This window comes from Arthrobacter sp. SLBN-83 (assembly GCF_006715285.1).
Taxonomy (GTDB): domain Bacteria; phylum Actinomycetota; class Actinomycetes; order Actinomycetales; family Micrococcaceae; genus Arthrobacter.
This window is the reverse complement of record NZ_VFMX01000001.1, coordinates 1,419,435-1,474,264: the sequence shown is the minus strand read 5'-3', so window position 1 is coordinate 1,474,264 and position 54,830 is coordinate 1,419,435. Positions and strand designations below refer to the sequence as shown.

Below are 54,830 nucleotides of genomic sequence, written 5' to 3'. Positions count from 1 at the left end.
GCCTCCGGGCCCATGCCGAGCATCCCGTTCTCCGTGTGGAGGGTGATGTTCTGTTCCTCGGTGAGGTAGTTGGACACGAGGGTGGGCTGCCCGATCCCCAGGTTCACGAAGGACCCCGGCGCGATGTCCCTGGCCACGAGCCGGGCCAGATCATCCCGGCCCATGGGCGTCGCCGAGGTCTGGAGGGACGTTTCGGTCAGGCTCATCTCAAGCCACCTTCCGGTTTGTGCCTGCAGCGGGAGCGCTGCCGGCAACTTTGACGACGCTGTTGACGTAGATTCCCGGGGTGACCACGTTCTCCGGGTCCAGTCCGCCGGTAGGCACGATCTCGGCGACCTGCACAATGGTGTGCTTCGCTGCCGCGGCCATGATCGGACCGAAGTTCCGGGCCGTCTTGCGGTACACCAGGTTGCCCTTGCCGTCGGCCTTGAGCGCCTTGATCAGGGCGACGTCGGCGTGGATGGGGGTCTCGAACACCTGCCATTTGCCGTCCAGGAAGCGGGTTTCCTTGCCTTCGGCGAGCATGGTGCCGTACCCGGTGGGGGTGAAGAACCCGCCGATCCCGGCCCCGGCAGCGCGGATCCGCTCGGCGAGGTTGCCCTGCGGGACCAGCTCAAGTTCGATCTCGCCGGCCTTGTACTTGGCATCGAAGTGCCAGGAATCGGACTGCCGCGGGAAGGAGCAGATCATCTTCTTCACCCGGCCCTCCTTGATCAGCAGCGCCAGGCCCTGGTCCCCCTGGCCGGCGTTGTTGTTCACCACGGTCAGGTCCGTGGCACCGCATTCAAGCAGGGCATCGATCAGTTCGAACGGCTGGCCGGCGTTGCCGAACCCGCCGATCATCACCGTGGAACCGTCCTTGATGCCGGCCACGGCGTCCTGGACCGAATCAACAAAATTCAGCATGGCTTACGCCTTTCCGTTCGAAGCAGTCACGTTCTCAAGGACCACGGCCAGGCCCTGGCCCACGCCGATGCAGATCGCGGCCACGCCCCAGCGTTCGCCCGAGGCCTGCAGGGACCGGGCCAGTGTGCCCAGGATCCGGGTACCGGACGCACCCAGCGGGTGGCCCATGGCGATGGCCCCGCCGTGCCGGTTCACAATTGCGGGGTCGATGCCCCAGGCGTTGATGCAGGCCAAAGACTGCGCGGCGAAGGCTTCGTTAAGTTCGACGGCGCCCACCTGGTCCCAGCCGATGCCCGCCTTCGCCAGGGCCTTGTTCGCCGCCTCCACCGGGGCGTAGCCGAAGTACTGGGGATCGTTGGCATGCGCCCCGCGCCCGGCAATGCGGGCCAGCGGCTCCAGCCCCAGCAGCCCGGCGGCCGCCTCGGATCCGATCCAGGCCGCGGAGGCGCCGTCGGACAACGGCGACGCGTTGCCCGCGGTGACCGTCCCGCCAACTTCCGCGCCCTCGGGTTCTTTCCGGAACACCGTCTTCAACGCGGCCAGCTTCTCGGCCGTGGAGCCGGGCCGGATGCCCTCGTCACGCACCAGGTCCGTACCCGGCACGGGGGCTACCAGGTTGTCGTAGAACCCCTCGTCCCAGGCCGCGGCGGCACGGTTGTGCGAGTCCGCGGCAAACTCGTCCTGCGCCTGCCGGGTCACCTTGTACTTCTCACGCAACCGCTCGGTGGCCTCGCCCAGCGAGATGGTCCACTCCTTGGGCATGGCCTTGTTTACCAGGCGCCAGCCCAGCGTCGTGGAGGCCAGCGTCATGTCCCCGGCCGGGTACGGCTTCTCTGTCTTGGGCAGCACCCAAGGGGCGCGGGACATCGACTCCACACCGCCCACCAGCATCAGGTCCGCATCCCCGGCGTTGATTTGCCGGGACGCGATGATCGCCGCGTCCAGGGAGGAGCCGCAGAGCCTGTTCACAGTGGTGCCGGGGATAGACACCGGAAGGCCCGCGAGGAGGGTGCCCATCCGGGCCACGTTGCGGTTCTCCTCGCCGGCGCCGTTGGCGTTGCCGAGGACCACCTCATCGATCCGCTCCGGATCAAGCGACGGGGCACGCTTCACGGACTCCCTGATCACGTGCGCGGCAAGGTCATCCGGACGCACGGCAGCGAGGCCGGAGCCGAACTTGCCGAACGGGGTGCGCACGGCGTCGTACACAAAAGCCTGGTTCATGATTCCTCTGGTTCTCCGGGGTTCCGGTGGGTGCTGTCGAGTTCGCGGAAGACCTGCTGGGCGGTCTTGAAGGCGGTGTTGGCGGATGGGACGCCGCAGTAGATGGCGGTCTGGAGCAGGATTTCCTTGATTTCGTCCCTGCTGAGGCCGTTGTGGAGGGCGGCGCGGATGTGCATGGCCAGTTCCTCCCAGTGCCCGTGCGCCACCATGGCGGTGATGGTCACGGCGGAACGCATTTGGCGGGGAAGCCCGGGACGGGTCCAGATGCCGCCCCACGCGATGCGGGTGATCATGTCCTGGAAGTCCTCGGTGAACTCATCCTTGTTGGCGTTGGCCCGGTCCACGTGGGCGTCGCCCAGGACTTCGCGCCGGACCGCCATGCCGCCGTCGTAAATCTCCTGGCTGGTGGCGCCGGGCTGGACAACTCCGTTACGTTCGGCGCCGCTCATCTGGCAGCCTCGCGGGATTCGGCCCAGGTGAGGAGGCTGCGCATCAGGTCCGCGACGTGCGCGGGGGCCTCTGCCGGGGCAAGGTGGGAAATGCCCTCAATGGTCACGGCAGTGGCGGTGCCGCCGCCTGCGGTGATTCCGGCAGCCACTTCCTCAGCCATCGCGGCCGTGGAAACGGCGTCGAGCGAACCGGCAATGACCTGGGTGGGGACGGTAATGCTGCCCAGCTCCTGGCGCACGTCGAAGGCGGCCAGGGCTTCGCAGCAGAAGGCGTAGCTGAAGCGGTCGGCGTCGCGCAGGGCGTGCAGGAGCCGGCTGCTGAAGTCGGGTTCCCGGTCCATGAACCCGGGCGCGAACCAGCGCTGCGCGGAGCCCTGGATCATCACCGGCGTGCCCTGGGTGCGGACGGTCTCTGCGCGTTCCAGCCAGCCCTCCGGGGTGCCGATCTTGGCCCCGCTGTTCTGCACGGACAGGCTCTTGAGCCGTTGGCCGTGCTTAGTGCCCAGCTGCAGCCCGACAGCGCCACCCAGGGAAACCCCGGCGTAGTGGAAGTTTTCACCGGGGGCGATGGAGTCGACCAGGTCCACCACGGCGTCCGCGAGGGCTGCGACGTCGAAGCTTTCGGTGGCGGCAGGCGAGACGCCGTGGCCCGGCAGGTCCCAGGCCACCACGTCGTAATCATCGCCGAGCAGGGAAGCCACCCTGTTCCACAGGAACGTGGACGTGCCCAGGGACGGGCCCGCCACCAGCAGGGGGTGGTCGCCAAGGGGTCGCTGGGGGGACAGCAGTGCTGCCTTCAGTGCCGGTTTAGCCACGGGAAGCTCCATTCGCGTCGGGGGAAACAAAGTCGGGGAAGGCTGCCAGGATGCGGCGGGCGATCTCCGCCGTTTGGCCCAGGTAGCTGGCGGAATCCAGGAGTTCTTCCAGCCGTGCGTCAGTAGCGACGGCGGCGGGGACGGCTTCACGGAGCAGCTTGCGGTAGGTTCCGGCCTGCTCTGCGGGAGGCGCCTGGAGGGTCCGGTCCACCACGTCCTGCAGCTGCTGCTTGCCGCTGCGGCCGTCCTTCTCCTCGAGCAGCGGCGCCACCGCTGCGCTGACGCCCTCGGCCAGCAGCAGCGGGCCGGACAGGTCCAGGTTGCGGCGCATGGCGTCAGGGAACACCCGCAGTCCTTCGGCAAGTTCGCGGAGGTGTCCGGCGGCGCCGAGGGCCAGGGCGAGGAGCTGCCGGAGGGCCGGCCACTCCGTGTGCCAAGCTCCGTCCGGGCGTTCATCGTTGAAGTTGGCGGCGGCCACGTGCAGCTGCGCGGCCAGCTGTGGCGCCTGCAGCGCGGCGCTGCGGACCAGGACGGACAGCACCGGGTTCTGTTTCTGCGGCATGGCGGAGGAGACTCCGCGGCCGGCAGCACGCGGTTCGGCAAGCTCGGCCACCTCGGGCCGGCTGAGGAACAGTACGTCCGCGGCGATTTTGCCGAAGGCGTCCAGCACGGAGGCCAGCGCATTTCCGAGGGAGGTGATGGCAAGGCGGTTGGTGTGCCAGGGCGCCGCCGCAGAGGCCAGGCCCAGCTGGGCGGCCAGGCTGTCAGCCAGGCTGAACGGCGTCGCAGGCGAGCCTCCGGTCAGCACGGTTCCGGCGGCGAGGGTTCCGGCCGCACCGCCGAACTGGACCGGGAATTCCAGGGCCTCCAGCTGCCGGCCGGCGGCTGCCACGCCCTGGAACCACTGCGCCGCCCGCAGCCCGAAGGTGAAGGGTAGGGAATGCTGGGTCAGGCTCCTGCCCACGCACAGCGTGTCCGCATGCTCCCCTGCCAAGGCGGCGAGCGCCGTCGTGGTGCCCTTCAGGTCCGCCAGCACGGCGTGAACGGTGTTCCGGGCCAGCAGCATGAGGGCCGTGTCCAGCACGTCCTGGCTGGTCAGGGAGGTGTGAACGGCCTTCGCCGCCCCAACTCCGGCGGTGTCCAGCGCCGCCACGTTTTTCCGGAGATCGGCCAGCAGCGGAATCACCGGGTTGCCGCCGCCTTGGGCGCGCTGCGCGATACCGGCCAGGTCGTAGCGCCCCGCCTCAGCTGCGGAAGCTACGACGGCGGCCGAACCGGCGGGTGCCAGGCCGGCACGTTGCAGCACGGCGGCCCAGCCCGACTCGACGGCGAGGAGGGCCGCCAGCACTGCCCGGTCCCCCGTCAGTGCCGCCACCAATGGCGAGGCTGAGACGGGACTGAGCAGGCCGGCGTCGGCCTCATCCGCGAAGGCGCGCAAATCTCCCAGGGCGGCGGTGTGGGTCACTGGAAGTCCAGGAAGACCGTCTCGTCCTCACCCTGGAGACGGATGTCCCAGGTGAGGCCACCATCGGGGTCGCGGCGGGCGATGAGCGTGTTGCGGCGCTCCGGATCCAGTGAGCTCAGCAGCGGGTCATTGGCCAGGGCCTCGGTGTCCTCCGGCAGGTAGATGCGGGTGAACAGCCGGTTGGTGAGGCCGCGGGCGAAGAGTGCCACGGAGATGAACGGCGCGGCGCCCGGCTTGGTGGGGCCGGGGTTGACGGTGGTGAAGGTGTAGACGCCGGAGTTGCCCACGGCGCCGCGGCCCCAGCCGGTGAAGGTGTAGCCGTCGCGGACCAGGGAGCCGGTGCGCTGGTCGATCTTTCCGTCGGCGTCCGGCTGCCAGATTTCCAGGATGGCGTCCGGGATGGTGTGGCCGGCGCCGTCATAGACCGTGCCTTGAAGGCGGATGGAGCCCGGGAACCCGGGAGGCAGCAACTCGTTGTCCTTTTCGAACGGGAGCGCGTAACCGTAGAACGGGCCCACGGTCTGCCCGGGGGTGGGTACCAGTTTGGTGCTCATCGTTCCTACTCCTCATCTCCGGCGTCGCCGTATGCTTCGTTCTCGGTCCAGGTGCGCTTGGGACCGGTCAGGACGATGTCCCAGTTGTAGCCCAGGGCCCACTCCGGTTCAGTAAGGCTGTGGTCGTAGGTGGCCACCAGGCGGTCGCGGGCGTCCTGGTCCACGATGGTCTGGTAGATCGGGTCCAGCGGGAAAAGCTGGTCACCCGGGAAGTACATCTGGGTGATGATCCGCTGGGTGAACTCGTTGCCGAACAGCGAGAAGTGGATGTGCGCCGGCCGCCACGCGTTCAGGTGGTTCTTCCAGGGGTAGGCGCCGGGCTTGATGGTGATGAACCGGTAGGAGCCGTCCGGGCCGGTGATGCAACGGCCGATGCCAGTGAAGTTGGGGTCGATCGGGGCCGGGTGCTGGTCCCGCTTGTGGATGTAGCGGCCGGAGGAGTTGGCCTGCCAGATCTCCACGAGCTGGCCCGCCACCGGGCGGCCGTCACCGTCCAGGACCTTGCCGGACACGATGATCCGCTCACCCAGCGGTTCGCCGTTGTGCTGGATGGTCAGGTCCGACTCCAGCGCGTGCACGTCCTGGTGCCCGAACGCCGGCGAGAACAGTTCGATGGTCTCGGGATCGGCGTGCTGCAGGCTCTTGGTGGGGTGGCGCAGGATGCTGCTGCGGTAGGGCGGGTAATCAAGCCGCGGCTGGATTTCCTGGGCGGCGCCGTCCTTGAGGGCGCGCTGGTAGGCCTCGCCGATGGCGGTGATCTCTGCACTGAGGTCCGCCTGGGACTCGACGGCCTTGTCCAGCTGGTGGGCAGCCTTCGGTTCGGCCGGGGGCACGAGTTCCTCCGACTCCAGCTCCTCGGTGATGTTTTCCGACACGGCTGGCTCCTTTCTGATCTGTTCGGGTTGCTTGGCTTGTGGTTCAGGGGGTGCGGGTCTGCGTGCTGCGGTGCAGCGAGTCGTACTGCACTGCGTGGCGCACGGGGGCGTTGGGCGCGCCGTAGCCGTCGTAGTTGCCGCGGCGTTCCACCATTTCGAAGAACACGCTGCCCACGGTGGCGGTGTAGAAGTGCAGGAATTCGCCGTCCGCGTCCCGGTCGAAGAGCAGGTTGAGCTCCTGCAGGGTGGCCAGGAACCCGGGGTCCAGGTCGAACCGGGCGTCCAGGTCCTCGTAGTAGTTGGCAGGGATCTGCAGGAATTCGAGGCCGCGGTCCCGGGCGGCACGGGCCGTTGCCACAAGATCGTCCACGGCGAAGGCGATGTGCTCCTGGTAGGTCTTGCGGGCCTCGTTCCGTGCCTGCTGGATCGGGGCGAGGTTCAGGACCAGCCGCACCGCGCCGTCGGAGGTCTGCATGACCTGCGAGCGCACCAGGCCGCTGGGGCTGGGCACCTCGGCGAAGGGCTGGGGCTCCAGGGCCAGGGCGCTGGTGTAAAACAGGACGGCCTCGTCGAAGTGCTGCCAGGGTTGGGCAAGGTTGACGTGGTCAATCACTGCACTGGCTCCGGCGGAGGGGTGTTCCAGCCCCTCGCCGAACTCCTGCGTCCACGCTGCGGTCCCGTCCGGGCTGCCCTGGCACAGGAAGATCTCCGTGGAGTCCGGTGCCGAGATGCCCTGGAACACTTCCTCGTCCGCCTGCACCTTCCGGGCCACCACGGGGGCCTTGAGCTGCTGGGCCCGGGCGGAGGCAATCACGGGGGAGTCGACGTCGAACCCCAGGGCGGCGATGGCGGGCTCGGCATGCTGCGCTGCCTGTTCGTTGATGATCACCCGTGCCTGGCCCATGGTCCAGAGCTGGACGTCCTTGGTGCGGTGCCGGCCCTCGAACTGGAAGCCGAGCTGGCCCAGGAGCTTCTCCAGCTGCACGGTGTCGTCCGCCTTCACCTCGGCAAAGTTGAAGCCGGCGGGCTCGTTCACCTTGGGCAGCGTGGCCAGCTCCATGGGATAACGACGGCGGGGGGCGCCTGCGTTGCCGGGCGCGGCTTCAGCGGAGGTAGCGGCGAGCCACTTGGCACTCTGCTCTTCCAGCCAGATAAGCGACCGCATGGCATCCACGGCCGTGCGCTCCACGTCGGACTGACGGAAGACGTCGTTGAACACCTCCAGCGAGACCGGGCCGCTGTAGCCGGCGCGGACCACGTGGCCCATGAACTTGGCCAGTTCGAACTGCCCCTCACCGGGGAAGACGCGGTAGTGGCGGCTCCAGGAGAGGACGTCCATGGAGAGCTTGGGGGCATCCGCCACCTGGACGAAGAAGATTTTGTCCGCGTGGATGTCTTCGATCGACGCGGTGTCCCAGTCCCGGCTCAGGATGTGGAACGAGTCCAGACAGGTGCCCAGGTTGGGGTGGTCCACCATTTCCACCAGGCGGTAGGCGTGCTCGTAGTCGTTGACGTACTTGCCCCATGCCAGGGCTTCGTAGGCAACCTTGACGCCGTGGTCCCCGGCCAGGTTGGCCAGCTGCGCCAGCTGTTCGGCGCGGACGCCGTCGTCATCGATGGTGGCGGTGGCAACATTGGAGCACACCAGGATGGTGTCCATGCCAAGGCGGGCCATGAGCTTGAACTTTGCCTCCGCGCGGCGCAGGTTTGCCTTCAGCATGTCCGGGGTGACGCCGTCGAAGTCCCTGAACGGCTGGTACAGGTCCAGGCCAAGGCCCAGGTCCGCGGCCGTCTTTCGCACGTCCTCTGGGCTGAGCGGGGAGGTAACCAGGTCCTGTTCGAAGATTTCGATGCCGTCGAAGCCGGCGATGGCGCAGGCCTGCATCTTTTCCTTCAGGGTGCCCGAGAGGCAGACAGTGGCGATTCCGGTGCGCATCAGGCGGCCACCTCCTCCGCGGCCACGAGCTCCAGGAAATGTGCGCGCATGCGGTCCGGGTCTGCTTCCAGCCCGGTGAAGATCCGGAAGGCATCCACGGCCTGACCCACTGCCATGCGGCCGCCGTCCAGCACCTCACAGCCCTTGGCGCGGGCGCCCCGGACCAGTTCGGTGTCGATGGGGCGGTAGACGATGTCCGCCACCCAGTGCCGGGACTCCAGCAGGTCCAGGTCCAGCGGGACGCCCGGATGGGCGGCCATGCCCACCGGGGTGCAGTGCACCAGGCCGTCGGCCAGGCGCATCAGCTGCGGCAGCTCCGCCGTCGTGCCTGCCGTAACGGTGCTGTGGGGGAAGAAGTCCTGCAGTTCGGCGGCCCGTGCGGCTGCCCGGGCAACGTCCATGTCCACCAGGGCCAGCGTGCGCACGCCCGCGGTAAGCAGGGCGTAGGCGACGGCGGATCCGGCGCCCCCTGCCCCGAGCTGCACCACGCGGTCCAGGCGTGCTCCGGGGAGGCCGGCAGCAAGCGCGGCGGCGAAGCCGGAGAAATCGGTGTTGTGGCCAATGAACTTGCCGTCCCGGATGACCACCGTGTTGACGGCGCCGAGCCGGCGCGCGTCAGGGCTCACTTCGTCCAGGTGCTCCAGGACCAGCTGCTTGCACGGGTGGGTGATGTTCAGGCCGTTGAAGCCCAGGGTGCGGGCGCAGTTCAGGATGGCCCCCACGGCTTCCCCCGCAAGCCCCAGTTCCAGGAGGTCGATGGGGCGGTACAGGTAGCGCAGGCCCTGCACGTCACCTTCCCGTTCGTGCATGGGCGGCGTGAGCGATGGCATTACGCCATCACCAACCAGTCCCACCAGGTAGGACTCAGTTCGATTGCTCATGCGTGCAGCTCCTTTGGTACAGCACCTGGCAGCGGCGGAACTTTGCCGCGCTGCGGGTTATACGGATTACGGTACATCAAATGTTCACTTATCGCACTCATGTTCTAGATACGAACAGAAGTAGCGTTGGGGTGTCCTGGATCGGGCTTCTGCTACCGCTGGGGCAGCCTCGCCGCGAGCTCGGCGGCGGCTTCCTGCAGGAGGGGAACGTGGGCGATCAGCTCGTCCAGGCCCAGGCGAAAGACGGGCACGGCTGTTGCCAGTGACGCGAAGGCATGCCCCTGGTCGTTGAGCAGCGGTACGGCCACTGCGCGCATTCCGGCCTCGTTTTCCTCATCCATGACGGCGTAGCCCTGCCGGCGCACCTTCTCGATTTCGGCCCGGAAGGCATCCCTGTCGGTGATCGACTTCCCGGTGAGTTCTTCCAGCGGCAGCTCGCCCAGGAGTTCTTCCCGCTCACCGTCCTCGGCGAACGCCACCAAGGCCTTGCCCACCGCGGTGGTGGAGAGCGAGCCCAGGTGGCCGGGGTCGCTGGTCACGCGAAAAGTCTGAGGCCCATCCACCTTGCTGACGGTCAGGTGGTGCAGACCGTCGCGGACACTGAGGATGGTGGCCTCGCCGGTCCGCTCAGTGACCCGGCGGAGGATGGGCATGGCCGTCCCTGCGAAGCCGTGGTGGTTGGAGACGCGCTGGCCCAACTGGAAGATCCGCAGGCCCAGGTGGTAGCGGCGGCCGTCCGGCTCGTAGTCAACGAAGCCGTCGCGGGTCAGGGAACCGAGCAGGCGGTAGGTGGTGCTGAAGGGAAGTTCCGCCCGGCGGGATATGTCCGCGGCGGTGGCCCCCCGCGGCTCGTCCCCCAGCAGGACCAGCAGGCCAAGGGCCTTGCCCACCATGTCCGTGCGGTCGGCAGGGCGCGCGCCGACCTTTCCCTCCGGGGGCATGGCATTGACGGGTTCCGCGGCCGGGGCGGCGACAGCGGATTCTTCATTGGCCGCTGTGCTTTGGTTCACACTCATGACTCCATGTTGCCACAATGTGAGAGCTGCTTCTAGATGGTGATTATTTTTCTTGACAGGTGACAGTCCTCACAGTCATAGTTTCTGTATCGCACAAGTAGCTCCCACCATGTGGCTATTTATGCCGGGTCTTTTCCGGACTCCAGCCGCATCGCGCCCCGCCCGCACCAAGGCAGCGGCGGCTGCGACCCCCAGATCCATCCGCGACAATGTCGTCACACCAAAGGAACACCATGAGCAAGACACTTCCGTCCGCAGGGGCGGGTGCCCTCACGCATGCCGGGACGCCCAAAAAGGCCGCCCTCGCCAGCTTCCTCGGCAGCGCCGTCGAGTACTACGACTTCTTTATCTTTGGCTCCGCCGCCGCGCTGATTTTCCCCACGGTCTTCTTCCCCAGCGCCGATGCCAACGCCGCCATCATGTCCTTCGCCACCTTCGGCTTCGCCTACGTGGCGCGCCCCGTCGGCGCCATCATCCTGGGCCACTTCGGTGACCGGGTGGGCCGGCAGAAGGTCCTGATGTTCACTTTGGTGCTCATGGGTGCGTCCACCTTCGTCATTGGGTGCCTCCCGGACTTCCGCACCGTTGGCTGGTGGGCTCCGGCCCTGCTGGTGCTGGCCCGGCTGTGCCAGGGCCTTTCCGCCGCCGGCGAGCAGGCCGGCGCTTCCTCCATGACCCTGGAGCACGCCCCGGACAACCGCCGTTCCTTCTTCACCTCATGGACCCTCACCGGAACGCAGGGCGGTCAGATCCTCGCAGCCCTGGTGTTCATTCCCGTCCTGGCCCTGCCGGATGAGATCAAGTTCGGCATCGGCTGGCGCATCCCGTTCTGGCTCAGCGCCGCCGTGGTTGTGGTGGCGTTCCTGATCCGCCGCACCCTCCACGAGCCGCCCGCGTTCGAAGAGGCCCGCAAGACCGCGCAGATCGCCAAGCTCCCGGTTGCCGACCTACTCAAGGGCCACTGGCGCGACGTCCTCCGCGTGATCTGCTGCGCCTTCATCGCCGCCGTCTCCACGGTGTTCGGCACGCTGGCCATCAGCTACGCCAAGACGGTGGCCGGCGTTGACGGCACCACCACCCTCTGGCTGGTGGTGGCCGCCAACATCGTGGCCCTGGGCACCCAGCCGCTCTTCGGCATGCTGGCGGACAGGATCGGCCGCAAGCCCGTGTTCATCTACGGCGCCCTGGCCAGCGCGATCCTGACCCCCGTGTTCCTCCTCAGCCTGGAGTCCGGCAGCGTCCCGCTGATGTTCCTGGCCGCCATCGGCTACTTCTCCGGCGGTTACGCAGCCGCCAACGCCGTCTGGCCGTCCTTCTACGCGGAAATGTTCAGCACCAAGGTCCGCTTCTCCGGCCTGGCCATCGGCACCCAGCTGGGCTTCCTGATGGCAGGGTTCGCGCCGGCCATCGTGGCTGCCATGGGCGGCATCAAGCCCGGCGGCTGGGTGCAGATCACCATCTTCACCGCCGTCATCTGTGCCGTCGCCGCAGTGTCGGCGCTGACCGCCAAGGAGTCCTTCCGGACCCCCACCAAGCAGCTCGGCCTGAAGTAGGAGCGCGCTCCAGCCCACGTTCCAGCCCAGAGAGCCCGCCATTCCCCCAAATGGCGGGCTCTCCCCTGTTAAAACCGGGCCAATTTGTCAGCAGCCGCTACCCCCGGCCGGTCTCCAGCACCGAGGCGAGGTCGAAGTTCACCGGCTCCTCAAGTTGCTCATAGGTGCAGGATTCGGGGTCCCGGTCCGGCCGCCAGCGGTTGAACTGGGCCGTGTGGCGGAAGCGGTCGCCCTCCATGTGGTCGTAGCGGACCTCCACCACCAGTTCGGGCCGGAGCGGAACAAAGGACAGATCCTTTCCTGCGCTCCACCTGCTGCCTTCGGCGTTCCGCGGAGTCCGCTCACCCTCTTCCTGCCTGCCCCAGGCCCACGGATGGCCCTCGAAGTCGGTGACCAGCGGCTGGAGCTGCTCGAACAATTCCTGCCGCTTCTTCATCGGGAAGGCGCCGATCACGCCCACGCTGGCCAGGCCGCCGTCGTCCTTGTACAGGCCCAGCAGCAGGGAGCCGATGGCGTCCGGGCCGCTTTTGTGCAGCCGGTAGCCGGCCACCACGCAGTCCGCGGTGCGCTGGTGCTTGACCTTGAACATCACCCGCTTGTCCGGCTCATACCTGCCGTCCAGCCGCTTGGCCACGATGCCGTCAAGCCCGGCGCCCTCGAACTGCTCGAACCACTGCGCGGCGGTGTCTTTGTCCGTGGTGGCGGCCGTCAGGTGGACGGGCGCCTTGCTGGCTGCGAGCGCTTTCTCCAGCGCCGCCCGCCGCTCACTGAAAGGCCTGCCCGTGTAGTCGTCATCGTCGAGGGCCAGGAGGTCGAAGGCCACGAAACTCGCGGGTGTCTGCTGCGCCAGCAGCTTCACCCGGCTGGCGGCGGGATGGATCCTTTGCTGGAGGGCATCGAAATCAAGCCGGTCACCGGAGGCCCCCACCAGGATTATTTCGCCGTCCACCACGCAGCGCTGCGGCAGGTTTTCCTTGAGCGCGGCAACGAGTTCCGGGAAGTAGCGGGTCATGGGCTTTTCGTTGCGGCTGCCGATCTCCAGGTCGTCGCCATCACGGAAGATGATGGACCGGAAGCCGTCCCACTTGGGCTCATAGCTAAGGTCACCACTGCCTGGAATGCCGTCGATGCCGCTGACGGCCTTGGCGAGCATGGGCGGGACAGGCGGCATCACGGGAAGTTCCATGTGCCCATTCTTGCCCGGCCGGCGCCCCGGGCGGTAGGGCGGCGCGCCCGGCTTCAGGCGGCCAGCAGCCAAACAATCAGCACCAGCACCGGTGCTGCGGCCGCAGTGGAGAGCAGGATTGTTTCCCGCGCCACCGTCACGCCGCGCCCGTACTTGCTGGCGAACAGGAAGACGTTCTGGGCAGAGGGGAGCGCCGCCATAAGCACCACGCCCAGGAGCATGCGGTGGTCCAGGTTGAACAGGAAGCGCCCGACGACGAACGCCACCGCCGGCATCACAGCGGATTTGAGTGCCGTGGCAGTGAGGATTTCGGCGGTATGCCCGCCGCTCCGCAGCATTTTGGTTCCGCGAAGCGACATGCCGAACGCCAGCAGCACCACCGGCACGGCCGCCCCGCCCAGGAGCGTCAGTGGGGCCATCACCGGGTCCGGCAGCTTCACATGGAAGGCAGCCAGGACCACGCCCAGGAGCGAGGCGATGATCATGGGGTTCCGGAAGGGTTGCGTCAGCATGAGCCGGGGAGAGAACCGGCCGGCTTCCGAAAGGTCCAGCAGGGTCAGGACCAGCGGGGCGAACAGGAGCAGCTGGACCAGCAGGACTGGAGCCACGGGGGTGGCGTCCCCCAGCGCATAGAGCGTGATGGGGATGCCGATGTTGTTGGCGTTGACGTAGGACCCGGCCATGGCACCGACGGCGGTTTCGGCCGCAGGCCTTCGGAACCAGATGCGGCTGGCGGCAACGTAGAGCAGGGCGGTGACCGCTGCGGTGATCATGGCAAGCGGAACGTAGGCGGAGAAGACCACCGAGAGGTCCGATTTCAGCACCACCGTGAAGAGCAGCACCGGGTTAGTGATGAAGAAGGCGGTCCGCGTCAATGCCGAAATGGTGGGCTCGTCTCCCAGCCCGCAGCGCGCGGCGACGTATCCGACGGCAATGACGACGCCGATCACCGCCAGTCCGATGAGCACACCGCCCACTTGGGGTACTTCCTTCCGGTTACACCGTGCACTACCGCTGGAAGGCAGTACTACAAGTTTCATACTTATCGGATAAGGAGCGCTGCGCCAAAAGTGTCCACAGAATGGCCCACCGGCTGCCTGCCCGGCCTCTCGACACGGCGCCCGCCGGACGGTACAGCTTAATGATGGTTACCGTCGGCTTCCACGCTTCGCACGAACAGATCAGCCCCGGGCAACTGCTCAAGGACGTCCAGCACGCAGGGCGCGCAGGCTTCGACGCCGCCATGTGTTCGGACCATATCGAACCGTGGTCCGAACGGCAGGGGCATGCCGGTTTCGCGTGGTCCTGGCTGGGCGCGGCGCTTGCCACCACCAGCCTCCGGTTCGGGGTGGTGACGGCGCCGGGCCAGCGGTACCACCCGGCCATCATCGCCCATGCCTCCGCCACGCTGGCGAGCATGTTTCCCGGCCGGTTCTGGTTGGCCCCCGGCAGCGGCGAGAACATGAACGAACACATCACAGGGGACGCGTGGCCTGCCAAGGACATCAGGCAGCGCCGCCTGGAGGAATGCGTGGACGTGATCCGCCGCCTGCACCGCGGCGGGGAGGTCACCCACCGGGGCCTGGTCACCGTGGAGCAGGCGCGGATCTGGGATGTCCCGAATACGCCGCCGCCGCTCATCGCCCCCGCCGTCAGCGTGGAGACGGCACGCCGCGCGGCCACCTGGGCGGACGGCCTGGTCACTATCAACCAGCCGGCACCAAAGCTGCGGGACATGCTGGCCGCGTACCGGGACAACGGCGGCAAGGGCAAGACCGTGCTGCAGGTCCACCTGTCCTGGGCGGGCACGGAGAAGGACGCCGTAGCCATTGCCATGGACCAGTGGCGGACCAACACCTTCGCCCCGCCCATCCCTTGGGACCTGCCCACCGCCGGGCACTTCGACACGGTGGGGGCGCATGTGCCGGAGGAGCAGGTACGCAGCGCGGTCAACGTCTCGGCCAACCTTCAGCAGCACGTGGAGTGGCTGGCCGGATACGCGGACCTTGGCTTCGACGAGCTGTACCTGCACTTCGTGGGGCAGGAGCAGGCAGCCTTCATCGACGCCTTTGCCGCGGAGGTGCTCCCCCAACTGCGCACCCCCTCAGGAAACCCTGGCGGAAGAACCCCAGCTGAACCGGAGCTGGCCGCGGCAGCTGCCAATCCGGCGTCGGACGCTTCGGCATGAGGATCGCCGAAACCTCGGACCTCTGGTGGAAGAACGCCGTCATCTACTGCCTGGACGTGGAGACGTTCCATGACGACGACGGCGACGGCACCGGGGACTTTGCCGGCCTCACCCAGCGGGTGGACTACCTGGCCGCCCTGGGTGTGACCTGCATCTGGCTGATGCCGTTCTACCCGTCCCCCGACCGTGACGACGGCTATGACGTGACGGACTTCTTCAATGTGGACCCCCGGCTCGGCACCCTGGGCGATTTGGTGGAGTTCATCCGCGCGGCAAAGGACCGGGGGATGCGGGTGATCGCGGACTTCGTGGTGAACCACACCTCCAACCAGCATCCGTGGTTCGTGGAGGCCAGGAAATCGGCCGACAACCCGTACCGCGACTTCTACGTGTGGCGGAAGGACACTCCCCCGGACACCTCCGCCGAGGTGGTGTTCCCCGGGGAGGAGAACTCGCTGTGGACCCGGGATGATGCCACGGGCGAGTGGTACCTGCACATGTTCGCCAAATACCAGCCGGACCTGAACGTCATGAATCCCAGGGTCCGGGACCAGATCGCCAAGGCGATGGGCCTGTGGCTCGAGCTGGGCCTGGATGGGTTCCGGCTGGATGCCGTGCCGTTCTTCCTGGAGACCAGGGGCGAGCCCCAGGACCAGGCAGCCAGGATCAACCCGCACGGCTACCTCAGGGCGCTGCGAAGCTTCGTGAACCGGCGCAACGGCGGCGCGGTGCTGCTGGGCGAGGTGAACCTGTCCTACCAGGAACAGCTGGCGTACTTCGGCGGGTCCGAGGGCAACGAGCTGAACATGCAGTTCGACTTCCTGTCCATGCAGCACCTCTACCTGTCCCTGGCGCGGCAGGATGCAAGGCCCCTGGCGGAGACGCTGAAGGGCCGGCCGCCGATCAACCCGGACAACCAATGGGCCATGTTCGTGCGAAACCATGACGAGCTCACGCTGGACAGGCTCACCGACGGCGAGCGCCAGGAGGTCTTCGCGGCGTTCGGGCCCGAAAAGAACATGCAGATCTACGGGCGGGGACTTCGGCGCAGGCTGCCGCCGATGCTCGGCGGGGACCAGGAGCGCCTGCGGATGGTGTACTCCCTGATGTTTTCCCTCCCCGGCACTCCGGTGCTGTTCTATGGCGAGGAGCTCGGCATGGGCGAGGACCTCCGCCAGGAGGGCCGCGCTGCCGTGCGTACGCCCATGCAGTGGAACAACGAGGAGAACGGCGGTTTTTCCAGCGCCAAACCCGCGGACCTGGTGGCGCCCCTGGTGCGCGGGGAGTACGGGCCGGGCCGGGTCAACGCCGCCGCGGCCAAGCGGGACCCGGAGTCGCTGTTCAACTTCATGGCCACGCTGATCGCCAGGTACCGCGAGGCAGCGGAGCTGGGCTGGGGAAAGTTCGCGGTCATCGACCAGGGCGAGCCCGCGGTGTTCGCCCATACGTGCAGTTCCGAGGGCGGGACGCTGGTGCTGCTGCACAACTTCAGCGAAGAGCCGGTGAAGGTCAGCGGAAAGGTGGGGCCGGATGATGGTCCGGCGCCGGACTTCCGGGGCGCCATGCTGCTGGACCTGTTCGACGGCGGCAACGTCGCCCTGGAGCCCGACGGCGGCTTCACGGTGGAGCTGGGGCGCTACGGCTGCCGCTGGTTCCGCCTGCACCGCAAAGGTGACCGGCTGGCACCGTAACCCGGCCGCCCGCCGTCGTGCTTTGTGAAAAAATCAACCATGCACGCCATGCAGCACTCCAGCAAACTCCAGAACGTCCGGTACGAACTCCGCGGACCCATCCTCCAGGCAGCCAAGAACATGGAGGCCGAGGGGCACCGGATCCTGAAGATGAACCTCGGCGACACGGCCCCGTTCGGCCTGGAAGCGCCGGAGTCCGTGGTGGTGGACATGATCCACCACTTGCGCGGCGCCCAGGGCTACAGCGACTCGAAGGGCATCTTCACCGCGCGGACAGCCATCTCGCAGTACTACCAGACCCGCGGCCTGATGAACATCGGCGTCGAAGACATCGTGATCGGCAACGGCGTCAGCGAACTGATCTCCATGTGCCTGCAGGCGTTCATGGAGAACGGCGACCAGATCCTGGTCCCCGCGCCGGACTACCCCCTGTGGACCGCCGCCGTAACCCTGACCGGCGGCAAGCCCGTACACTACCTCTGCGACGAGGCGGAGAACTGGTGGCCGGACATGGCCGACGTGGAAGCAAAGATCACCAGCCGCACCAAGGGCATCGTGATCATCAACCCGAACAATCCCACCGGTGCGGTCTACCCCCGTCACATCCTGGAACAGTTCGCGTCCCTGGCACGGAAGCACAACCTGGTCCTGTTCTCCGACGAGATCTACGAGAAGGTGCTGTACGAAGACGCCAAGCACATCCACACCGCCGCCGTGGCCGAGGACGTGTGCTGCCTGACTTTCAGCGGCCTGTCCAAGGCCTACCGGATGCCCGGCTACCGGGCCGGATGGGTTGCCATCACCGGACCCCTGGCCGCCACCGCCGCCTATCGTGAGGGCCTGGAACTGCTGGCCTCGCTGCGCCTGTGCGCCAACGTTCCCGCCCAACACGCCATCCAGACCTGCCTGGGCGGATACCAAAGCATCGAGGCACTGGTGAAGCCGGGCGGCCGGCTACGGGAGCAGCGGGACCTGGCCCACAAGCTCCTGACCGCCATTCCCGGCGTCACGTGCGTTCCGGCGTCGGGGGCCATGTACCTGTTCCCCCGGCTCGACCCTGAGCTTTACCCCATCGACAGCGACGAACAGTTTGTCCTGGACCTGCTGAAGGACCAGAAGATCCTGGTATCGCACGGCTCGGCCTTCAACTGGCCCACACCGGACCACTTCCGGTTTGTCATCCTCCCGTCCATGCGGGAGATCGAGGAAGCCGTCCGCAGGATCTCCACCTTCCTGGCCGCCTACCGCAACCGGGAGGCAGCCTACGAACTGGAAACAGTGACGGAGTGAAGAACTAACCGCTCCCTAACAGCGGGGAAACCGGGACGCAACATTGTGCGGCCACACTGGTGAGTGCAGGCAAGAGCCGGCACCAGCTCCAGCCAGGAGGCCCCCTTGTTGAAGAAAGCGACCCCGCACGTAACCAGAATCCGCGCCCTGGACCAGCTCCACCGCGGTGACGAAATCGAAGCCCGCCTGTCAATCGGGCCGTCCTACGATGACGTGGTGATCCGCCGCGGCAGCGTCCAGGAAACCGCCCCCGGCATCGGCGTCGTCTGGATCCTGGACCGGCTCACCGGCCTCCGCAAGGCGATCAATACCGACGAGTGCAGCGTGTGGCGGGTGGCCTAGGACTTCCGGGCGGTGGACGGCGGACGTAGTCAGGAAGGACTGTCCGCAACCCACCCCTGATGCGCCAGCGACTGCAACCATGAGATGGCGGCATCAGTCACCGGATGCGGGGTTCCCAGCGACTCAAGGTATACCCGCGCCTCTGACATCTCCGCTTCCCTGCGCACGGCGTGCACACGCGTCCCTTCAAGCATCCGGGCCACGAGCGCCGGGCCGGACGGACCCAGCTCCCCCGCAATCTGCCCGATCATCCAGTCTTTCGAGCCTGCCGCTTCGGCGGCTGTGACCGCTTCCAGGATGGTTGCCGCCAGCCCCTTCATGAACACGCTGCGGAGCAGCTTCAGGCCCGCTGCCGCCCCAGCTTCACTTCCTGCGGCGGTGGCCGGGATGCCCCACCCACCGAAGAGGGATGCCAGCACATCCGCCCCCGTGCCGCTTATCAGCAGGGGCGAATCGATCCGGCTGCGGGGTACAGGCGCCATGATGGCCACGTCGGCGAACAGGATATTCCTGCGGCCCGCCTGTTCGGCGAGCCGTCGCTTTTGGTCCGGTCCCGAGGTGTTCAGGTCCGCGAAGACAGCGCCCGGTTCCATGGCAGGCAGCGCCTCCTGGAGAACGGATTCTGCAGCACGTCCTCCCACCAGGCTGATCACCAGGCCTGCGCCGGCCACCGCTTCGCGGATGGACCCGGCCCGCACAACGCCCGGGGGGACAGCCTCGACGGCGGGGTCTGTGGCGGTCACCCGCAGTCCCCGGCCGGCAAGATCCTGCGCATAGATGCTTCCGGCTTCCCCGAGACCCAGGACGGCGATCCAGGTGCCGCCCTGCTCCGTTTCCCTACCGTGCACCGGCGGCCGCGGTTCGCCAGCCCCCGTGGTATTCGGTCCGGGCAGTAACCGCGTAAGGGGCGGGACTGACCACAGCACGGACGCTGAGCTGTTCGTGCGGCTCCACCGTTGTCTTGCGGGTTCCGCCGTCTGGCTCCCCCCAGATAACACGGACTTCCGTTCCAAGCTCAACGTTTGGATCGACCGTTGCCAACGAAAGGCCGCGGCGCTCATTGGCCGTGACCCCGGTGAAGAGCGAGAGGCCAACGCCTGTGCCGTCGGCGTCCACCACCGCATCGTAGTTGGACGACCCATAGTTGGCGTTGGGGATGTCGAAGAACTGGTAGCCCGGGGTGTCACGGTCCAGGAACGATGCCCAGATCCGGGCGAGGTCCTGGTCGTTCCAGGCAAGGGTCACCTTCTTCCGCTGCCGGGCCGGGTCAATCTGCTGGAGGGCGTCGCGGCCAATGAAGTCATGGTCGAACTTCACGAATGAGCCGTAGCCGAGCTCCCAGGGCGTGAGGTAATAGTCTTCGATGTTGTTGGAGACGAATGAGCCGGCGAGCGCATTCACCGCTTCATAGCTTGTTGCCGGCAGCCACTCACGGTAGGCCCGCTCGGCGTCACTGCTGTAGATCGCCGGCAGCGGCGACGGGATCCAACCGGATTCCAGCGTGTTCGAGGAGTAGGCCCGGGAGCCGCAGGGTTCGATCCCGAACTCGGCCCCCGCCTCGAGGACGGCATCCCGGATTTTGCCGTGCTGTTCGTAGGGTCCCCAGATTTCCAGCCCGGGCGCCCCGGCCATGCCATGCCGCAGGGTACGCACCTGCTCCCCGGCGATGTTCAGGTGGCCCATGTGGAAGAACCTGACCTGCTCAAGGGTTCCGCCATTGAGCTTTTCGATGATCTGCCATGCATTGGGACCCTGGATCTGGAAGCGGAAGTACTTCCGGGTGACCGCCTGGCCGTAAGGGCGCGACGGCGACCGGTCATCGTACGTGCATTCGACGTCGTACCCGCCGGTTTCGGCGTGGAACTGGAGCCAGTTTGCCGCCGGTGCCCGGCCCACATAGACGAACTCCTGCTCCGCCAGGTGGAACAGGATGCCGTCACCGATCACGCCGCCATTGGACGCCGTCGGGACAAACTGCTTGGCGGTGTTGACCGGGAAGTTGGCGAAGCTGTTGATGCCCGTGTCAGAGAGGAGCTTCAGGGCATCGGGCCCGGTCATGAAGAAATTGACCATGTGGTGGGACTGATCGTAGAGCACCGCCGCTTCCCGCCAGGCGCGTTGCTCACGGCGCCAGTTGGTGAACTCTGCCGGCACCACCGGATAGATATAGGTGCCGAGTTGGGAATTGCGCAGGAGATCAACGGTGTTGCCTGCCGCATCAAGCACTTCCTGGAGGGATTTCGGGGCCATGGCTTTCTCCTTCGGTTCAGTGGGCACTGCCGAAACGCATCCCTGGAAAAGCTGACGCGCGATTGCTAACAAAATTGTATGGGATGTCTTGACCAAAGTTCCAGAGCGTGATTCTCTGGCAGTGTCCGCAGGAAAGGACTGACCGTGGGCCGCAAGGCAGCGTGGCCGCCGAGGATCGCGGGACTGGAAATGCCCGGATCAGTGGGGATCAGCTGCTCCTCATGCGGGAAGGGACATCCAAGGGGGCGTTCTTCCTGGCCGGCGCGCCCCCTCCCGCGCCGCTTGACAGGAACTAGAGAGAGGACAGTCCCATGACCGGGTATACCTCGTTCGACGTCGCCCATCTGGGGAACGTGGAACTGCTGACCCCCGTCTTCGAGGAAAGCCTCTGGTTCTTCCGTGACCTGCTCGCCATGCGGGTGGTGGCGGAGTCCAGCAGCGACGGCCGGAAATGCGCTTACCTCCGGACTTGGGACGAATACCAGCTCTACACCCTGAAGCTCACGGCCTCTGCCGACGCCGGCGTCGGACGCACCACCTTCCGGACCACCAGCCAGGAGGCGCTGGAGCGCAGGGTCGCCGCCATTGAAGCCGCGGGGCTGGGTATCGGCTGGGAAGACGGGGAAGTGGGGACCGGACCCACCTACTCCTTCCGCGACCCGGACGGGCACGACATGGGGATCTACTACGAGACCCAACGGTACGTGGCAACGGACGACAAGCCCGCGCTTAAAAACCAGGCTTCGGCCTTCCCTGGCCGCGGCGTAAACGCGCGGCGCCTGGACCACATCAATTTCCTCGCCAAGGACGTGGTGGCAAACGGGGAATTCGTGGCCGACGTCCTGCGGGGGCGGGAGAGCGAGCGCATCCGGCTCGACGACGGCGGATACGCCGCCTGGTGGTTCCACTTCAACAACAAGTCCTACGACATCGTGTACTCCGACGACTGGCTGAAGCACGGCAACAGGCTGCACCACGTGGCGTTCGCCCCCGATACCCGCGAGGACATTTTGAAGGCCGCGGACATCTTCCTTGAAAACGGCATCCACATCGAATCCGGACCGCACAAGCACGCCATCAACCAGACATTTTTCCTCTATGTCTGGGAACCAGGCGGCAACCGCATTGAACTGGCCAACGCCGGGGCACGCCTGCTGCTGGACCCGGATTCGCCGGTGGTGGAGTGGAGCCAGGAGGAACGCAGGAAGGGGCAGGCCTGGGGCATGAAAACCATCGAGACGTTCCACACGCACGGAACGCCGAACGTCCGCCAGTGACAAAATTAAGGGATCCACGCAGTACCGCACAGAGAGGTGCAAAATCATGACCAACACAGTGGATACTTCCGCTCCGGTGACCACCGGCCTCTTCATTGGAGGCAGTGAGCGCCAGGCCGCCGCCACCATGGAAATTGCCGATCCGGGCAAGCCCGGAGTCATCGTGGGCCACGCCGCCGCTGCCAGCCCTGCCGACGTTGAGGACGCCATCGCGGCGGCAAAAGCCGCCTATCCAGGGTGGGCCGCGCTGGGCGCGCAGGAGCGCGCGGACCGGATGCGGCAGGCGCTGGAGGGCATCGCGGACTTCCGTGATGAGGATGCCGCCATCCTCTCGCAGGAAAACGGCAAGATCCGCATGGAAGCCTGGGTGGACTCCCTGGTGTTCGAGATCAGGTGGAACCTGGCCCTGGAACTGGCTTCCGACGTCGACACCGCCAAGGTTCTCCCGCCCGCGCCCGGCATCCCCGTTTCCACTTCGGTCACCTTCCAGCCCCTGGGCGTGGTGACGGTCATCGTGCCGTTCAACTGGCCTATTGCCATCCTCGCGGCCTCGCTGCCGCACGCGCTGCTGGCAGGTAACACCGCAATTGTTAAGCCGCCACCCACGGCACCCCTGGCAACGACCCGGGTAGTCCAGAGGATTGCTGCGAAGCTGCCGCCAGGGGTCTTGAACGTGGTCACCGGCAAGGATGCGGACATGGCTGCGCTCATCACCAGCCCGGATATCGCAAAGGTGTGCTTCACGGGAAGCGTGGGCGGCGGCAAGCGCATTATGGAGATGGCCTCAAAGTCACTCACCCGCGTGACGCTGGAACTCGGTGGAAATGATGCCGCCGTCATTCTCGCGGATGCCGTGCTTGACGACACGCACCTGGACCGGCTCTACGCGGCCATTTTCGACACCACCGGCCAGATCTGCATGAATGCGAAACGGGTTTATGTCCATCGTTCGCGCTTGGACGAGGTGGTGGCCGGGCTGGCGCAGCGGCTTGAAAAGGCGGTCATCGGCTACGGTCTCGACGAAGGGACCACCCTGGGGCCGCTGCACTCGCCCGTACAGAAGGCATTCGTGGCCGAACTCATCGAGGAAGCCAAGGAATCAGGCGCGGACGTGAGGGAATTCGGGACCCTTCCCACGGACCCGGACCTGCAGGGCGGGAACTTCCTGCGCCCCGCACTGGTCATTGATCCCGACCCCTCACTGCGCGTGGTCACCCAGGAACAGTTCGGGCCCGTCATACCCCTGATTCCCTTCGACACCGAAGAAGAGGCAGTGCAGGCGGCCAACGGAACCTGGGCCGGACTGTGCGGCTCGGTGTGGACCGCGGATCCCGCCGCCGCTGACAGAGTGGGCGGACAACTGGTGTGCGGGTACGTGTGGGTCAATGACCACGGCGCCACGCGGCTGGACCTAAGGGCCCCGTTTGGCGGCATGAAGCAGTCCGGCATGGGCCGGGAACAGGGCATTGAGGGGGTCCGGGCCTTCCAGGACACCCGCGCCATTGCCCACCTTGAACCTGAAGCGGCAGAAGGCTAGGGGCGGCAGCAAGGAAGGCCAAGGTTTCCTCAGATAACTATCGACATTACCTATGGACATAGGTAATGTCGGAGGCGGGTGCAACGCTGCACCCGCCGAAAGGATGACCTGATGGCGACTCGAACCATGCCCGTACCCAACCGGGTAGCATCACTGGAACTCATCAAGGATTTCTCGCTGGAAATGACCGGCAAGGACATTCCCGCCCTCATCGAGGCAAAAGACCACATTCCACCCCGCACCCGCATCAACGTCACCTTCCTCGGCAACGAGGACCTGGAGATGCGGGTGGCGGCGGCCAAGGCCGCGCGGGACTTGGGCTTCGTCCCGGTGCCGCACATCTCGGCGCGCCGGCTGGCATCGAAGGGCGATCTCGAAAAGTTCCTCCAGCGCCTGGCGGAGGTGGGCGCTGCCGAACACCTTTTCCTGATCGGCGGCGACCCGGCAGAACCGGAGGGCCCGTACGGCGACTCGCTTGCGCTGGTCAACACCGGGCTCCTGCAGCAGTTCGGGGTCCGCGAAGTGGGAATCGGCGGGTATCCGGAAGGCCACCCCGATATCCCCAAGGAAACTCTTTGGCAGGCGTTGGAAGACAAGACCGCAGCCATCGCCGGGGAGAACCTGGACGCTTTCATCATTACGCAGTTCGCCTTCGACACCGGTCCAGTGGCCGGGTGGATCGAGGAAGTACGGGCCAGGGGCATCAACGCACCCATCCGGGTCGGAACGCCCGGACCGGCAGGGGTCAAGCGGCTCCTCGGCTTTGCACGCCGGTTCGGAGTTGGAGCCAACGCGATGATCGTCAAGAAATACGGCTTCTCACTGACCAACCTCATGGGAGACGCGGGACCTGACCGGTTCGTCAACGATCTGGCTGCGGTGCTTGCGCAGCGTGCGCCCGGGCAGGACCAACACCTGCCCCCGCAGCTCGGCCTGCACTTCTACACGTTCGGCGGCCTGCTGGCGACGGCCAACTGGGTCCGGCACTTCACGGCCGAAGAGCGCTAGGGGACGGCAACCGATGGTCCTGCACACAGAGTCCCGCAAGGACCAGTCCTGCCTGATTGTCCACGGGCCGGACCAGCCCGGGATCGTGGCTGCGGTGGCCGCCCTGGTGACCCGGAACCAGGGAAACATCGTCTCCCTGGACCAGTACTCCAGCGATCCCTCATCGGGTGACTTCTTCCAGCGCGTAGTCTTCAACCGGCCGGACCTGGCCGCAGCGATGCCCGACATTGAGGCGGACCTTGCCAGGACCCTCACGCCACTGGGGCTGTCCTGGACGCTGACCGACCGCTCCATCCCCAAGCGCATGGCCATCCTGGTATCCACTTCCGACCACTGCCTTTTGGAACTGCTCTGGCGGCACCGGAGGGGTGAGCTTCCGGTAACCATTCCCATGGTGATCTCCAACCACACGAACACCGCCGAGGACGTACGCTCCTTCGGCGTCCCGTTCTTCCATGTCCCCTCCGCCGGTCCGGACAAGTCCGGGGCCGAGGCCCAGATCCTCAGGCTGCTGGAAGGGAACGTGGACTTCGTGGTGCTGGCCCGGTACATGCAGATCCTGTCGCCCGGGTTCCTGGAGGCAGTGAAAGTGCCGTTGATCAACATCCACCATTCCTTCCTTCCCGCGTTCGTGGGCGCCGCGCCCTACCGCAAGGCCAAGGAGCGGGGCGTCAAGCTGATTGGCGCCACCTCGCACTACGTGACCAAGGACCTGGATGAGGGACCCATCATCGAACAGGATGTGGCCCGTGTGACCCACGGGCATACAGCCCTGGACCTGCAGGCGCGGGGCGCTTACGTGGAACGCGCCGTGCTCTCACGGGCCGTGCAGTGGCATGCCGAGGACCGCATCATCCGGCACGGCAACCAGACCATCGTCTTCTGATACCCACCAACAATCCGATACAGAACAAGAGGTTCAACGTGGCACCGAAAAATCTGCAGGAAGTCCTCGACGCATCAAAAGGGGCCGTGGACCTCCTCCGCAACTCCCAGATTGGCTCCTACATCTACCCGGTAGTTCCGGCGGACTTCCAGAACTGGATCAAGGAACAGACCGCCTGGCGGCAGACGGCCGTCCTCTACGACCAGTCCCACCACATGGACAACCTGTTCATGAAGGGTCCGGATGCGATCAAGCTGATCACCGCCACCGCCATCAACTCCACCGCCACATTCCCGGTGAACAGGGCCAAGCAGTACGTGCCCACCACCGAGTCCGGCCACGTGATCGGCGACGGCATCCTCTTCCACGAGGCGGAGGACGAATACGTGTACGTCGGCCGCTCCCCTGCCGCAAACTGGCTGCTCTACCACGGCGAGACAGGCGGCTACCGGGACCTGGACATCACCGTGGACCGGCGTTCCCCGTCACGGCCGTACGGACATCCCGTGACCCGGCAGTACTACCGGTTCCAAATCCAGGGACCCAATGCCTGGCAGGTCATCGAAAAGCTCAACGGCGGCGCCCTGGAGCAGCTCAAGTTCTTCAACATGTCCACCATGGCCATCGCCGGGACCACCGTCCGCACCCTGCGGCACGGCATGGCGGGCGCGCCGGGCCTTGAAGTCTGGGGCCCGTACGCCGACCACGACCGTATCCGGGATGCGATCGTCGAGGCCGGGGCCGAGTTCGGCCTGGTGCCCGTAGGTTCCCGGGCGTACCCTTCCAACACCTTGGAGTCCGGCTGGATCCCGTCGCCGCTGCCCGCGATCTATACGGGCGAAGCAGAGCGCGGCTACCGCGAATGGCTGCCCGCAGACGGATACGAGGCCACCGGAACCCTTGCGGGCTCCTTCGTGTCCGACAACATCGAGGACTACTACCTGACCCCGTGGGAGCTGGGCTACGGATCGTTCGTGAAGTTTGACCACGACTTCATCGGCCGGGACGCACTCGAGCGGATCGATCCGGCCACGCAGCGCAGGAAGGTCACCCTGGCCTGGGACGCGGAGGACGTGACCTCGATCTTCGCGTCGCTGTTCAACGTGGAGGGGCCCAGCTATAAGTTCTTCGACCTGCCCCTGGCCAACTACGGCTCGGCCAACTACGACTCGGTGGTGGACGCCGACGGAACGGTGGTGGGGTACTCCATGTTCACCGGCTACAGCGCCAACGAACGGCGCGCGCTCTCACTCGCCACCATCGATCCCAACGTTCCCGAAGGCACGGAACTGAAGGTCGTGTGGGGTGAGCCGCACGGCGGAACTGCCAAGGCCGCCGTCGAACCCCATGTGCAGACTGAAGTGCGGGCCGTGGTGAGCCCCGTCCCCTACTCCACCGTGGCGCGTGCCACCTACCACGGCGGGTGGCGGACGAACTACCAGTCGGCCTAGGCTGGGGACCCTGAAGTGCGGGGGCGCAGCCGCCCCCGCACTTTCCTTGAGCCCTTGGAGGAGTACCGCATGAGCCTTCGGTACGCGCTGCTGGCGCTGCTGCGCGTGGGCCCGCTGTCCGGCTATGAGCTGCAAAAACAGTTCTCCATGTCCGTGGGGCACGTCTGGCATGCCCCCGACTCCCAGATCTACCCTGAGCTGCGCAAAATGGAGGCAGAGCACCTCATCGAGGGTGAGGAGCAGCCACGGGGCCAGCGCGCCACCCGCCGGGTCTACCACGTGACGGACGCCGGGCAGCAGGCCTTCCTCGACTGGATGCAGACCCCGCTGGAGTACGCGCGGGTCCGCGACCCCGCGCACCTCCGCGCCGCCTACCTTGAGGCGGCGTCGCCGGAGACGGCCCGCGCATTTTTCCGCCGGCATCAGGAACAGTGGGAGGCCGAGCTCGCCCAGTGGGAGGGTGAACTCCAGCGCATCGCCCAAGTGGACAACCCGATGCTGGTGCGCCGCCTGGCCGTGACCGACCCGGCGGACCGCGAGCGGACCATCGCCTTCAAGCGGTTCACCTACGAAGGCCTGGTGGACCGGGCCCGCGCGGAGATCGCGTGGGCCCGGCGGGGACTCGAGCTTGTCGACAGCCTGGAATCCCCCGGACGCGCCGAACCGGTGCCCAGCGCGTCCCCGGCCTGATCACCCAAAGTTCTGGGCAGTTGCATAGCCCTTGCCGTTGTACTTCTGCACCACCACGGACGAGACCGCCGGCTGGCCATCGACGGTGGTGTTCACCGACGTCCCCTCCAGCATCAGCGGTGCTTTCAGGTCCTTGATGTCCCGCAGCGCCGTCATGAAGCTGTCCCGCGTGGGCTCCTTCATGTTCTTGAACGCCTGCTCAAGCGTGGCCCCCACCATGTAGCTCCACATGCAGTGCGGGAACGCCGGCATGTCCGGGTAGTTCCCGTACTTCTTCAGTTCATCAAGGAATTTCACGACGTCGGGGTCCTTGGCGAATTCCGGGCTCTGCGGCGCTTTAGCAAATGACACGGAGTAGATGCCGGGGTAGGCGGAGCCGCCGCCGGGTTCCAGGATGGCCGTTGGGCTGGAGGTGTTGGAAGGCAGGAACCAGCTGGGCTTCCAGCCGATCTGCTGCGCCTTCTGCAGGGCCGCGATGGTGAGCGGCGTGATGGACATGGCGTTGAAGAAAACGTCCGCCCCGGAGGAAGCGAGCTGGGTGAGCTGCGCATCCACGGACGTGTCAGTGGCCTCGTACGTCTGCTCGCCCACCACCGAGATGTTGGACGCGCCTTTGATCGCGTCCTTGAAGCCGGCGACGTAGCCCTTGCCGTAGTCGTCGTTCTGGGACAGGATCGCCACTTTGTGCTGCGCACCCGACTTCGCCAGGAGCTTTCCGAACGCCGCGCCCTCATTCTGGTAAATGGGCACGAAGCCCAGCTGCCAGGGGCTTTGCTTCCGGTCGCTGAACAGCGGGTCGCCGGTCATCACCAGCACCTGCGGGACCTTCTGGCTGATGGCGGCGTCGCGGAACGCGCGGTTGGTGGGCGTTCCCAGCCCGGCGGTGGCCGCAAACACGTTGTCGGACACCATCTGCTGGAAGTTGGCCAAGGACTTTTGGGGATCGTAGGCGTCGTCGTAGGACTTGATGTTCACGGTGCGCGTCTTTCCGTCGCCGAACTTCACGCCACCGGCGGCGTTCACGGCACCGAAGTAGGCCGAGACGCCGGCAACCGTACACTTGCCCGGCCCGGCGGTTGCACCGCTAAGCGGAGTGGTGATCCCAAGCGTGATCGCCGAGTCAGTGATCCCCGGCGAGGACGCGGAGCCTCCGCCCTGCCCGCCGCTGTCACCCCTGCAACCGGACAGGGAGAGCGCGACGGCGGCCGCCACGGCAACGACGCCGAGTACCGCGCGTGGCTTCTTTCTCATCTTCATGGTCCATCTTGCCTCTCTGTTTGTTCGTGTCCCTCCGGCGCAGCGTCCGGTACCGGACGATGGGCGGGAGCGGTCTGCGGGGAAGTCCCGGGTGCAGTCTGGGCGGTGGAACGGCGCGGGGCGGCACGGCGGGTGAGTCTGCGCACCGCCCGGGGCAGGCTGACCAGGCCGCCGGGCAGCAGGAAGAGCACCGCGAGGAGGATGGCACCCTGGCTGACGGTGGTGAGGTTGGGATCGATGGCGTTGGTCAGTTGCGGAACGAAGACGTAATAGGCGCCGCCCAGGAGCGAACCGGCGATGCTTCCGGCCCCGCCGATCACCATGGCGGCCAGGAGGCTGATGGAGTGCCCGAAACTGAGGGTTTCCGGAGAGGTGTACTGCACTGCTGCCAGGTACAGGAAGCCGCTTGCACCGCCGAAAATGGAAGCGATGGTGAAGGCCAGGACCTTGGTTCGGTAGGGCGAAATGCCCATCGAGGCGGCAACAGCCTCATTTTCCCGGACCGCTGCGAAAGCCCGCCCGTACTTGCCGCGGACCAGGCTCCGGGCCAGCAGGAATGCTCCCGCCGTCACTACCAGCACGATGTAGAACTGCCACTGGTCGTTGGCCAGTCCGGACCAGTCTGGGGCATCGGTGAACCGCGCGGAGATGCCCTGGGAGCCGCCTGTAAACTCGGAAAGGCGTTTGGCCAGGGGCACGCCGACGATGGGCAGGGCGATGGTGACCATCGCTATGGCCAGGCCGCCGAGGCGTGCGGCGGCGAGCGCCACCAGCAGCCCCACCACGCCGGCGATGGCGCAGGCCGCAACGAACACCAGCAGGATGTTCCAGCCATGGTTGACGCCGTACGCGGTGACGTAGGCGCCAAGGCCTACGAAGAAGATCTGCCCTAGGTTGACCTGGCCGGTGTATCCCATGACGATGTTCAGCCCCAGCACCGCCACTGCATAGACCCCGATGCGGACCAGTGTCTGGTTGGCGAACGCCGGCAGGATCAGTGGCGCAACGACCAGCAGAACCGCCACAAGGGCTGCGAGGGCAAGGCGGACCCGCCGTCGGCGTGCGGTGGCAGAAGCAGTATCCATCAGACCCTCACCACGACCTTCCTGCCGAACAGGCCCTGCGGCCGGATGATGAGGATGACGAAGATGAGGACAAAGGGCACCGCAATCTTAAGGTCGTGCCCGATCAGGGGAATGTAGACGGCCACCAGGTTCTCCAGGACACCGATCGCCGAGGCGGCCACCACACAGCCGATGGGGCTGTTCAGGCCGCCCAGGATGACGGCGGCGAGCGCGTAGACCAGGGCAGTGTCCAGCATGCCCGGGGTCAGCGTCAGCTGCGGTGCCACCAGGACTCCGGCGATGGCGCCCAGCGTCGCCGCAAGCCCCCAGCCCACCATGAGCAGCCGGCCCACCGGCAGGCCGGAGAAAGCGGCCGACGACGGGTTGTCGGCGACGGCGCGGAGGGCCAGTCCCAGCTTGGTGCGGAGGAAGAGCAGCTGCAGGAGCACCATGATGACCACGATGGTCACTGCCGTGGCAAGCGACCTGACGCTGACCACCGCCCCCAGGATCTCCACGCTGGTCAGCGGGAAGAGCGATGGAAAGGAGAGATTGTTGTAGCCCCACAGCACCGCGCAGATGCCGGTGACAAGCGTGAGCAGTCCGATCGTGACCACCACTGCGGTGTCCGGGTCGCCGCGTTCGAACCGGCGGACCAGGAACCGCTCCACCAGCGCGCCGAAGGCGAAAGAAAGCACCACGGCGAAGAGGATGGCGAGGATGAGGGGCAGGCCGAGTTGGACGAAAACGTAGGCAATGTAGGCGGAGAGCACGGCCATGCCACCCTGGGCGAAGTTGATCAAGCCCGTGGCTTGGTTGACCAGCACGATTGCCAGGGCCAGGGCCGCGTAGATGGAACCGGTGGCGAGGCCGTCGACCACGAGTTGGATAAAGGTTCCCATGCCGGTTCAACCCCCCAGGTAGGCGCGGCGGATTTCGTCCATGCCCTTGAGCTGGGCCGACGTGCCGGTAAGGACGCTGCGGCCTGTTTCCAGGACGGTCGCGGTGTCCACCAGGGAGAACGCGAGGTTTGCGTTCTGCTCCACCACCAGCATGGCTATGCCGGACTCGAGCCGCAGCCGGCGGATGGCCTGGTACACCGTCTTGGCAGTGCCCGGTGCCAGCCCCAGCGAGGCTTCGTCCAGCAGCAGCAGCTTGGGCTTGGCCATGAAGGCCCTGCCCACGGCCAGCATCTGCTGCTCACCGCCGGACAGGGCCGCTGCCCGGGAGCCCACCCGGTCCTGCAGTTGCGGAAACAGATCGAGGCAGTAGTCGATATCCGTTTCGATGGCTTTCCGGTCCCTGCGGAGATAGGCCCCCACCAGCAGGTTTTCCCGGACGCTCAGCTGCCCCAGGGTGCCGCGGCCTTCCGGTACATGGGCTATGCCCAGGGCCGCCACCTGGTCCGACCGGAGGCCCCGGATGTCCCGGCCGTCGAACCTGATGGTCCCTCCGGTCCTGACCGTGCCGCTGATGGCCCGCAGGGTTGTGGTCTTGCCGGCACCGTTAGCGCCGAGGATCCCTACCGAGCCGCCTTCCGGAACGCTGAGCGAGACCCCGTCCAGCACCTGCACCGGCCCGTAGGACGCGGTGACGTCCTTGAGTTCAAGCAGCGTCACCGGCGGCGTCCTTCCCGATGTAAGCCTCAATCACCCGGGGGTCTGACTGCGCCTCGGCGGCGGTGCCGGACATCAGTTTGCGCCCGTGGTCCAGCACCACCACCTGGTCTGTGAGCGCGGAGATGAGTCCCATGTGGTGTTCCACGATGATGATGGTGATGTCCTGCTCCGAGCGGAGGCGTTTGACCGTTGCAATGAGCTGTTCCACTTCGCCGGGCGACAGTCCGGCCGCAGGCTCGTCGAGCAGGAGCAGTGCGGGCCGGGAAAGAAGCGCCCGCCACAGCTCGATGCCTTTGTGCAGGCCGTGCGAGAGTTCGTCGGCCGGCAGCTCCGCCGCCCAGCCCAGCCCTCCCCGGCCAAGGAGCTCCAGTGCTTCGGCGCGGACTGCCCGCTCGGCCCGGACCGTGCGCGGCAGCCGGAGCGCCCAGGATACCGGGCCCCCGGGCAGCCGGGTGTGGGCGCCAAGGAGCACGTTCTGCAGGACCGTGGCGTTCAGCTGGAGCGCCGGATGCTGGAAGGTGCGTGCGAGGCCAAGGCGTGCCATCCGGGACGGGGCACTGCCGGACACCTCGGTCCCGTCGATGGATATCGAGCCGGAGCTTGGCTTGTAGTGGCCGCTGATGCAGTTGAACAGGGACGTCTTCCCGGCGCCGTTGGGACCCACCAGGCCCAGGATCACGCCGGGCTCAACGTCGAAGCTGACATCCTGCAGCACTTTGACCCCGCCGAAGTGCAGGTTGACGTCCTTGAGGCTAAGGCTCGCAGCCACCCCGTACCTTCCTGTCGCTTCATTGCTAGGAATGGATGCAGCCGATCAGTACTGCACGAAACCGACGCTACGGATCGCCCACGAAATTGTCAACGATTTTGGCTCGAACTTGGGTTCCTGAGGAAGCGCCCCAGCCAAAGAGCCCGTCCGTGGATGGACGGTCTTTCAGCCGCCGGCGACGGACTGGATCACCAGCACCTCCTGGCCGGGCATCACCTCGGTGTCCAGCCCCTGCAGCCGCCGCACCTCATCGCCGTCGACATATACATTGACGAACCTTCGCAGTGCGCCGGTCTCGTCACGCAGCCGGCGGCCCAGCACGGCATAGTCAGAGGCCACCGCATCGAGCAGGTCTCCCACCGTCACCGGCCCGTCGGCGGGCGTTGCCAGTACGGGCCGCCCGCCGGCCAGTGGCTGCAGAACACTGGGCAGCAGCAACGTAATCTCAGGCATCGGCCACCACTGCCGCCCTGACACACAGGACATCGGGCAGGTGGGACGCCACCTCACTGAACGTCTCCCCTTCGTCCGCACTCGCGTAGACAGTCCCGCCCCGCGTGCCGAAGTACACCCCGGCCGGCTCGGCGGTGTCCACCGACGCCGCGTCCCGGAGCACGCTGTTGTATTCGTGCTCCGGGAGCCCGGTGTTGAGGCGCTTCCAGGTGTTCCCGGCGTCGTCCGTGCGGTGGACGGCGAGCCTGCCATCCGGTGGGATGCGTTCGCCGTCGGCCTTCAGCGGGACCACCCAGGCGGTGCCGTCGCGGCGCGGATGGGTCAGCATGACGAAGCCGAAGTCCGCGGGCAGCCCCTCGGCGATAGATGTCCACGTGTCCGCATTGTCATCGGTGCGGTATACGCCGTGGTGGTTCTGCGCGTAGAGCCGGCCTTCGACGGCGGCATCCGCAGCGATCTTGTGCACGCACTGGCCGAATTCCGGGTTGGGGTCCGGCATGAAATATGCCGAGATCCCCTTGTTTCGCGCTTCCCAAGAGGCGCCGCCGTCAGCCGAGCGGTAAACGCCGCCGGTGCTCATGGCGACGTGGACGTTCCCACCGGAGGGGTCCACCACGATGGAGTGCGCTGCCGCCCCGCCGTAGCCGGCTCCCCATTCGCTGCGGTGCGGGTGGTCCCACAGGCCTCGATTCAACTCGAAGTGCTCCCCGCCGTCCGTGGACTTCCAGAGCGAGATGGGTTCAGCGCCCGCCCACACCACGCCCGGGCGGGACTCGGCGTCAGGGTAAATTTGCCACACGCGCTCAAGTGCTGCGCCGGTATCTTCGGGGAACTTGATGGCGCCCTGCTCGGGCTCGGTCCAGGTGGCGCCGAGGTCATCAGAATGGGCAACCGTGGGGCCCCAGTGCGGGCTGCGCACGCCCACCAGAATCCTCGTGCGGCTTTCCCGGGTATCGATCCCGATGCTGGGGATCTCCGACATCAGGAAATGCGGGCCGGCGAGGGACCACTCCTGCCTGTCCCGGCTTGTGGCAAGCCACAGCCCTTTTTTCGTGCCGATTGCCAGGACAAATGATTCTGCCGCCGTTGCCATGCGGACCATGCAACCACCGGAACGGTTGGCGCGCAACGGTTTTCAACCCTGCAACTCCCCCTTCCGGGAAGGCAGGGGTCAGTCCACGAACTCCGACTGCGTCTCGATGAAGTCCCAATCAGCGGCGGTCAGCACGGCTGCCGGGTTACCCGGGTGGGGACCTCCCGCCTCGGCGATGCCCTGAAGCACGTGAAGCGGCAATTCCCCGGCACGGAGGTTTTGCCGCAGCCACTCCTTGCTGGCGAGGTCCAGGTCCAGCCACCACATGAAAATTTCCACGATTCCCCCTTCCGGGTCACTTAAAACGTTAGGCACCGGCGGGCGGCGTGGACAAGGTACTGATGCCAAAGCAGGTGGGGCCCGGCAGCGTTTCGGGTACCCGCAGGTAACTTGGCCACCAAGGGGCTGGAAAAGACGAGTACCCCCTACTGGCGACCGCCTCCTGCAGGCCCTCCTAGCCTGAAACCTCAAAGCAAGCTGACCGTGCTGCTGGGGCATACGGCGCAACCGCTGGCCCGTCCCCGGCATGGCCCGTTTCTCAAACAGATGGGGAAAAAGATGAAACGCACCTTTGCCACACTGGGGGTGGTGGGGCTCGGCCTCCTCAGCCTCACAGCGCCTGCCATAGCCGCCCCCGACCAGGTGGTGGCCTGCCACTGGGACGGAGAGACCCTCACGCAGATGTCATTCAACGTCAACGGGACCGGCGGCCACGACCAGCACCCTGATGACATCATCCCTCCGACCTCGAAGCTGCCGGAGGGAAAGAACTGGAACAACGAGGGAAAGCTTCGTTACGTCAACGAGTGCGGTGCGACACTGCCGCCCGGCGAAGTGATTGAAACGCCCGTTGTGGTGGATCCTCCTGCCACGACTCCGGCGACACCGCCTGCCGAGCAGCCGCCCGTCGTCGTCAATCCTCCCGTGACGCCGCCACCCACCGTCGAGCCTCCCGCGACTCCGCCGCCCACCGAGAAGCCAACCGTCGTGGACCAGCCCGTGGTGCAGCCACCCGCCGTCGTCGATCCACCCGCAGTGGAACCGCCCGCGGCACAACCTCCAGCCGTGCAAGCGCCTGAGGTGAAGTCACCAGTCGTGGTGGCCCAGGCTCCTGCACAGCCCGCGCCCGCCAAGCAGGTTGCCGCCGCACCCAAGGCCGCGGCAGCGCCCGTCAGCGTGGGCACCAACCAGGGCTACAACGCCCAGACCGCGGTGGGAGCTCCCGACGGCGGACAGGGCTGGCTGGCAGGGGTTGGAGCCCTTGCTGCGGCAGGCGTAGCCGTGGCAGCCCGCCGCCGGTCGCGTCCGTTGAACAACGCCGGGTGACCGCAATCAGCCACAAACCCGTGGCCCCCTGACAAGGAAGGCGTCCTGCCAGTGCCCGGCGGGGCGCCTTCCTTCCAATCCAGCCAATCCCGCTAATAACCGAGGAGCGCCATGCGACAGGACCGGAGCCGGCACGCGGCACCCAGGCCCCACACTTGGCGGCGCGCCTGGCGGACATCGAACCGGGGCGACCTGGCCATCCTCTTCTGCGGCGTCCTCACCTTCCTGTCGTTCACCGTTGGTGCGCCGCTTTTCCACGCGGCACCGCCGTTGTCCGTGGGGACTGGTCCTGCGGCTGCTGTGATCATTGCCGGTGGCGCTGCATCCCCCGCCCACACTTCGACGGGAGCTGCTTCGACGGGCGGGGCTCCGGCGGGCGGGGCTCCCATCGCCGGGACGGGCGTTCCGGCTGCAGTTGCCGCACCGCACCCAACCGCAGCCGCCCAAATCCCCGGCATGGAGCCGACAGAAATGGCGGCAGGACCGGTCCTTCCGGCAGCTGCCCGGCCCCTCCGCATCAGGTATCCCTCCGCAGCGTTCGACGTGGCCGTCCACCCCCTGGACCTGGACGGGGAAGCCCAGTCCAGCCGGACCATTGAACCCCCTGCCACCAAGGATGGCTACTGGCTGACGCCGTTCGGCATTCCAGGCAGTGGTTCGAACAACACCACGTACGTCATCGGCCACAGCTGGGAAGGCGCGGACGCCCCCTTCAACCACCTCAGCTCAGCCGCCGCCGTTGGGGACCGCTTCGATGTCGACACCGCCGCCGGAACCATCAGCTACCGGGTGGAAAGCATCACGACGTTCGTGAAGTCCGGCCTCAAGGACAGCCCCGTGTGGGACATGGTGCCCAACCGGCTGGTCCTCATCAGCTGCTACACCGAGGACCCTTGGGGCAAAAACGTTGTGGTCACTGCGTACCCTGCCGCCTCCTAGCCCCTCCGCGCCGGGCACTCCAGGATCGTCGCAAGCTTCCGGGCCGAACGTACCTGTTCCCACCCCTTAGCCGCGCGGACAATGGGCCGCATGACAGGGGAACACTTCAACGGCGCCCCGCTGCTGGTGGGGATCATGCCTAAACAGCACCCGGAAGTCCTTCAAACCGCGGCCACCCTGGCCGTGCGGCTTGCCACACCTTTGGTCTGTGCCTACGTGGATGAAGCCAGCTACCTGGTGGAATGGGATCCCGCCCGCTCCGCCCACCGGCTTTCGCGCGACCCACACGCCAACGACGACATGCTGGCCCTGACAACGGAGCTGAAGTCGCAGGTCCAGGCCGTCGGAGACAAACTGGCATCCGACGGCGCCTCCCTGGACTGGTCCTTCCGCACCCTCACCGGGGATCCCGCCCGCGCCCTGGGACAGGTGGCGGCCGAGCTCGATGCCCCCATCATCATCGTGGGTACCTCGGAACGTGGTTTTTCGCACCGGCTCTCGGAGGCTCTCAACGGCTCTGTTGGTGCCTGGCTCAGCCACCACCAAAGCCGGCCGGTGCTGGTGGTCCCCTACCGTATGCCGGCCCACGAGGACCGCCCCTAGCCTTTCAACCGCCGGAGAATCCGCACCGTTGAAGGGCCGGTTAAAGTAAAGCGAAAGTAGTTATTCGGGATGCTGGCGCAGTGCCGGTACCAGCCCGTAAGCTAATTCAAGCAAGGACGATCCACCCAGGTGGAGGACGGAATTGCCCAAGAGCTGCTCCGGAGTGCGTATCCCCCAATAACGCACTCCGGAGCTTTTTTGTGCCCCGGGAGCTCCCCCCGTGTGGGAGGCGAATTGCGCCCTTCGATACCCCCTAGGGGTACTTGCATTTATACCCTGTAGGGGTATACGTTGACTGCATGAGCTCTATCGAAGAAGCCGTTGCGGCCGCGGCAGCTGAGCAGGTTCCCGCCGAGGCCGACGTTGCCCCGCAGCACGGGTACACGGACAACAAGGACGCGTACCTGCGCCGCCTCAAGCGGATCGAGGGCCAGGTAAGGGGCATTGCCCGGATGGTCGACGAGGACAAGTACTGCATCGACATCCTCACCCAGGTTGCCGCCGTCACCAAGGCCCTGCACGCAGTCAGCCTTGGACTGGTCGAGGAACACATTGGCCACTGCGTGGTGGGTGCAGCTTCCGAACCGGACCCGGACGCCCGCGCTGAAGCCATCGATGCCAAGGTCAAGGAAGCCGCCGACGCAATCGGCCGGCTGCTTCGCTGACACCACCAAACAATCCACCTCCGGCCACCGCCGGAACCTACACAAGGAGCAAGCCATGAGCACCACCTCCCCCACCACCACAACCATCAGCGTCTCCGGCATGACCTGCGGACACTGCGTATCGGCTGTCAGCGAGGAACTTGAAGCCCTTGAAGGCGTAGAGGAAGTAAAGGTGGACCTGAACGCCGGCGGCATCTCCACCGTGACCATCAGCGCAAACAAGGAACTCTCACCCACCGACATCGGGGAAGCCGTGGCCGAGGCCGGCTACCTGGTGGTCGCCAACGAAGCCTAAACACCCGCCCAACACCTGAAAGCTGACATGAGCCACCAAGAACTGCTGCGCCCGCCGGGAACCCGGATCGTCGAACTGGACATCCAGGGAATGACCTGCGCTTCCTGCGTCAACCGGGTGGAAAAGAAGCTCGGCAAGCTTGAGGGCGTTGCGGCAACAGTGAACCTGCCCCTGGAGTCGGCCTACGTCACGGTCCCGGAGGGCATTACCGACGAACAGCTGGTGGATACGGTCAACGCCGCAGGCTACAAGGCCACACTCCGGCCGCAGCACATCGCAGCTCCTGGGGCGGCCCCCGCAGACCAGGCTGCCGCGATCCCGGCTTCCCGGCTCCGCCCCCGCCTCATCGCCGCGGCAGTCCTGACCATTCCGGTGTTCCTGATCAGCATGGTCCCCGCGCTCCAGTTCCCCAACTGGGGCTGGGCGGCCGCGGTGTTGGCACTGCCGGTGGTCACGTGGGCGGCTTGGCCGTTCCACCGGGCGGCGGCGATCAATGCCCGGCACTTGGCCTCCACCATGGACACGCTGGTGTCGCTGGGGGTGGCTGCGGCCTACCTGTTCTCGGCCTGGCAGCTGCTGGTGGACCCGCTGATGACGGAGCACCCGGGGATGGAGGGCATGTCCGGAGGCTTGTACTTCGAGGTAGCCTCCGTGGTCACCACCTTCCTGCTCCTGGGCCGTTACCTGGAGGCGAATGCCAAGCAGAAGGCCGGCGATGCCCTCCAGGCCCTGTTGAACCTGGGCGCCAAGGACGCCACGGTCCTGCGCAACGGCAGCGAACAGAAGATCGCTGCGGACCGGCTGCAGGTGGGCGACATCCTGGTGGTCCGCCCGGGCGAGAAGATCGCCACCGACGGCGTGGTGGTTGACGGTGCATCCGCCGTTGACGCTTCGCTGGTGACGGGTGAATCCGTCCCGGTCGAGGTGGGGCCGGACAGCCGCGTCACGGGTGCCACCATCAATACGTCCGGCCGCCTGCTGGTGAGGGCAACCCGTGTTGGTTCCGGGACGACCCTTGCCCAGATGGCCCGGCTGGTGTCGCAGGCCCAGACCGGCAAGGCGCCGATCGCGCGGCTCGCGGACCGCATCAGCGCCGTTTTCGTGCCCGTGGTCCTGGGCATCGCCGTCCTGACCTTCGTGCTCTGGCTCCTCGTGGCCGGCCCCGATGCTGATGGCGGGCATCTGCGCCAGGCGTTCACCGCCGCCGTCGCCGTCATGGTGATTGCCTGCCCGTGCGCCCTGGGACTGGCCACCCCGGTAGGCCTGCTCACGGGAACCGGCCGGGGCGCGCAGCTGGGCATCCTGATCAAGGGCCCGCAGGTTTTGGAGGACACCCGCACTGTTGACACCATCCTGCTGGACAAGACGGGGACGGTGACCACCGGCATCCTGGCTGTCGACGCCATCTCCGCGTTCCCCGGCTTCGCGGAACAGGATGTCCTCCGGCTCGCCGGGGCGGTGGAGGCCGCGTCCGAGCACCCCGTGGCCCGCGCCATCGCCGCTGCAGCAGCATCCGCGGAAGGTTCCGGGGATGCAGGGAACGACGGCGGCACCTTGCCGCCCGTGCAGGGCTTTAGTTCCGCCCCGGGCGGCGGAGTGTCGGGAACCGTTGAGGACAGGCAGGTGATGGCCGGGCGCAGCGGCTGGCTGGAGCAGAACGGTGTTGTCCTGGATGCCGGCCACCGGGCGCAGTTGGCGGCCGCGGAAGACGGGGGCGCCACGGCCATCTGCGTGGCGGTGGACGGCAGGCCGGCCGGCATCATCAGCCTGCGGGACACCGTCAAGGAGGGCTCCTCCGCCGCCGTCGCCCGGCTGAAGGCGCTGGGTCTGCGGCCCATCCTGCTGACTGGGGACAACGCCGCGGTCGCCCTCCGGGTGGCTGCCGCCGTCGGCATTGCTCCTGGCGATGTCTACGCCGGCGTCCTGCCCGAAGGGAAAGTCGAGGCAGTGCGGAAGCTCCAGGCCGCGGGTGCCACGGTGGCCATGGCCGGCGACGGCGTCAATGACGCCGCGGCACTGGCTCAGGCCGATCTTGGGATTGCCATGGGATCCGGAACGGACGTGGCCATCGAAGCCGCGGACCTGACCGTGATGGGCAATGACCTCGCCCAGGTGGCGCAGGCCATCGAACTGTCACGGAAGACCCTGGGCACCATCAAGACCAACCTCTTCTGGGCGTTCTTCTACAACGCGGTGGGGATCCCCGTAGCCGCGCTGGGGCTGCTCAATCCGATGATTGCCGGCGCCGCCATGGCCGCCAGCTCAGTCCTGGTGGTGGCCAACTCGCTGCGCCTGCGCAGCTTCGGTAAATAACCGGCCCCGGTTCAGGACAGGTCAGGCCGCGCCGTACCGTACTGCGGCGCGGGCTTTGGCCTTGGCGGCCTCGGCCTCCCGGTCCTTGGGCGGGGCCTGCGTCACCAGCGAATCCAGCAGGTGCTGCGTGATGTGCGCGATCTGGTGCACGGCCTCATCGAAGGCTTCCTGGTTGGCCTTTGACGGTTTGGTGCTCCCGCTGATCTTGCGGACATACTGCAGCGCCGCTGCGTGCACTTCCTCGGACGTGGCGTGCGGCTCGAAGTTGTGGAGGGTTCGGATATTCCGGCACATACCGCCATGCTAGGCTCTTGCAACGCCTGGGATCGACCCCTTTTTCATGGTCTCCACCCGGCGTCCATGGGGAGCCCGGCATGGGCAGGGCTGCCCATCGACACTGTTTGGGGGCCGGGATAGGTTTTAGGCAATGGATCTTCCGGATGAGCCGGGGGGCCGCTGGGGATGCCGATCTGGTTCGGATCCACGACCTAACAAGGAGAAACTGATGGCTATTTGGGGTGCAGACGTTGAGCAGCTTCGCCAGCTCGGCAGCAAGCTTCAGGCAGGGGCGTCCGAGATCGAGACGCAGAAGTCCACTCTGACCAAGGTTCTGAGCAGCACCAACTGGGAGGGCCCGGACGCAACCAAGTTCCGTAACGAGTGGTCCGGTACCCACACCGCCATGCTCACCAAGGTTGCCGAGGCACTGAAGGAAGCCGGCTCGCAGGCCAAGCGCAACGCCGAAGAGCAGAGCCAGGCCTCTCACTAGGCTTAGCGCCACTCGCTGGCGGGGGCAGGGACACCACGCGGTGTCCCTGCCTTTTTTGTTTGGCGTTTGTTGGTGTCCAGCTTGTGGTGTCCGACGGCGGGCGCCTGCCTGGGCAGGCTGTCAGCGCCTGGGAAACCGGCCCCTGGTCCGGCTCAGGAGCGGCACTGCCCGTCCGGCCGGGGCACTTAGGGGACGGGTTCGACGTCGTTCGCGTGTTCCAGCGGTGCGGCGGGCACCTGGGCGCCCTTGGCGGCGTCGGAAGCCACGGCACGCAGCTCGTCGAGGCGGACCAGGATGACCCCGCCCACGATCAGTACACCGCCCAGGAGCTGGACAGGTCCGGGAAGTTCACCGAGCAGCAGCCACGCCCACAGCACGGCAAAAAGGACCTCGGTGAGAGACACGAAGGATGCCACCTTGGAGCCGAGTGCCCTGGCTGCCATGATGCCCGAGGTGTAGGCCAGCACGGTGGCCAGCACCACCAGCCCCGCAAGCGACACCCACCAGGGCGTGGTCCATGGTCCCAGTTGGGTGTCCGCGGTGCTGAAGGCCATGGGCAGCAGGCCGGTGGCAGCCGCAAGCCACATGACCGCGGCACCCACCATGAGTCCCCCGGACGCCAGCACGATAGGCGGCAGGGTGTCGTTTTCCCTGGCCGTGATGAAGAAGTAGATGGCCAGGCATACCGCGGCAGCCATGCCCCAGAGGACGCCGACCAGGTCCACCTTCACGGTGCCGGTAAGGTCCAGGACCAGCACCAGTCCGGCCAGTGACAGCAGTGTCCCGCCGGCGGTCAGTACCCGCGGGCGGCGGCGGCTGGCGGCCCAGAGCCAGAGGACGATGATGACCGGGGCCAGGTACTCCAGCAGGAGCGCGACGCCGACGGACAGGCGTGCCACCGCATTGAAGTAGAACAACTGGCAGGCAGCCACGCCGATGAGCCCGAACAGCATGATGGTGAGCCAGTTGTCCAGCAACTGATGCCAACGGCCCTTCAGTGCAGAGACCGCGGGCAGGGCGAGTATCAGGGCGGCACCGGTAAGGCGGGCCGTGACGGCCGCCCCAGGAGACCAGCCGGTTTCCAGCAATGACTTGGCGAATGATCCGGACAGGCCGAAGACCGCAGAGGAGAACAACGCGATGCCGAGCCCGGACGCCATGAAGCCGGTCCGCGTGGCGGGCAGTTCCGGGGCGGGGTTGTGGTTGTTGGCGGCAGGCACCGTCGCCTCCTGTCAGGAGTAAAGTGGGGTAATGCTCATGACACTACGCTTCGGCGCTGTAAGGAGTCAACATGGTTTTCGCCCCTGACACGGAAGTGGCGCTGCGTACGGTGGTGAACCTCATCAACACCGCCGTAAATGGCAGGGAAGGGCTGGCCTCAGTTACTGACCTGGACAGCTTTCTGGACGCGGAGGGATTTTCCGGGTCCAGGAGCCGGGATGCAGCGGAACTGGAAAGCGTGCTGAAGCTGCGCCGCGAACTGTCAGCGGTTTGGACAGCGGATGAGGACGCGGCCGTGGCTACGGTCAACCGACTGCTGCGCGACGCGAACGCCCTGCCGCAGTTGATGAAGCACGACGGGTGGGACTGGCATCTGCATGCCACGGCGCCGGAGGCGCCCCTGGCGGACCGGATGAGCACCGAGGCGGCAATGGCCCTGGCAGACGTCATCCGCAGCAAGGAAATGGACCGGCTGCGCATCTGCGAGTCGGAGGACTGCGACGCTGCCGTGCTGGACCTGAGCCGCAACCGGTCCAAGCGGTACTGCGATACGGGTAACTGCGCCAACCGCGCCCATGTTGCCGCCTACCGCGCCAGGCAGGCGGCGGCGGGCTAGCGGGAAGGGGCCGTTCCGAGTGCTGGGATTCCTGCTAGCGCTGGGGGGTGCCGTCCGTGCCGTCACCGGGAGCCGGCGGGGTTTGGCTGCCGGTAGCACCAAAACCGTGGCCGGAGCCTCCGTGGGGCGGCGCCTTAGGCGCCGAACTCAGGTTGACGCCGGAACCCTTGCCCAGGTGTTCCGCGTTCTCCTTGTAGCTCATGGACAGCATCGCAGCGATCACCAGGGTGACGATGAAGGCGATGCCGGCTGCGGTGAAGGCGAGGTCGAAGCGGGGTGCGCGGGCGCTTCCCCCGGAGGCGAAGATCAACACCGCAACGAAGGCGACGACGGCCCAGAATGCCGAAAACATCAGGGGACCCTTCACCGAGGTCCGCAGCTTGCGCGGTTTTCCTTGATGCTGGTCAGCCACAGTGGTTCCTCCCTGCAGGCGGCGCTCGGCCGGCCTGGTTTACGTTCGCGGTGTCGCACCCATTTTCTACATAAAGTAGAAGGGCACTCCTCCTAGTTTACGGCTTTCCTGCCCCCGTGCGGGCATCGTGCCGCAGGGTCAGGCCGGAAAGAACCCACAGGACACCGGAAATGATCGCTCCGCCACCGGCTACACCCAATAGCGCGTGGGCGCCGAGGTTGATGAAAAACGGCAGGAGCACCGCTGTTCCGATGCCGATGATCCCCGAGGCAATCCAGTCCCTGGCGAGCACGTGGCGGCCCTTGTACTGCAGGCCGCACGCCAGCTCGAGGACACCGGCCATGCCCAGCCCCAGGGCTGCGATCACCCCGAACAACAGGTCGCTGTGCAGGAGGAGCACGGCAAAGCCGGCGCCGGCCAGGACTGCGCCGGCAGCGGAGAGCAGCTTGCCGGGGGCAGAATTCTGGGCAAAGCCCGATGCGGGGACGGCGCGGAGCGCCACCACACCGGCGGCCAGGAGGTAGAGTCCGCCGGCCCAGCCCATGACCTCAACGGACGGAGATGTCCAGAAGACCGTCACCGCGCCAAACACCAGCGCAGCAGCCGAACGGAGCAGGACCGGCTTCCAGAGGTCGTTACGGGGAGCGGTTCCGGGAGCAGCGCCCGCGGGGGTGGATGGTTGCGTCACCGGTCCAGTTTAGTGGGGCTGGCTGGGAGGTCTAACCGGGCCCGCCTCAGGCGGAGCCGAGCACCATCCAGCGGTCGGAGCGCGAACGCAGTCCCAGGGTGACTGCGCGCGCGGCCATGTACCCCAGCGCGAAGGCCGCCCAGAGCCAGCCGAGCCCGGAGGCGCCGTCGGCCCCGGACAGGGCAACCCATGCCAGCAGAGGCACGTAGACCATGAGGTTTACCAGTCCCGCGAGGGCAAGGTACCGCGCGTCCCCCGCACCGATCAGCACACCATCCAGGACAAAGACGTAACCGGCGATGGGCTGCCCCGCGGCCAGGACCCAGAGTGCCACCATAAGCACCTGCTGCACCTGGTGGTCGGGGGTAAACAGTGCCCCGGCCCAGGGTGCCGCCGCGGCCAGCAGCAGGCCGGTTAGCACGCCGAAGCCCGCACCCCAGCGGATCATGGTCCCCGTCAGCAGCCGGACCCTGGCTGCATTCGATGCACCGAGCTCCTTGCCAATAAGTGCCTGGGCTGCGATGGCCAGGGCATCGAGCGCGAACGCCAGGAAGGAGAAAACGGTCATGGCGAGCTGGTGGGCGGCGAGGTTCACCTCGCCCTGGGCCGTGGCGACGAGCACTGTGGCCAGGATCGCGGCGCGCAGGCTGAGAGTCCGCAGCATGAGCCAGGACCCCACGCGGCTCAAGCTGCGGATGCCGCGCCAGCTGGGCAGCAGGCTTACCCCGTGGCGCACCGCATTCCGGCGCACCATCACCACATAGACGGCTGCCATGGCCCACTGGGCCAGGCTGGTGCCCGCCGCGGAGCCCACCACGGACAAGCCCAGGCCGTAGACCAGCCAGAAATTCAGGACGATGTTGACGCCGAATCCGGCGGTGGCCACCACCAGCGGGGTTCGCGTGTCCTGCAGGCCGCGCAGCACACCGGTACCGGCAAAGATCAACAGCATGGCCACCAGCCCCGGCATGGACCAGCGGAAGTAGTCGACGGCGAACGTCCGGACGCTGCCCTCGGCACCCAGGAGGTCGATCAGCGGCTCCGCAGCGGCAAAGCCGGCCACCGCGAGGAGCACGCCAAGGATCAAAGCCAGCCATACGCCGTCGCGACCCGCCGCCAGGGCCTTGCCCAGCTGCCCGTCACCAATGGCCCGGGCAACAGCAGGAGTGGTGGAGTAGGCCAGGAAAACCATGAGTCCGACGGCGGTCTGCAGCACGGCCGACGCCAGTCCCACCCCCGCGAGCTGGGCGACGCCGAGATGCCCCACGATGGCGGAGTCTGCCAGCAGGAAGAGGGGTTCGGCCACCAGCGCCCCGAAGGCGGGGACGGCGAGGCGGAGTATCTCCCGGGCCGGGCCGCGGGTGGCGGCCGGAATCACGGGGGCAGGTTGTTGGGGCACGGTGACAGCTTAGTGGCGCCCTCCGACAGCGGGCATGAGATGACCCACACCCGCCCGCTAATAGTTGACAGTTCAAGTATTTTTTGGAGAGAGTGGATCCATGAACCAGCCACGACTGACCACCACAGCCCTCACAGCCCTCCGCCTGATCCTCGGCTTCCTCTTTGCAGCCCACGGCTGGCAGAAGTTCAATGAATGGACCATCGCGGGCACCCAGGCTTCCTTCGCCAAAATGGGGGTGCCTGCAGCCGATGTCATGGCCCCGGCCATCGCCGTCCTGGAACTGGCCGGTGGCATTGCTTTGATCCTGGGCATCCTCACCCGTGTGGTGGCTGCACTCCTTGTCCTGGACATGCTCGGCGCCCTCTTCCTGGTCCATGCCCATGCCGGCATCTTTGCCGCGAACGGAGGGTATGAACTGGTCCTGCTCCTGGCCGCAGCGTCGTTCGCGCTGGCCCTCACCGGCGCCGGGCGTTTCTCCGTGGACCGCGCGCTCTTCGCCCGCCGCAACTCCAAACTGGCTGCCCTGGCCTAGGCCCGGCATGGATTGATGCAGCACTGCCGGCGGCGGCCGCGCACCCAGGTGCGCGGCCGCCGTCGTGGCTAATGCGGGCGGGCGGATTGTTGCGGCCCAACCGGCCGGTAACCGGGGCCGTCAGTAAGATCGCACCATGACTGAGACCGGCCGCCCCAACTCCGTGACCCTCCGCTTCCTCGCCGCCCCCACGGACGTAGGCCACAGTGGATCAGTGGATGCAGGCACGGTACTCGAGTGGGTGGACAAGGCCGCATATGCCGCAGCGGTGGGTTGGGCCAAGTCCTACTGCGTGACCGCCTATGTGGGCAACATCCACTTCGCCGATCCCGTCAACAGTGGCGACATGGTGGAGGTGGAGGCCACCATCGTCTACACCGGACGGTCATCCATGCACATCCACACAGTTGTCTCCTCCGGCGACCCGAAAGGCGGCCCTGCCACGATGCGCAGCACGTGCATGGTCATCTTCGTGGCCGTGGGGGCGGACGGCAAGCCCGTGCCGGTACCGCAGTTCGAGCCTGTCACGCCGGAAGAAATTGAGCAGCGGGACCACGCGCTGGCCAGGATCAAGGTCCGCGAGCAGATCGTGGAAGCTATGAACCGGCAGGAATATACCGACGCCGGCACGGCCGAACGGGTGACGCTGCGGTTCATGGCCGCGCCCACCGACGTGAACTGGGGCGGCAAGGTCCACGGCGGCATTGTGATGAAGTGGATCGACGAGGCCGCCTACGTGTGCGCCTCACGCTACTGCGGCCGGGATACCGTGGCAGTGTTCTCCGGCGGCGTGCGCTTCTACCGGCCGCTGCTGATCGGCCATGTGGTGGAGGTGGAAGCCCGGCTGGTATACACCGGGACCAAGGGCATGCACATCGCCGTCCACGTCCGTTCCGGCGACCCGAAGGGCCGGGAACTGAACCTCACCACCTACTGCCTCACTGTGATGGTGGCGCGCGACGACGAAGGCACCTCAGTGCCCGTCCCCGCCTGGGTGCCGGTCAGTGACGAAGACAAACGCCTCCACGCCCACGCCCGCGAACTCCTGGAGATCCGGGGAACGGCGCCGGGGAACCGGCTGCCCAACCATCTGCTGGCGCAGGGCGCTTAGAAGCCGCCACCGCCACCGCCGTCGCCGGCCATATTGGCGAACCGTGAATAATGGCCCTGGAACGCCACCACGATGTCCTTGGTGGGACCGTTACGGTGCTTGGCCACCAGGATGTCTGCCTCGCCCGCGCGCGGGGACTCCTTGTCATAGACGTCCTCGCGGTGGAGCAGGATGACCATGTCGGCGTCCTGCTCGATGGAGCCGGACTCACGGAGGTCAGAGACCATGGGCCGCTTGTCCTGGCGCTGTTCCGATCCACGGTTCAGCTGGGACAGGGCGATCACGGGGACCTGGAGTTCCTTGGCCAGGAGCTTCAGTGCACGGGAGAACTCGGAGACCTCCTGCTGGCGGGACTCCACTTTCTTGCCGGAGCTCATGAGCTGGAGGTAGTCCAGGACCACGAGCTTGAGGTCATGCTGCTGCTTGAGCCGGCGGCATTTTGCCCGGATCTCCATCAGGGACATGTTGGGGCTGTCGTCAATGAACAGCGGGGCCTCATTCATGCGCCCCATGGTGGTGGCGATTTTGGACCACTGCTCGTCCTTGATGGTTCCCTTGCGGAGATCCTGGAGGCTGATGGTGGCCTCGGCTGAGAGCAGGCGCATTGCGATCTCGTTCCGGCCCATTTCCAGGGAGAACATGACAGTGGCCAGGTTGTGCTTGATGGCTGCGGAGCGGGCGAAGTCCAGGGCAAAGGTTGACTTGCCGACGGCGGGGCGGGCGGCGATGACGATCATCTGGCCGGGGTGGAGTCCGTGGGTCAGTTCATCGAGTTCGTAGAATCCGGTGGGCACGCCCACCATCCCCTCCCCGCGGTGGCCCGACGCCTCGATTTCGTCCACCGTGGACTCCATGACGTCCTTCAGCACCACGTAGTCTTCCGCGGTCCGGCGTTCGGCCACGGCATAGACCTCTGCCTGCGCCTGGTTGACCAGGTCCTCCACCTCGCCGTCCGAGCCGTAGCCCAACTGGACGATCTTGGTACCGGCGTTCACCAACCGGCGAAGCACCGCCCGCTCGGCCACGATTTCGGCATAATAGCCCGCATTGGCCGCAGTGGGGACAGTCTGGATCAGCTCGTGCAGGTAGGCGGGGCCGCCGATCCTGTTGATTTCAGCCCGCTTGGTCAGTTCATCGGAAACAGTGACGGCGTCCGCAGGTTCGCCCCGGCCATACAGGTCGATGATCGCTTCGTAGATGGTCTCGTGGGCGGGCCGGTAGAAGTCCTGGCCGCGGAGGATTTCCACAACATCGGCGATGGCGTCCTTGGAGAGCATCATGCCGCCGAGTACGGACTGTTCGGCGGCGATGTCCTGCGGGGGCTTCCTGCTGGCGTCCGATCCACGGGTTGCCTCGACAGGGTCCAGATGCGCGATTGACAAAGCTGCCGTCCTCCATTTGTACCGGGCGTGCGTCCGGTGTTCCATCCTGCTCGCGGCCTCCGGAACATCCGGCTTCCGCTACTTGTCCAGTTCTACCCACCGGCTCTGACAATCGAGCGCCGCAGGGGTTTCCCACACCCCCGGCTGGAGTTATCCCCAGTATCCACAGCTTTTCCACAGGTACGGGTGGGAAGCGGCAGAGTGGGGTCCGAATCGAAGCAGGATGGGCCCTGTTTCAGCCGCGGAGAACAGGTACCCCGCTACGCTAACCGCCGGGGCGCCGGCAGCAAAGCCAGCATGCCGGAGTGGTTGTGGATAACCTGTGCAGTATGGGGCATAGCTTGTGCACAGCCTGTGGGGAAGCCTGTGGATACAAAAGTTTTTTGCCCGCGAATTGCCCCTTGACTTGCGCAAACGCGAACTTTGGCATGTGGAGTAAATATTTCTTCGAGGGAATTTCATCCACAGGCCCCTTTGGAGCCGGCGCCGGGAAGCAGGCTGGAAGTATGCCCGCGCGGGTTGAAGGTCCATGCCGTGGCCCTGGTCATATTCCACACTGGGCGTTTGACCGGACAGCAGCCGGGGCTGTATGCCCGGTGGTGAATAGTGCTGTGGATAACCATGATCTGGATTAAGATTTTGGTAGCCAGAACATGCAGCTGTACAACCGGCAGCAGGAAGATGGCTGGGCGGATGGCCAGCAAAGCAATCGCACCTGGCGAGGGCCAGGAAGTAAACAGAACGGCTCGTGAAGATGGAATCCCTTGTGGTCCCGGTCCTTATCCTGCTCGCGGTGGTTGCGGGGGTGACGGTGGCGTACCGCGCCGCCCGGAAGCGCAGGGCCGCACACGCCTCGGCGCCCGCCCAGCCCGCCGCGACATCGCTGGAGCTGGCCCGGTCGGCGGCGGACCGGTTGTCGGAAGACGAACACCGTCGGCTTTACGCGTTGATCGCGCAGGGCCAGGCCATGGCCGCCATCAAGCTGTACTACGAGATCACCGGAGAGGGGCTGCGGGCCTCACGGGACGCCGTGGGTGCCTTGGCGGCCCATCCACAGCCTTACCGGCGGCAGGAACCGGCACCGGCCGTTGAGGAGGACGACGACGACGAGCCGCAGCGGTTCCCCTACCGCTACCGGGCCATTGCCAGCAAGGGCGACGTCACGCGCGAGGTGAGCAGCAACATGCTCAACGATGAAATCTATGGCAGGATCCGTACCCTGGCCCGGAGCGGCGACACGGAGGCGGCAGCCAATGCGTTGACCCGGCACTCCGACATTTCACTCACCCAGGCACGGGAGTTCATCGCGCTGCTGGATGACTAGGGGGTGGACCGACTAGCGGGGCCCTGCGATACCCGCCAGCAGTTGTTCGAAGGGCAGGGATTCCAGCGGGGCGGGCTTCCGGCCCGGCTGTGGCCCCTCGAGCAACCGCGTGAATTCACCGGCCGCACGCTCGATCCGGTCCGCAAGTGATCCACCACCCTCTTCCGCGGTTCCCCAGTCCTGGGGCCCCGCAAAAACGCCGGTTGCAGCCATGCGGGTTCGAAGGTAGCTGAAAAGCGGCCGCAGTGCGTAGTCCAGGACCATCTGGTGCCGGTCCGTGCCGCCCGTGGCGCCCAGCAGGACTGCCTTGCCATCCAGCGACTTCGGATCCAGGACATCAATGAAGGACTTAAAGAGGCCACTGTAGGACGCGCTGAAAACCGGCGTCACGGCGATTATCCCGTCCGATGCCTCCACACCGGCGATAACTTCCGCCAAGCGCGGTGCGGCGTAGCCGGTCACGAAGTTGTTGGCGATGTCCACCGCCAGGTCACGGAGTTCGACGATGTCCACTGCCACGTCGAAGCCGCCTGCCTTGAGCTGACGCTGGGCGGCTGCCGCGAGCTGGTCCGCCAGCAGCCGGCTGGATGAGGGCACGCCGAGGCCGGCGGAAAGGACGGTGATGCGGCGGGTTTCCATGACATTCTCCTGGTGCTCGTTCAGTTTCATCATACATGCATATGCATCTATACCGATGAACTGCCGGCAGCTTCGAAGTATTCCCGGACAGGCCCACGGCCCCGAACCCTTCTGATCAGACCGGGACCGCGCCCTGCCTAGAGCAGCACGCTTCCCTTGATGCAGGTGGTGGAATCGCCGCCCACCCAGATCTCCCCGTCCCCGCCACTGATGTGGATGCGCCCCGCGCGGCCCAAGACCGTCCCCTGCGAGGCCAGGTACTGCTCCGGCGCACGTCCACTTCCAATCAGCCACTGTGCGGCTCCGGCGTTGAAACTGCCCGTGACCGGGTCCTCCACCATGGCGTCGCCCGGCAGGAACGTGCGGACCTCAAAGTCGGTACCGGCGCCCGTTGCATGGGGCCCAATGACTCCAACCTTCAGGTCGCCCATGGCTGCCTGGTCCGGTTCAAGGGACAGCACCTGGTCGGCAGACGCCAGGAGGACCCCGATCCATTCCGGGCCGTTGACCAGCCAGGCGGCGTCAAGGACATCACCCACAGGCAACCGCAGCGCTGCCGCCAGCTGCCGGCGGACCGGCGCGTCCACAGGGCCGAAGCGCGTCAGGGGTGGTGCCGCGAAAGCCAGCCTCCCGCCGTCGCGCCTTACCCTGACCAGCCCCGCCGCGCACTCCTGCACCACGTAGCCGTCCGCCTTTGGCACTCCATCGGCTTCCAGCCAGGTATGGGCCGAGCCCAGGGTGGGGTGGCCCGCGAACGGGAACTCCTCCGAGCCCGTGAAGATCCGGACTTTGTAATCCGCGCGGGGATCCTCGGGCGGCAGGAGGAAGGTGGTTTCCGAAAGATTGGTCCAGTTGGCGAAGTGCTGCATCGTCGCGGCGTCCAGGCCCTGGGCATCAAGGACGACGGCGAGTGGGTTGCCGCGGTAGGGCTGGCTGGCAAATACATCCACTTGGTGGAAAGGACGGCTGCGGGGTGTCGGGGTCACCGGAGCAGGCTACCACCGCCAAATGAAAGACCCCCGCCGCCGGAAACCGGCGACGGGGGTCGAGACGTGGTGCGGGAAATTACTTTCCTGCCACCACGTCGAGTTCGATCACAGCAGCAACGTCAGCGTGGAGGCGGACGTTGGCCTGGTAGGAACCAACCGACTTGATGTGGGCCGGCAGTTCAACCTTGCGCTTGTCGATCTTGCCAAGGCCAGCGGCCTCAACAGCGTCGGCGACGTCGCCCTGCTTGACGGTGCCGAACAGGCGGCCGGACTCGCCGGCCTTGACGACCAGCTTGACCGGCTTGGCGGACAGTGCAGCGGCCTGCTTCTGAGCATCTTCCAGGGAAGCGTGCTCGCGGGCGGCGCGGGCAGCCTTGATGGACTCAACCTGCTTCTCGCCACCCTTGGACCAGGTCAGGGCGAAGTTGCGGGGCAGCAGGTAGTTACGTGCGTAACCGTCCTTGACCTCCACAACATCGCCAGCAGCACCGAGACCGGTAACTTCGTGGGTCAGAATGAGCTTTGCCATGTTAGTTAATCCCTTCCTTAGCCGCGGCCAGCGCCGGAGTAAGGCAGCAGAGCAACTTCGCGGGCGTTCTTGATTGCCTGGGCGATCTTGCGCTGTTCCTGCACCGTAACGCCAGTGACGCGACGGGCGCGGATCTTGCCGCGGTCGGAGATGAACTTGCGCAGCAATGCTACGTCCTTGTAGTCGATGACAGTGATGTCAGCGGCCTTCAAGGGGTTGGACTTTGGTTTGGGCTTACGGAGTTCAGCCTTAGCCATCGTGGAGCTCCTATTCTAGGGAGCCCGTGGACATTGATCCACGGGATGGTGGTGGTCCGGCAGCGATAGCTGCTTTGAGTGCGTTGCACACCTTGGCAGTTCCGGCGCCGGGCCGTTGTTTGGGTTTTAGAAGGGAGGTTCGGAATCGGGGCCGTTGCCCCAGCCGCCTGCGTTGGATACACCGGGCGTGGCCCAGGGATCATCCTGTGCAGCCTGCTGGTTGCCGCCGCCCCAGCCTCCGCCGGAGTTGCCGCCCTGGTTTCCACCAGAGTTGCCGCCTCCGAAGCCACCGCCGCTGTTGCCGCCGCCGAAGCCGCCGCCACCCTGTCCGCCGGAGCGCTGGGTGCGGTTGACCTTGGCGTTGGCGTAGCGCAGGCTGGGGCCGATTTCGTCGACCTCAAGCTCGATGACGGTGCGCTTTTCGCCTTCTTTTGTTTCGTAGGAGCGGCTCTTCAGGCGGCCGGTCACGATGACGCGCATTCCCTTGGTCAGGGATTCGGCGACGTTCTCGGCTGCTTCACGCCAGACAGCGGCGCGGAGGAACAGGGTTTCCCCGTCCTTCCACTCGTTGGACTGGCGATCAAAGGTGCGGGGGGTGGAAGCGATGGTGAAGTTCGCTACTGCCGAACCGGACGGTGTGAACCGCAATTCCGGGTCATTGGTGAGGTTACCGATGACCGTAATGGTGGTCTCGCCTGCCATCTACTGCCTCCTTGTTCGATCCTGGGTGAAGAGTGCGTTTCCTGCGGGGTAAAGAATGAAGACGGCTGAATTACTCAGCAACAACCTTCTGCTCTTCGGGGCGGGTGATCTTGGTGCGCATGATGGTCTCGTTAAGAGACAGCTGGCGGTCAAGTTCCTTGGCGGTCTCCGGCTTGGCGGTGAAGTTCACCACGGCGTAGATACCTTCGGACTTCTTCTTGATGTCGTAAGCCAGACGGCGACGGCCCCAGATGTCAACCTTTTCGATGGTTCCACCATCGTTGGTGATGACGTTCAGGAACTTCTGAAGCGACGGCTCAACGGTACGCTCTTCGACCTCGGGGTCGATGATTACCATCAATTCGTAAGGACGCATATGTGAACCCACCTCCTTTGGGCTAAGCGGTTACGGCATTTCCGTAACAGGAGGTTCATTTGCGATTCCGTGCAATGCCTTGCCGCCGGAACGGAGGCAGGACGCAGCACAGACTTCACTATCTTAGTGCATTTGGACCCGATAGGCGATCTGTGCCTGACTCAAAGGCTAGCCGCGTGGTTCCGGGGACAGTCAGCCCCAGTGCTGCTATGTGGAAAACCGGGCCAGAGGCCGGGCTGCCTCCAGCTCGGAGGACTTCCCGCATGCCTCCCGCGTGAGCCCCGTTACCTAATTGTGATTTTAGCGCCGGGTTCGTGTACGGTCGAGCGGGGGCCGCCCCCAGCCGGCCCCAATCCCGGATGACGCCCAACTCTGCCGCTTCCGGTGATCCACCAAGTACCAGGCAGAGGCGGGGAACCCAAGTCTCACGGGCCTGGCTTGCGCCTGCCCTGGGGTGAAGCCGCGCACGCGGCCGGATGCCTCATCCGAACCCGACAGCTAACTCCGCAGGCGTTGAGAGGTAACTTCCCCATGCCCGCACACCGCAAACACAGCGCCGACCCAGCGCCCCGTTATCAAAACGAGACAGCTTCCAGCTCTCCCCTCCTTCCTTCCACCGAAGCGAAACAAGGCGCCGCGCGGCGGCCGTGGCCCCTCGCTGCCGGCCTCGCCGCAGCGCTTCTCGGGGCGGCTTCCCTGGGCCTCGGTTTGGCACACAGTACCCATCCCACAGATGTAGCCCGGGTGGCGAGCGCCTCCGACACCGGCAGTGGTGTCCCCGTAAACGATGCCCCTACACAGGAGCCTTCAGCTGCTCCTGCCCCCGCAACGCCGGCTCCGGCGCCCTCCCCGGCCACCGCTCCCGCGCCGGTCCCGGCGCTTCCCCAGCCCGCTGCCGCCGCAGAGCCACCGGCACCCGCCGCCCCTGCCACCCCCGAAGCCCCCATCGCCGTGGCGCCCGCCGCAGCCCAGCTCGCCAACAGTGGCGCCCCGGTGCCTACCGGAGTGCCCGGGAACTGGAGCCTGGCGTTTGCCGACGACTTCAACGGCGGCGGACTGGACACGGCCGCGTGGTCCGGCTGCTGGTTCTCCCCCGGCTGCGGAACCATGAATAAGGTCACCACCAGCCCCGCGAACGTCTCGGTGGCCAACGGAAACCTTGCCCTGGGCCTGGCATCCTCCACCTCCGGGGCGTTGGTGTCGACCAACCCGAAGGGCGGGGCAGGCACGGGCTTCCAATTCACCACCGGCTACGTGGAGGCCCGCATCAAGTTCCCCGGCAACGCCAACGGCCTCTACAACTGGCCCGCGTTCTGGACCACGGGGCAGTCCTGGCCGGCCACCGGCGAGAACGACATCGCCGAGGTGCTCCAGGCCAAGATGACCGTTAATTACCATTCCACTTCCGGCTCCCAAAACCAGGGCGGCGTGGGCGGGAACTGGGCCAACGAGTACCACACGTTCGGCCTGCACCGGATGGCCAACTCCTCGGATGTGTACTTCGACGGGATCAAGGTCAAGTCCTACCCCACGAACGACGGAAACGCTCCGCAGTACATCGTGCTGAACGTCGGCGCCTCGTCCACGAACCCGGCCTACGGCCAGCAGTCGCAGATGCTGGTGGACTACGTGCGGGCCTGGCAGTAGCAAGCCACGCACCTGGTGGTGAAGGGCGACGGCGGGACCTCCCGCCGTCGTCCTTCTGCTTTTCCTGTGGTTTCCCTCAAGGTTGCCCAAAGCAACCCTTCCACGCGGGGTGTGATCCATTACACTCTTGCAATGAAGCTCCTGTACGTGACCGAAAGCGTGCCCAACCGGGACCCGGAACTGGGCGATGGAAGCTCCATGATTCCGTACGAGGTGATCCTGCACCTTCCTGCGGATGTTGCCGTCACGCTGCTGACGTTCTCCGGCCCCGTCCCGGTTCCGGCAGACATCAGGAACCGGTGTGAAGCAGTGTACGAACTGGCACCCCGGGAAGAACTTTCAGCCTTTGTGCGGTCCCTGGGCGGCCT

At 66.3% G+C, this 54,830-nt stretch carries 59 protein-coding genes and 1 riboswitch (2 of these 60 cut by a window edge); of the genes, 24 read left to right on the top strand and 35 right to left on the bottom strand.

Annotation, left to right across the window (positions count from 1 at the left end):
- The 11 genes from FBY30_RS06750 to FBY30_RS06700 form a co-directional block, all read right to left on the bottom strand.
- Positions 1-206, bottom strand: the 5' end (the start) of a protein-coding gene (locus FBY30_RS06750; protein WP_142132174.1) for a 3-oxoacid CoA-transferase subunit B. 484 nt of this gene lie to the left of the window's left edge; only the first 206 of its 690 coding nucleotides appear in the window; the start codon lies at positions 204-206; the stop codon falls past the left edge of the window.
- A 1-nt stretch (position 207) separates the two neighbouring features.
- Complete coding sequence (locus FBY30_RS06745) at positions 208-906, bottom strand: 3-oxoacid CoA-transferase subunit A (protein WP_142132173.1); 699 nt, start codon at positions 904-906, stop codon at positions 208-210.
- Positions 907-909: 3 nt separating this feature from the next.
- A complete protein-coding gene (locus tag FBY30_RS06740) occupies positions 910-2,130 on the bottom strand; it encodes a thiolase family protein (RefSeq protein ID WP_142132172.1) in 1,221 nt (406 codons plus the stop codon).
- Positions 2,127-2,579, bottom strand: coding sequence for a 4-carboxymuconolactone decarboxylase (pcaC, locus tag FBY30_RS06735; RefSeq protein ID WP_142132171.1), 453 nt, complete (start codon positions 2,577-2,579; stop codon positions 2,127-2,129). Before pcaC ends, FBY30_RS06740 begins: the two co-directional genes overlap by 4 nt.
- Positions 2,576-3,394, bottom strand: a complete 819-nt coding sequence (locus FBY30_RS06730; RefSeq protein WP_142132170.1) for an alpha/beta fold hydrolase — start codon at positions 3,392-3,394, stop codon at positions 2,576-2,578. Before FBY30_RS06730 ends, pcaC begins: the two co-directional genes overlap by 4 nt.
- A complete protein-coding gene (locus FBY30_RS06725) occupies positions 3,387-4,859 on the bottom strand; it encodes a lyase family protein (RefSeq protein WP_142132169.1) in 1,473 nt (490 codons plus the stop codon). The genes FBY30_RS06730 and FBY30_RS06725 overlap by 8 nt, the downstream gene beginning before the upstream one ends.
- Positions 4,856-5,413, bottom strand: coding sequence for a protocatechuate 3,4-dioxygenase subunit alpha (gene pcaG, locus FBY30_RS06720; RefSeq protein WP_142132168.1), 558 nt, complete (start codon positions 5,411-5,413; stop codon positions 4,856-4,858). The genes FBY30_RS06725 and pcaG overlap by 4 nt, the downstream gene beginning before the upstream one ends.
- A gap of 5 nt (positions 5,414-5,418) precedes the next feature.
- The gene (gene pcaH / locus FBY30_RS06715) at positions 5,419-6,288 is read right to left on the bottom strand and encodes a protocatechuate 3,4-dioxygenase subunit beta (protein WP_142132167.1); all 870 of its coding nucleotides are present in this window, start codon (positions 6,286-6,288) and stop codon (positions 5,419-5,421) included.
- Positions 6,289-6,331: 43 nt separating this feature from the next.
- Entirely contained in the window at positions 6,332-8,224 is a 1,893-nt protein-coding gene (locus tag FBY30_RS06710) for a bifunctional sugar phosphate isomerase/epimerase/4-hydroxyphenylpyruvate dioxygenase family protein (RefSeq protein WP_142132166.1), read from the bottom strand.
- Positions 8,224-9,105, bottom strand: a complete 882-nt coding sequence (locus FBY30_RS06705; protein ID WP_142132165.1) for a shikimate dehydrogenase — start codon at positions 9,103-9,105, stop codon at positions 8,224-8,226. The genes FBY30_RS06710 and FBY30_RS06705 overlap by 1 nt, the downstream gene beginning before the upstream one ends.
- 152 nt (positions 9,106-9,257) lie before the next feature.
- Positions 9,258-10,121, bottom strand: a complete 864-nt coding sequence (locus tag FBY30_RS06700) for an IclR family transcriptional regulator (protein ID WP_200830647.1) — start codon at positions 10,119-10,121, stop codon at positions 9,258-9,260.
- Between the two features lie 233 nt (positions 10,122-10,354).
- Here FBY30_RS06700 and FBY30_RS06695 point away from each other — a divergent pair, with 233 nt between their 5' ends.
- On the top strand, positions 10,355-11,674 hold the full coding sequence (locus tag FBY30_RS06695; RefSeq protein ID WP_142132164.1) for an MFS transporter: 1,320 nt from the start codon (positions 10,355-10,357) through the stop codon (positions 11,672-11,674).
- A gap of 97 nt (positions 11,675-11,771) precedes the next feature.
- Here FBY30_RS06695 and FBY30_RS06690 read toward each other — a convergent pair whose 3' ends face one another.
- Positions 11,772-12,860 (bottom strand): ATP-dependent DNA ligase, encoded by a 1,089-nt coding sequence (locus FBY30_RS06690; RefSeq protein ID WP_142132163.1) that lies wholly within the window; start codon positions 12,858-12,860, stop codon positions 11,772-11,774.
- A 53-nt stretch (positions 12,861-12,913) separates the two neighbouring features.
- Positions 12,914-13,837: an AEC family transporter gene (locus tag FBY30_RS06685; protein ID WP_142132162.1), complete on the bottom strand. Its 924-nt coding sequence runs from the start codon at positions 13,835-13,837 to the stop codon at positions 12,914-12,916.
- Between the two features lie 167 nt (positions 13,838-14,004).
- Here FBY30_RS06685 and FBY30_RS06680 point away from each other — a divergent pair, with 167 nt between their 5' ends.
- From FBY30_RS06680 to FBY30_RS06665, 4 genes are all read left to right on the top strand, one after another.
- The gene (locus tag FBY30_RS06680) at positions 14,005-15,048 is read left to right on the top strand and encodes a TIGR03885 family FMN-dependent LLM class oxidoreductase (RefSeq protein WP_142134982.1); all 1,044 of its coding nucleotides are present in this window, start codon (positions 14,005-14,007) and stop codon (positions 15,046-15,048) included.
- On the top strand, positions 15,045-16,739 hold the full coding sequence (locus FBY30_RS06675) for an alpha-amylase family protein (protein WP_142132161.1): 1,695 nt from the start codon (positions 15,045-15,047) through the stop codon (positions 16,737-16,739). Before FBY30_RS06680 ends, FBY30_RS06675 begins: the two co-directional genes overlap by 4 nt.
- Before the next feature lie 39 nt (positions 16,740-16,778).
- Complete coding sequence (locus FBY30_RS06670; RefSeq protein WP_142132160.1) at positions 16,779-18,029, top strand: pyridoxal phosphate-dependent aminotransferase; 1,251 nt, start codon at positions 16,779-16,781, stop codon at positions 18,027-18,029.
- Between the two features lie 105 nt (positions 18,030-18,134).
- Positions 18,135-18,371 (top strand): hypothetical protein, encoded by a 237-nt coding sequence (locus FBY30_RS06665; protein ID WP_142132159.1) that lies wholly within the window; start codon positions 18,135-18,137, stop codon positions 18,369-18,371.
- A 29-nt stretch (positions 18,372-18,400) separates the two neighbouring features.
- On the opposite strand, the gene FBY30_RS06660 is transcribed toward FBY30_RS06665, so the two are convergent.
- Positions 18,401-19,219 (bottom strand): NAD(P)-binding domain-containing protein, encoded by an 819-nt coding sequence (locus FBY30_RS06660; protein WP_160141452.1) that lies wholly within the window; start codon positions 19,217-19,219, stop codon positions 18,401-18,403.
- Positions 19,209-20,621 (bottom strand): vanillate/3-O-methylgallate O-demethylase, encoded by a 1,413-nt coding sequence (gene ligM, locus FBY30_RS06655; RefSeq protein WP_142132157.1) that lies wholly within the window; start codon positions 20,619-20,621, stop codon positions 19,209-19,211. The genes FBY30_RS06660 and ligM (FBY30_RS06655) overlap by 11 nt, the downstream gene beginning before the upstream one ends.
- Before the next feature lie 311 nt (positions 20,622-20,932).
- Here ligM (FBY30_RS06655) and FBY30_RS06650 point away from each other — a divergent pair, with 311 nt between their 5' ends.
- The 6 genes from FBY30_RS06650 to FBY30_RS06625 all read left to right on the top strand — a co-directional run bounded on the left by FBY30_RS06650 (position 20,933) and on the right by FBY30_RS06625 (position 27,470).
- Positions 20,933-21,898 (top strand): VOC family protein, encoded by a 966-nt coding sequence (locus FBY30_RS06650; protein ID WP_142132156.1) that lies wholly within the window; start codon positions 20,933-20,935, stop codon positions 21,896-21,898.
- Positions 21,899-21,944: 46 nt separating this feature from the next.
- Complete coding sequence (locus FBY30_RS06645) at positions 21,945-23,435, top strand: aldehyde dehydrogenase family protein (protein ID WP_142132155.1); 1,491 nt, start codon at positions 21,945-21,947, stop codon at positions 23,433-23,435.
- A gap of 111 nt (positions 23,436-23,546) precedes the next feature.
- On the top strand, positions 23,547-24,443 hold the full coding sequence (locus tag FBY30_RS06640) for a methylenetetrahydrofolate reductase (protein WP_235009361.1): 897 nt from the start codon (positions 23,547-23,549) through the stop codon (positions 24,441-24,443).
- Between the two features lie 13 nt (positions 24,444-24,456).
- Positions 24,457-25,329 (top strand): formyltetrahydrofolate deformylase, encoded by an 873-nt coding sequence (gene purU, locus FBY30_RS06635; protein ID WP_142132154.1) that lies wholly within the window; start codon positions 24,457-24,459, stop codon positions 25,327-25,329.
- Positions 25,330-25,367: 38 nt separating this feature from the next.
- Entirely contained in the window at positions 25,368-26,780 is a 1,413-nt protein-coding gene (gene ligM / locus FBY30_RS06630; protein WP_142132153.1) for a vanillate/3-O-methylgallate O-demethylase, read from the top strand.
- Between the two features lie 69 nt (positions 26,781-26,849).
- Positions 26,850-27,470: a helix-turn-helix transcriptional regulator gene (locus FBY30_RS06625; RefSeq protein ID WP_142132137.1), complete on the top strand. Its 621-nt coding sequence runs from the start codon at positions 26,850-26,852 to the stop codon at positions 27,468-27,470.
- Here FBY30_RS06625 and FBY30_RS06620 read toward each other — a convergent pair whose 3' ends face one another.
- From FBY30_RS06620 to FBY30_RS06585, 8 genes are all read right to left on the bottom strand, one after another.
- The gene (locus FBY30_RS06620; RefSeq protein WP_142132135.1) at positions 27,471-28,721 is read right to left on the bottom strand and encodes an ABC transporter substrate-binding protein; all 1,251 of its coding nucleotides are present in this window, start codon (positions 28,719-28,721) and stop codon (positions 27,471-27,473) included.
- A 2-nt stretch (positions 28,722-28,723) separates the two neighbouring features.
- Complete coding sequence (locus FBY30_RS06615; protein WP_142132132.1) at positions 28,724-29,812, bottom strand: branched-chain amino acid ABC transporter permease; 1,089 nt, start codon at positions 29,810-29,812, stop codon at positions 28,724-28,726.
- Entirely contained in the window at positions 29,812-30,693 is an 882-nt protein-coding gene (locus tag FBY30_RS06610) for a branched-chain amino acid ABC transporter permease (RefSeq protein WP_142132130.1), read from the bottom strand. The genes FBY30_RS06615 and FBY30_RS06610 overlap by 1 nt, the downstream gene beginning before the upstream one ends.
- Positions 30,694-30,699: 6 nt before the next feature.
- Positions 30,700-31,410: an ABC transporter ATP-binding protein gene (locus FBY30_RS06605; protein ID WP_142132128.1), complete on the bottom strand. Its 711-nt coding sequence runs from the start codon at positions 31,408-31,410 to the stop codon at positions 30,700-30,702.
- Positions 31,397-32,179: an ABC transporter ATP-binding protein gene (locus FBY30_RS06600; protein ID WP_142132126.1), complete on the bottom strand. Its 783-nt coding sequence runs from the start codon at positions 32,177-32,179 to the stop codon at positions 31,397-31,399. The genes FBY30_RS06605 and FBY30_RS06600 overlap by 14 nt, the downstream gene beginning before the upstream one ends.
- 165 nt (positions 32,180-32,344) lie before the next feature.
- Positions 32,345-32,632 (bottom strand): MoaD/ThiS family protein, encoded by a 288-nt coding sequence (locus FBY30_RS06595; protein ID WP_142132124.1) that lies wholly within the window; start codon positions 32,630-32,632, stop codon positions 32,345-32,347.
- A complete protein-coding gene (locus FBY30_RS06590; protein WP_142132122.1) occupies positions 32,625-33,734 on the bottom strand; it encodes a WD40/YVTN/BNR-like repeat-containing protein in 1,110 nt (369 codons plus the stop codon). Before FBY30_RS06590 ends, FBY30_RS06595 begins: the two co-directional genes overlap by 8 nt.
- Positions 33,735-33,803: 69 nt before the next feature.
- Positions 33,804-34,004 carry a hypothetical protein gene (locus FBY30_RS06585; RefSeq protein WP_142132120.1) on the bottom strand — a complete coding sequence of 67 codons (201 nt, stop codon included), beginning with the start codon at positions 34,002-34,004 and terminating at the stop codon, positions 33,804-33,806.
- A gap of 279 nt (positions 34,005-34,283) precedes the next feature.
- Here FBY30_RS06585 and FBY30_RS06580 point away from each other — a divergent pair, with 279 nt between their 5' ends.
- From FBY30_RS06580 to FBY30_RS06555, 6 genes are all read left to right on the top strand, one after another.
- Positions 34,284-35,051: a hypothetical protein gene (locus FBY30_RS06580; RefSeq protein ID WP_235009360.1), complete on the top strand. Its 768-nt coding sequence runs from the start codon at positions 34,284-34,286 to the stop codon at positions 35,049-35,051.
- Positions 35,052-35,162: 111 nt separating this feature from the next.
- On the top strand, positions 35,163-35,990 hold the full coding sequence (locus tag FBY30_RS06575) for a class F sortase (protein WP_142132117.1): 828 nt from the start codon (positions 35,163-35,165) through the stop codon (positions 35,988-35,990).
- Between the two features lie 90 nt (positions 35,991-36,080).
- Entirely contained in the window at positions 36,081-36,593 is a 513-nt protein-coding gene (locus FBY30_RS06570) for a universal stress protein (RefSeq protein ID WP_142132115.1), read from the top strand.
- Between the two features lie 299 nt (positions 36,594-36,892).
- The gene (locus tag FBY30_RS06565; RefSeq protein ID WP_142132113.1) at positions 36,893-37,258 is read left to right on the top strand and encodes a metal-sensitive transcriptional regulator; all 366 of its coding nucleotides are present in this window, start codon (positions 36,893-36,895) and stop codon (positions 37,256-37,258) included.
- A 55-nt stretch (positions 37,259-37,313) separates the two neighbouring features.
- Positions 37,314-37,553: a heavy-metal-associated domain-containing protein gene (locus FBY30_RS06560; RefSeq protein ID WP_142132111.1), complete on the top strand. Its 240-nt coding sequence runs from the start codon at positions 37,314-37,316 to the stop codon at positions 37,551-37,553.
- A 27-nt stretch (positions 37,554-37,580) separates the two neighbouring features.
- Positions 37,581-39,866 (top strand): heavy metal translocating P-type ATPase, encoded by a 2,286-nt coding sequence (locus FBY30_RS06555; RefSeq protein WP_142132109.1) that lies wholly within the window; start codon positions 37,581-37,583, stop codon positions 39,864-39,866.
- Positions 39,867-39,887: 21 nt separating this feature from the next.
- Here FBY30_RS06555 and FBY30_RS06550 read toward each other — a convergent pair whose 3' ends face one another.
- Complete coding sequence (locus FBY30_RS06550; RefSeq protein ID WP_142132107.1) at positions 39,888-40,160, bottom strand: DUF2277 domain-containing protein; 273 nt, start codon at positions 40,158-40,160, stop codon at positions 39,888-39,890.
- Positions 40,161-40,371: 211 nt separating this feature from the next.
- Between FBY30_RS06550 and FBY30_RS06545 the strand changes: the two genes are divergently transcribed.
- Positions 40,372-40,635: a WXG100 family type VII secretion target gene (locus tag FBY30_RS06545; protein WP_110545130.1), complete on the top strand. Its 264-nt coding sequence runs from the start codon at positions 40,372-40,374 to the stop codon at positions 40,633-40,635.
- Positions 40,636-40,820: 185 nt separating this feature from the next.
- On the opposite strand, the gene FBY30_RS06540 is transcribed toward FBY30_RS06545, so the two are convergent.
- A complete protein-coding gene (locus FBY30_RS06540) occupies positions 40,821-41,795 on the bottom strand; it encodes an EamA family transporter (protein WP_142134976.1) in 975 nt (324 codons plus the stop codon).
- Between the two features lie 131 nt (positions 41,796-41,926).
- Here FBY30_RS06540 and FBY30_RS06535 point away from each other — a divergent pair, with 131 nt between their 5' ends.
- On the top strand, positions 41,927-42,472 hold the full coding sequence (locus FBY30_RS06535) for a CGNR zinc finger domain-containing protein (protein ID WP_142132105.1): 546 nt from the start codon (positions 41,927-41,929) through the stop codon (positions 42,470-42,472).
- Between the two features lie 34 nt (positions 42,473-42,506).
- Here FBY30_RS06535 and FBY30_RS06530 read toward each other — a convergent pair whose 3' ends face one another.
- The 3 genes from FBY30_RS06530 to FBY30_RS06520 form a co-directional block, all read right to left on the bottom strand.
- A complete protein-coding gene (locus tag FBY30_RS06530) occupies positions 42,507-42,884 on the bottom strand; it encodes a hypothetical protein (protein ID WP_142132102.1) in 378 nt (125 codons plus the stop codon).
- 97 nt (positions 42,885-42,981) lie between these two features.
- Entirely contained in the window at positions 42,982-43,572 is a 591-nt protein-coding gene (locus FBY30_RS06525) for a hypothetical protein (RefSeq protein WP_142132099.1), read from the bottom strand.
- A gap of 46 nt (positions 43,573-43,618) precedes the next feature.
- Positions 43,619-44,971: an MATE family efflux transporter gene (locus tag FBY30_RS06520; protein WP_235009359.1), complete on the bottom strand. Its 1,353-nt coding sequence runs from the start codon at positions 44,969-44,971 to the stop codon at positions 43,619-43,621.
- Positions 44,972-45,071: 100 nt separating this feature from the next.
- Between FBY30_RS06520 and FBY30_RS06515 the strand changes: the two genes are divergently transcribed.
- Together FBY30_RS06515 and FBY30_RS06510 are read left to right on the top strand one after the other, a co-directional pair.
- Positions 45,072-45,506: a DoxX family protein gene (locus FBY30_RS06515; protein ID WP_142132097.1), complete on the top strand. Its 435-nt coding sequence runs from the start codon at positions 45,072-45,074 to the stop codon at positions 45,504-45,506.
- A gap of 136 nt (positions 45,507-45,642) precedes the next feature.
- Entirely contained in the window at positions 45,643-46,617 is a 975-nt protein-coding gene (locus FBY30_RS06510; RefSeq protein ID WP_142132095.1) for an acyl-CoA thioesterase, read from the top strand.
- On the opposite strand, the gene dnaB is transcribed toward FBY30_RS06510, so the two are convergent.
- Positions 46,614-47,999 (bottom strand): replicative DNA helicase, encoded by a 1,386-nt coding sequence (gene dnaB, locus FBY30_RS06505; RefSeq protein WP_142132093.1) that lies wholly within the window; start codon positions 47,997-47,999, stop codon positions 46,614-46,616. The two genes, FBY30_RS06510 and dnaB, sit on opposite strands and share 4 nt — an antisense overlap.
- A 754-nt stretch (positions 48,000-48,753) precedes the next feature.
- Between dnaB and FBY30_RS06500 the strand changes: the two genes are divergently transcribed.
- The gene (locus tag FBY30_RS06500; protein WP_142134972.1) at positions 48,754-49,323 is read left to right on the top strand and encodes a hypothetical protein; all 570 of its coding nucleotides are present in this window, start codon (positions 48,754-48,756) and stop codon (positions 49,321-49,323) included.
- A gap of 12 nt (positions 49,324-49,335) precedes the next feature.
- Here FBY30_RS06500 and FBY30_RS06495 read toward each other — a convergent pair whose 3' ends face one another.
- The 6 genes from FBY30_RS06495 to rpsF form a co-directional block, all read right to left on the bottom strand.
- Positions 49,336-49,962, bottom strand: a complete 627-nt coding sequence (locus tag FBY30_RS06495) for a CE1759 family FMN reductase (protein ID WP_142134970.1) — start codon at positions 49,960-49,962, stop codon at positions 49,336-49,338.
- A gap of 137 nt (positions 49,963-50,099) precedes the next feature.
- The gene (locus FBY30_RS06490; RefSeq protein WP_142132091.1) at positions 50,100-50,948 is read right to left on the bottom strand and encodes a PhzF family phenazine biosynthesis protein; all 849 of its coding nucleotides are present in this window, start codon (positions 50,946-50,948) and stop codon (positions 50,100-50,102) included.
- Between the two features lie 79 nt (positions 50,949-51,027).
- On the bottom strand, positions 51,028-51,480 hold the full coding sequence (gene rplI, locus FBY30_RS06485) for a 50S ribosomal protein L9 (RefSeq protein WP_018769834.1): 453 nt from the start codon (positions 51,478-51,480) through the stop codon (positions 51,028-51,030).
- Positions 51,481-51,497: 17 nt separating this feature from the next.
- Complete coding sequence (rpsR, locus tag FBY30_RS06480) at positions 51,498-51,737, bottom strand: 30S ribosomal protein S18 (RefSeq protein WP_003800144.1); 240 nt, start codon at positions 51,735-51,737, stop codon at positions 51,498-51,500.
- 126 nt (positions 51,738-51,863) lie between these two features.
- On the bottom strand, positions 51,864-52,439 hold the full coding sequence (locus FBY30_RS06475) for a single-stranded DNA-binding protein (RefSeq protein ID WP_141158852.1): 576 nt from the start codon (positions 52,437-52,439) through the stop codon (positions 51,864-51,866).
- A 70-nt stretch (positions 52,440-52,509) separates the two neighbouring features.
- Positions 52,510-52,815 (bottom strand): 30S ribosomal protein S6, encoded by a 306-nt coding sequence (gene rpsF / locus FBY30_RS06470; protein WP_015939036.1) that lies wholly within the window; start codon positions 52,813-52,815, stop codon positions 52,510-52,512.
- Between the two features lie 380 nt (positions 52,816-53,195).
- Positions 53,196-53,342: riboswitch (cyclic di-AMP (ydaO/yuaA leader) on the top strand.
- A 217-nt stretch (positions 53,343-53,559) separates the two neighbouring features.
- Here rpsF and FBY30_RS06465 point away from each other — a divergent pair.
- Positions 53,560-54,462, top strand: coding sequence for a glycoside hydrolase family 16 protein (locus tag FBY30_RS06465; RefSeq protein WP_142132089.1), 903 nt, complete (start codon positions 53,560-53,562; stop codon positions 54,460-54,462).
- Positions 54,463-54,594: 132 nt separating this feature from the next.
- Positions 54,595-54,830, top strand: the 5' end (the start) of a protein-coding gene (locus FBY30_RS06460; protein ID WP_142132087.1) for a glycosyltransferase. Its footprint extends 979 nt past the window's final position; only the first 236 of its 1,215 coding nucleotides appear in the window; its start codon is at positions 54,595-54,597; its stop codon lies off the right edge, out of view.

What these genes read in the sequence shown, in the direction of transcription:
- ligM (WP_142132157.1), bottom strand. Translation starts at nt 20,621, where the DNA reads ATGGCCCCGAAATCCCTCCAGGAAGTGCTTGATGCGGCAGGCAACACC.
- FBY30_RS06475 (WP_141158852.1), bottom strand. Translation starts at nt 52,439, where the DNA reads ATGGCAGGCGAGACCACCATTACGGTCATCGGTAACCTCACCAATGAC.
- FBY30_RS06560 (WP_142132111.1), top strand. Translation starts at nt 37,314, where the DNA reads ATGAGCACCACCTCCCCCACCACCACAACCATCAGCGTCTCCGGCATG.
- FBY30_RS06615 (WP_142132132.1), bottom strand. Translation starts at nt 29,812, where the DNA reads ATGGATACTGCTTCTGCCACCGCACGCCGACGGCGGGTCCGCCTTGCC.
- FBY30_RS06620 (WP_142132135.1), bottom strand. Translation starts at nt 28,721, where the DNA reads ATGAGAAAGAAGCCACGCGCGGTACTCGGCGTCGTTGCCGTGGCGGCC.
- FBY30_RS06625 (WP_142132137.1), top strand. Translation starts at nt 26,850, where the DNA reads ATGAGCCTTCGGTACGCGCTGCTGGCGCTGCTGCGCGTGGGCCCGCTG.
- FBY30_RS06500 (WP_142134972.1), top strand. Translation starts at nt 48,754, where the DNA reads ATGGAATCCCTTGTGGTCCCGGTCCTTATCCTGCTCGCGGTGGTTGCG.
- rpsF (WP_015939036.1), bottom strand. Translation starts at nt 52,815, where the DNA reads ATGCGTCCTTACGAATTGATGGTAATCATCGACCCCGAGGTCGAAGAG.
- FBY30_RS06690 (WP_142132163.1), bottom strand. Translation starts at nt 12,860, where the DNA reads ATGGAACTTCCCGTGATGCCGCCTGTCCCGCCCATGCTCGCCAAGGCC.
- pcaG (WP_142132168.1), bottom strand. Translation starts at nt 5,413, where the DNA reads ATGAGCACCAAACTGGTACCCACCCCCGGGCAGACCGTGGGCCCGTTC.
- FBY30_RS06640 (WP_235009361.1), top strand. Translation starts at nt 23,547, where the DNA reads ATGGCGACTCGAACCATGCCCGTACCCAACCGGGTAGCATCACTGGAA.
- FBY30_RS06535 (WP_142132105.1), top strand. Translation starts at nt 41,927, where the DNA reads ATGGTTTTCGCCCCTGACACGGAAGTGGCGCTGCGTACGGTGGTGAAC.
- FBY30_RS06565 (WP_142132113.1), top strand. Translation starts at nt 36,893, where the DNA reads ATGAGCTCTATCGAAGAAGCCGTTGCGGCCGCGGCAGCTGAGCAGGTT.
- FBY30_RS06745 (WP_142132173.1), bottom strand. Translation starts at nt 906, where the DNA reads ATGCTGAATTTTGTTGATTCGGTCCAGGACGCCGTGGCCGGCATCAAG.
- FBY30_RS06590 (WP_142132122.1), bottom strand. Translation starts at nt 33,734, where the DNA reads ATGGTCCGCATGGCAACGGCGGCAGAATCATTTGTCCTGGCAATCGGC.
- rpsR (WP_003800144.1), bottom strand. Translation starts at nt 51,737, where the DNA reads ATGGCTAAGGCTGAACTCCGTAAGCCCAAACCAAAGTCCAACCCCTTG.
- FBY30_RS06580 (WP_235009360.1), top strand. Translation starts at nt 34,284, where the DNA reads ATGAAACGCACCTTTGCCACACTGGGGGTGGTGGGGCTCGGCCTCCTC.
- FBY30_RS06545 (WP_110545130.1), top strand. Translation starts at nt 40,372, where the DNA reads ATGGCTATTTGGGGTGCAGACGTTGAGCAGCTTCGCCAGCTCGGCAGC.
- FBY30_RS06710 (WP_142132166.1), bottom strand. Translation starts at nt 8,224, where the DNA reads ATGCGCACCGGAATCGCCACTGTCTGCCTCTCGGGCACCCTGAAGGAA.
- FBY30_RS06675 (WP_142132161.1), top strand. Translation starts at nt 15,045, where the DNA reads ATGAGGATCGCCGAAACCTCGGACCTCTGGTGGAAGAACGCCGTCATC.
- FBY30_RS06575 (WP_142132117.1), top strand. Translation starts at nt 35,163, where the DNA reads ATGCGACAGGACCGGAGCCGGCACGCGGCACCCAGGCCCCACACTTGG.
- FBY30_RS06555 (WP_142132109.1), top strand. Translation starts at nt 37,581, where the DNA reads ATGAGCCACCAAGAACTGCTGCGCCCGCCGGGAACCCGGATCGTCGAA.
- purU (WP_142132154.1), top strand. Translation starts at nt 24,457, where the DNA reads ATGGTCCTGCACACAGAGTCCCGCAAGGACCAGTCCTGCCTGATTGTC.
- FBY30_RS06680 (WP_142134982.1), top strand. Translation starts at nt 14,005, where the DNA reads ATGGTTACCGTCGGCTTCCACGCTTCGCACGAACAGATCAGCCCCGGG.
- FBY30_RS06540 (WP_142134976.1), bottom strand. Translation starts at nt 41,795, where the DNA reads ATGGCGTCCGGGCTCGGCATCGCGTTGTTCTCCTCTGCGGTCTTCGGC.
- FBY30_RS06595 (WP_142132124.1), bottom strand. Translation starts at nt 32,632, where the DNA reads ATGCCTGAGATTACGTTGCTGCTGCCCAGTGTTCTGCAGCCACTGGCC.
- FBY30_RS06700 (WP_200830647.1), bottom strand. Translation starts at nt 10,121, where the DNA reads ATGAGTGTGAACCAAAGCACAGCGGCCAATGAAGAATCCGCTGTCGCC.
- FBY30_RS06705 (WP_142132165.1), bottom strand. Translation starts at nt 9,105, where the DNA reads ATGAGCAATCGAACTGAGTCCTACCTGGTGGGACTGGTTGGTGATGGC.
- FBY30_RS06570 (WP_142132115.1), top strand. Translation starts at nt 36,081, where the DNA reads ATGACAGGGGAACACTTCAACGGCGCCCCGCTGCTGGTGGGGATCATG.
- FBY30_RS06510 (WP_142132095.1), top strand. Translation starts at nt 45,643, where the DNA reads ATGACTGAGACCGGCCGCCCCAACTCCGTGACCCTCCGCTTCCTCGCC.
- FBY30_RS06740 (WP_142132172.1), bottom strand. Translation starts at nt 2,130, where the DNA reads ATGAACCAGGCTTTTGTGTACGACGCCGTGCGCACCCCGTTCGGCAAG.
- rplI (WP_018769834.1), bottom strand. Translation starts at nt 51,480, where the DNA reads ATGGCAAAGCTCATTCTGACCCACGAAGTTACCGGTCTCGGTGCTGCT.
- FBY30_RS06495 (WP_142134970.1), bottom strand. Translation starts at nt 49,962, where the DNA reads ATGGAAACCCGCCGCATCACCGTCCTTTCCGCCGGCCTCGGCGTGCCC.
- FBY30_RS06645 (WP_142132155.1), top strand. Translation starts at nt 21,945, where the DNA reads ATGACCAACACAGTGGATACTTCCGCTCCGGTGACCACCGGCCTCTTC.
- pcaC (WP_142132171.1), bottom strand. Translation starts at nt 2,579, where the DNA reads ATGAGCGGCGCCGAACGTAACGGAGTTGTCCAGCCCGGCGCCACCAGC.
- FBY30_RS06515 (WP_142132097.1), top strand. Translation starts at nt 45,072, where the DNA reads ATGAACCAGCCACGACTGACCACCACAGCCCTCACAGCCCTCCGCCTG.
- FBY30_RS06695 (WP_142132164.1), top strand. Translation starts at nt 10,355, where the DNA reads ATGAGCAAGACACTTCCGTCCGCAGGGGCGGGTGCCCTCACGCATGCC.
- FBY30_RS06550 (WP_142132107.1), bottom strand. Translation starts at nt 40,160, where the DNA reads ATGTGCCGGAATATCCGAACCCTCCACAACTTCGAGCCGCACGCCACG.
- FBY30_RS06670 (WP_142132160.1), top strand. Translation starts at nt 16,779, where the DNA reads ATGCACGCCATGCAGCACTCCAGCAAACTCCAGAACGTCCGGTACGAA.
- FBY30_RS06610 (WP_142132130.1), bottom strand. Translation starts at nt 30,693, where the DNA reads ATGGGAACCTTTATCCAACTCGTGGTCGACGGCCTCGCCACCGGTTCC.
- FBY30_RS06650 (WP_142132156.1), top strand. Translation starts at nt 20,933, where the DNA reads ATGACCGGGTATACCTCGTTCGACGTCGCCCATCTGGGGAACGTGGAA.